The organism is Deltaproteobacteria bacterium, from assembly GCA_016875395.1.
Lineage (GTDB): Bacteria > Myxococcota_A > UBA9160 > UBA9160 > UBA6930 > VGRF01.
This window is the reverse complement of sequence record VGRF01000006.1, coordinates 111,695-163,750: the sequence shown is the minus strand read 5'-3', so window position 1 is coordinate 163,750 and position 52,056 is coordinate 111,695. Positions and strand designations below refer to the sequence as shown.

The 52,056-nt window shown below is 71.1% G+C and carries 48 protein-coding genes and 2 tRNA genes (1 of these 50 running past the window's edge); 25 read left to right on the top strand and 25 right to left on the bottom strand.

Annotated features, from left to right (window positions below; all coding sequences use genetic code 11):
* Positions 1-47 precede the first annotated feature (47 nt).
* Together rsmB and FJ091_07385 are read left to right on the top strand one after the other, a co-directional pair.
* Positions 48-1,373 (top strand): 16S rRNA (cytosine(967)-C(5))-methyltransferase RsmB, encoded by a 1,326-nt coding sequence (gene rsmB / locus FJ091_07390; GenBank protein ID MBM4383180.1) that lies wholly within the window; start codon positions 48-50, stop codon positions 1,371-1,373.
* The gene (locus tag FJ091_07385; GenBank protein ID MBM4383179.1) at positions 1,373-2,050 is read left to right on the top strand and encodes a ribulose-phosphate 3-epimerase; all 678 of its coding nucleotides are present in this window, start codon (positions 1,373-1,375) and stop codon (positions 2,048-2,050) included. The genes rsmB and FJ091_07385 overlap by 1 nt, the downstream gene beginning before the upstream one ends.
* Before the next feature lie 10 nt (positions 2,051-2,060).
* On the opposite strand, the gene FJ091_07380 is transcribed toward FJ091_07385, so the two are convergent.
* Both FJ091_07380 and FJ091_07375 read right to left on the bottom strand, forming a co-directional pair.
* A complete protein-coding gene (locus tag FJ091_07380; GenBank protein MBM4383178.1) occupies positions 2,061-2,231 on the bottom strand; it encodes a hypothetical protein in 171 nt (56 codons plus the stop codon).
* Positions 2,228-2,542 carry a hypothetical protein gene (locus tag FJ091_07375; GenBank protein ID MBM4383177.1) on the bottom strand — a complete coding sequence of 105 codons (315 nt, stop codon included), beginning with the start codon at positions 2,540-2,542 and terminating at the stop codon, positions 2,228-2,230. Before FJ091_07375 ends, FJ091_07380 begins: the two co-directional genes overlap by 4 nt.
* A 182-nt stretch (positions 2,543-2,724) precedes the next feature.
* Here FJ091_07375 and FJ091_07370 point away from each other — a divergent pair.
* From FJ091_07370 to FJ091_07360, 3 genes are all read left to right on the top strand, one after another.
* Positions 2,725-2,801 (top strand) — tRNA-Pro (locus tag FJ091_07370).
* A 307-nt stretch (positions 2,802-3,108) separates the two neighbouring features.
* Entirely contained in the window at positions 3,109-3,426 is a 318-nt protein-coding gene (locus tag FJ091_07365; GenBank protein ID MBM4383176.1) for a hypothetical protein, read from the top strand.
* A gap of 51 nt (positions 3,427-3,477) precedes the next feature.
* Entirely contained in the window at positions 3,478-5,133 is a 1,656-nt protein-coding gene (locus FJ091_07360) for an acyl--CoA ligase (protein MBM4383175.1), read from the top strand.
* Here the strand turns inward: FJ091_07360 and FJ091_07355 are convergent.
* On the bottom strand, positions 5,108-5,722 hold the full coding sequence (locus tag FJ091_07355) for a CPBP family intramembrane metalloprotease (protein MBM4383174.1): 615 nt from the start codon (positions 5,720-5,722) through the stop codon (positions 5,108-5,110). The genes FJ091_07360 and FJ091_07355 overlap by 26 nt on opposite strands.
* Before the next feature lie 79 nt (positions 5,723-5,801).
* Here FJ091_07355 and greA point away from each other — a divergent pair, with 79 nt between their 5' ends.
* The 4 genes from greA to FJ091_07335 all read left to right on the top strand — a co-directional run bounded on the left by greA (position 5,802) and on the right by FJ091_07335 (position 10,134).
* Positions 5,802-6,299, top strand: coding sequence for a transcription elongation factor GreA (greA, locus tag FJ091_07350; GenBank protein ID MBM4383173.1), 498 nt, complete (start codon positions 5,802-5,804; stop codon positions 6,297-6,299).
* Positions 6,300-6,317: 18 nt separating this feature from the next.
* The gene (locus FJ091_07345; GenBank protein ID MBM4383172.1) at positions 6,318-7,673 is read left to right on the top strand and encodes a HAMP domain-containing protein; all 1,356 of its coding nucleotides are present in this window, start codon (positions 6,318-6,320) and stop codon (positions 7,671-7,673) included.
* A gap of 71 nt (positions 7,674-7,744) precedes the next feature.
* Positions 7,745-8,854: a hypothetical protein gene (locus FJ091_07340; GenBank protein ID MBM4383171.1), complete on the top strand. Its 1,110-nt coding sequence runs from the start codon at positions 7,745-7,747 to the stop codon at positions 8,852-8,854.
* A complete protein-coding gene (locus tag FJ091_07335; GenBank protein MBM4383170.1) occupies positions 8,851-10,134 on the top strand; it encodes a hypothetical protein in 1,284 nt (427 codons plus the stop codon). Before FJ091_07340 ends, FJ091_07335 begins: the two co-directional genes overlap by 4 nt.
* A gap of 239 nt (positions 10,135-10,373) precedes the next feature.
* Here FJ091_07335 and FJ091_07330 read toward each other — a convergent pair.
* Positions 10,374-10,449, bottom strand: a tRNA-Asn gene (locus FJ091_07330).
* Positions 10,450-10,521: 72 nt separating this feature from the next.
* Between FJ091_07330 and FJ091_07325 the strand changes: the two genes are divergently transcribed.
* Entirely contained in the window at positions 10,522-11,796 is a 1,275-nt protein-coding gene (locus FJ091_07325) for an FAD-dependent oxidoreductase (protein MBM4383169.1), read from the top strand.
* 320 nt (positions 11,797-12,116) lie between these two features.
* Here the strand turns inward: FJ091_07325 and FJ091_07320 are convergent, their stop codons facing one another.
* Together FJ091_07320 and FJ091_07315 are read right to left on the bottom strand one after the other, a co-directional pair.
* Positions 12,117-12,893 (bottom strand): SDR family oxidoreductase, encoded by a 777-nt coding sequence (locus FJ091_07320; GenBank protein MBM4383168.1) that lies wholly within the window; start codon positions 12,891-12,893, stop codon positions 12,117-12,119.
* 61 nt (positions 12,894-12,954) lie between these two features.
* A complete protein-coding gene (locus FJ091_07315; protein MBM4383167.1) occupies positions 12,955-13,176 on the bottom strand; it encodes a hypothetical protein in 222 nt (73 codons plus the stop codon).
* A 69-nt stretch (positions 13,177-13,245) separates the two neighbouring features.
* Between FJ091_07315 and FJ091_07310 the strand changes: the two genes are divergently transcribed.
* The gene (locus tag FJ091_07310; GenBank protein ID MBM4383166.1) at positions 13,246-13,731 is read left to right on the top strand and encodes a 6-carboxytetrahydropterin synthase; all 486 of its coding nucleotides are present in this window, start codon (positions 13,246-13,248) and stop codon (positions 13,729-13,731) included.
* A gap of 77 nt (positions 13,732-13,808) precedes the next feature.
* On the opposite strand, the gene FJ091_07305 is transcribed toward FJ091_07310, so the two are convergent.
* Positions 13,809-14,879 carry a hypothetical protein gene (locus FJ091_07305; protein ID MBM4383165.1) on the bottom strand — a complete coding sequence of 357 codons (1,071 nt, stop codon included), beginning with the start codon at positions 14,877-14,879 and terminating at the stop codon, positions 13,809-13,811.
* 236 nt (positions 14,880-15,115) lie between these two features.
* Here FJ091_07305 and FJ091_07300 point away from each other — a divergent pair, with 236 nt between their 5' ends.
* Both FJ091_07300 and FJ091_07295 read left to right on the top strand, forming a co-directional pair.
* On the top strand, positions 15,116-17,038 hold the full coding sequence (locus tag FJ091_07300) for an ABC transporter ATP-binding protein (GenBank protein ID MBM4383164.1): 1,923 nt from the start codon (positions 15,116-15,118) through the stop codon (positions 17,036-17,038).
* A complete protein-coding gene (locus FJ091_07295; protein MBM4383163.1) occupies positions 17,035-18,900 on the top strand; it encodes an ABC transporter ATP-binding protein in 1,866 nt (621 codons plus the stop codon). The genes FJ091_07300 and FJ091_07295 overlap by 4 nt, the downstream gene beginning before the upstream one ends.
* Before the next feature lie 2 nt (positions 18,901-18,902).
* Here FJ091_07295 and FJ091_07290 read toward each other — a convergent pair whose 3' ends face one another.
* A complete protein-coding gene (locus FJ091_07290) occupies positions 18,903-20,111 on the bottom strand; it encodes a CoA transferase (protein ID MBM4383162.1) in 1,209 nt (402 codons plus the stop codon).
* Positions 20,112-20,162: 51 nt separating this feature from the next.
* Entirely contained in the window at positions 20,163-21,074 is a 912-nt protein-coding gene (locus FJ091_07285; GenBank protein MBM4383161.1) for a ParA family protein, read from the bottom strand.
* A 111-nt stretch (positions 21,075-21,185) separates the two neighbouring features.
* Between FJ091_07285 and kdsB the strand changes: the two genes are divergently transcribed.
* Positions 21,186-21,926 carry a 3-deoxy-manno-octulosonate cytidylyltransferase gene (gene kdsB, locus FJ091_07280; protein MBM4383160.1) on the top strand — a complete coding sequence of 247 codons (741 nt, stop codon included), beginning with the start codon at positions 21,186-21,188 and terminating at the stop codon, positions 21,924-21,926.
* Positions 21,923-24,400 (top strand): hypothetical protein, encoded by a 2,478-nt coding sequence (locus FJ091_07275; protein ID MBM4383159.1) that lies wholly within the window; start codon positions 21,923-21,925, stop codon positions 24,398-24,400. Before kdsB ends, FJ091_07275 begins: the two co-directional genes overlap by 4 nt.
* A gap of 6 nt (positions 24,401-24,406) precedes the next feature.
* On the opposite strand, the gene FJ091_07270 is transcribed toward FJ091_07275, so the two are convergent.
* Genes FJ091_07270 through FJ091_07260 form a run of 3 tightly spaced genes read right to left on the bottom strand, consistent with a single transcriptional unit; the run spans position 24,407 to position 27,369 of the window.
* Positions 24,407-25,804 carry a M20 family peptidase gene (locus FJ091_07270; protein MBM4383158.1) on the bottom strand — a complete coding sequence of 466 codons (1,398 nt, stop codon included), beginning with the start codon at positions 25,802-25,804 and terminating at the stop codon, positions 24,407-24,409.
* Positions 25,805-25,835: 31 nt separating this feature from the next.
* A complete protein-coding gene (locus FJ091_07265) occupies positions 25,836-26,372 on the bottom strand; it encodes a hypothetical protein (protein ID MBM4383157.1) in 537 nt (178 codons plus the stop codon).
* Positions 26,373-26,418: 46 nt separating this feature from the next.
* Positions 26,419-27,369 carry a zinc-binding dehydrogenase gene (locus tag FJ091_07260; protein ID MBM4383156.1) on the bottom strand — a complete coding sequence of 317 codons (951 nt, stop codon included), beginning with the start codon at positions 27,367-27,369 and terminating at the stop codon, positions 26,419-26,421.
* 1,268 nt (positions 27,370-28,637) lie between these two features.
* Between FJ091_07260 and purU the strand changes: the two genes are divergently transcribed.
* Positions 28,638-29,504, top strand: a complete 867-nt coding sequence (gene purU / locus FJ091_07255) for a formyltetrahydrofolate deformylase (protein ID MBM4383155.1) — start codon at positions 28,638-28,640, stop codon at positions 29,502-29,504.
* Positions 29,501-30,475 (top strand): hypothetical protein, encoded by a 975-nt coding sequence (locus FJ091_07250; protein MBM4383154.1) that lies wholly within the window; start codon positions 29,501-29,503, stop codon positions 30,473-30,475. The genes purU and FJ091_07250 overlap by 4 nt, the downstream gene beginning before the upstream one ends.
* Here the strand turns inward: FJ091_07250 and FJ091_07245 are convergent.
* The 7 genes from FJ091_07245 to FJ091_07215 are packed head-to-tail and all read right to left on the bottom strand — an operon-like array spanning position 30,465 to position 39,553.
* On the bottom strand, positions 30,465-31,970 hold the full coding sequence (locus tag FJ091_07245) for a rhomboid family intramembrane serine protease (protein ID MBM4383153.1): 1,506 nt from the start codon (positions 31,968-31,970) through the stop codon (positions 30,465-30,467). The two genes, FJ091_07250 and FJ091_07245, sit on opposite strands and share 11 nt — an antisense overlap.
* Positions 31,971-32,020: 50 nt before the next feature.
* Positions 32,021-33,229: a hypothetical protein gene (locus tag FJ091_07240; protein ID MBM4383152.1), complete on the bottom strand. Its 1,209-nt coding sequence runs from the start codon at positions 33,227-33,229 to the stop codon at positions 32,021-32,023.
* A complete protein-coding gene (locus FJ091_07235) occupies positions 33,226-33,894 on the bottom strand; it encodes a cytochrome c (protein ID MBM4383151.1) in 669 nt (222 codons plus the stop codon). Before FJ091_07235 ends, FJ091_07240 begins: the two co-directional genes overlap by 4 nt.
* The gene (locus FJ091_07230; protein MBM4383150.1) at positions 33,878-34,393 is read right to left on the bottom strand and encodes a DUF3341 domain-containing protein; all 516 of its coding nucleotides are present in this window, start codon (positions 34,391-34,393) and stop codon (positions 33,878-33,880) included. Before FJ091_07230 ends, FJ091_07235 begins: the two co-directional genes overlap by 17 nt.
* A gap of 1 nt (position 34,394) precedes the next feature.
* On the bottom strand, positions 34,395-35,765 hold the full coding sequence (gene nrfD, locus FJ091_07225; protein ID MBM4383149.1) for a polysulfide reductase NrfD: 1,371 nt from the start codon (positions 35,763-35,765) through the stop codon (positions 34,395-34,397).
* Positions 35,766-35,775: 10 nt separating this feature from the next.
* Positions 35,776-38,817 carry a 4Fe-4S dicluster domain-containing protein gene (locus FJ091_07220; GenBank protein MBM4383148.1) on the bottom strand — a complete coding sequence of 1,014 codons (3,042 nt, stop codon included), beginning with the start codon at positions 38,815-38,817 and terminating at the stop codon, positions 35,776-35,778.
* 43 nt (positions 38,818-38,860) lie between these two features.
* Positions 38,861-39,553, bottom strand: a complete 693-nt coding sequence (locus FJ091_07215) for a cytochrome c3 family protein (protein ID MBM4383147.1) — start codon at positions 39,551-39,553, stop codon at positions 38,861-38,863.
* Positions 39,554-39,823: 270 nt separating this feature from the next.
* Between FJ091_07215 and FJ091_07210 the strand changes: the two genes are divergently transcribed.
* The 6 genes from FJ091_07210 to FJ091_07185 all read left to right on the top strand — a co-directional run bounded on the left by FJ091_07210 (position 39,824) and on the right by FJ091_07185 (position 43,293).
* On the top strand, positions 39,824-40,903 hold the full coding sequence (locus FJ091_07210; GenBank protein MBM4383146.1) for an acyl-CoA dehydrogenase family protein: 1,080 nt from the start codon (positions 39,824-39,826) through the stop codon (positions 40,901-40,903).
* 19 nt (positions 40,904-40,922) lie between these two features.
* A complete protein-coding gene (locus tag FJ091_07205; protein MBM4383145.1) occupies positions 40,923-42,152 on the top strand; it encodes an acyl-CoA dehydrogenase family protein in 1,230 nt (409 codons plus the stop codon).
* 4 nt (positions 42,153-42,156) lie between these two features.
* Entirely contained in the window at positions 42,157-42,513 is a 357-nt protein-coding gene (locus FJ091_07200) for a hypothetical protein (GenBank protein ID MBM4383144.1), read from the top strand.
* 13 nt (positions 42,514-42,526) lie between these two features.
* The gene (locus tag FJ091_07195; GenBank protein ID MBM4383143.1) at positions 42,527-42,775 is read left to right on the top strand and encodes a hypothetical protein; all 249 of its coding nucleotides are present in this window, start codon (positions 42,527-42,529) and stop codon (positions 42,773-42,775) included.
* A 93-nt stretch (positions 42,776-42,868) separates the two neighbouring features.
* Complete coding sequence (locus tag FJ091_07190) at positions 42,869-43,093, top strand: type II toxin-antitoxin system HicB family antitoxin (protein ID MBM4383142.1); 225 nt, start codon at positions 42,869-42,871, stop codon at positions 43,091-43,093.
* Positions 43,090-43,293 carry a type II toxin-antitoxin system HicA family toxin gene (locus FJ091_07185; protein MBM4383141.1) on the top strand — a complete coding sequence of 68 codons (204 nt, stop codon included), beginning with the start codon at positions 43,090-43,092 and terminating at the stop codon, positions 43,291-43,293. Before FJ091_07190 ends, FJ091_07185 begins: the two co-directional genes overlap by 4 nt.
* A 10-nt stretch (positions 43,294-43,303) precedes the next feature.
* Here FJ091_07185 and FJ091_07180 read toward each other — a convergent pair whose 3' ends face one another.
* The 3 genes from FJ091_07180 to FJ091_07170 form a co-directional block, all read right to left on the bottom strand.
* Complete coding sequence (locus tag FJ091_07180; GenBank protein MBM4383140.1) at positions 43,304-44,086, bottom strand: PAC2 family protein; 783 nt, start codon at positions 44,084-44,086, stop codon at positions 43,304-43,306.
* A 99-nt stretch (positions 44,087-44,185) separates the two neighbouring features.
* A complete protein-coding gene (locus tag FJ091_07175) occupies positions 44,186-44,884 on the bottom strand; it encodes a response regulator transcription factor (protein MBM4383139.1) in 699 nt (232 codons plus the stop codon).
* Positions 44,885-45,844: a HAMP domain-containing histidine kinase gene (locus FJ091_07170; protein MBM4383138.1), complete on the bottom strand. Its 960-nt coding sequence runs from the start codon at positions 45,842-45,844 to the stop codon at positions 44,885-44,887.
* A 103-nt stretch (positions 45,845-45,947) separates the two neighbouring features.
* Between FJ091_07170 and FJ091_07165 the strand changes: the two genes are divergently transcribed.
* Positions 45,948-46,781, top strand: coding sequence for a DUF1329 domain-containing protein (locus tag FJ091_07165; protein MBM4383137.1), 834 nt, complete (start codon positions 45,948-45,950; stop codon positions 46,779-46,781).
* On the top strand, positions 46,739-47,380 hold the full coding sequence (locus tag FJ091_07160; protein ID MBM4383136.1) for a DUF1329 domain-containing protein: 642 nt from the start codon (positions 46,739-46,741) through the stop codon (positions 47,378-47,380). Before FJ091_07165 ends, FJ091_07160 begins: the two co-directional genes overlap by 43 nt.
* Before the next feature lie 9 nt (positions 47,381-47,389).
* On the opposite strand, the gene FJ091_07155 is transcribed toward FJ091_07160, so the two are convergent.
* From FJ091_07155 to FJ091_07145, 3 genes are all read right to left on the bottom strand, one after another.
* A complete protein-coding gene (locus FJ091_07155) occupies positions 47,390-48,220 on the bottom strand; it encodes a hypothetical protein (protein ID MBM4383135.1) in 831 nt (276 codons plus the stop codon).
* A 12-nt stretch (positions 48,221-48,232) separates the two neighbouring features.
* Positions 48,233-50,674 (bottom strand): hypothetical protein, encoded by a 2,442-nt coding sequence (locus FJ091_07150; protein ID MBM4383134.1) that lies wholly within the window; start codon positions 50,672-50,674, stop codon positions 48,233-48,235.
* A gap of 81 nt (positions 50,675-50,755) precedes the next feature.
* Positions 50,756-52,056, bottom strand: the 3' portion of a protein-coding gene (locus tag FJ091_07145) for a hypothetical protein (protein MBM4383133.1). 283 nt of this gene lie beyond the right edge of the window; 1,301 of the gene's 1,584 nt are visible here — the last part of the coding sequence; its start codon lies off the right edge, out of view; the stop codon is at positions 50,756-50,758.

Sequence of the window (52,056 nt, the reverse complement as noted above, 5' to 3'; positions counted from 1 at the left end):
GCCGGCCCGCGCCGACGCGCAGCGGCTCGCCGACGATCGCGCGCCTCGTGGCCGCGCGAGTGCTCGATCGCGTCGAGTCGGCGCGCGCGTATGCCGACCTCGCGCTGCACGCCGCGCTGCGCGACGAACGCCTCAGCGTGCGCGACCGCGCCTTCGCGACCGAGCTCGTGTACGGCACGCTGCGCTGGCGCGGTCGCCTGGACTTCGCGCTCGCCGCTTGCACCGATCGTCCGCTCGCGCAGCTCGAGCCCGCCGTGCTCACGCTGCTGCGCCTCGGCGCGTATCAGGTGCTGTTCCTCGACTCGGTGCCCGACCGCGCCGCAGTCGACGAAAGCGTGCGCTGCGCGCAGGCGATGGGCTGGGCGCGCGCGTCGGGGCTCGTGAACGCCGTGCTGCGCCGGCTCGTGCGGCGCGACGCCGCGCTCGACCCACCGGCGCTCGAGGCGGATCCCCTCGCGCACCTCGTCCACGCGCTCTCGATCCCGGAGTGGATCGCGCGCCGCTGGCTCGCGGCGCTCGGACCCGCACAGGCCGCTGCGCTGGCGCGCGCCTCGAACGAGACGCCGCCGCTCACGGCGCGCGCGAACCCGCTGCGGAACACGCGCGAGGAGCTGCTCGCCGAGCTCGGGCCGCGCTGGCCCGACGCGAAGCTCGCGGCGCACGCGCCCCTCGCGCTCTCGCTCGGGCACGGGGACCCCGGCAGCGATCCCGCGTTCCGCGAGGGCCGCTTCACCGTGCAAGACGAGGCATCGCAGCTCGTGGTCGAGCTGCTCGAGCCTCAGCCGGGCGAGCGCGTGCTCGATCTCTGCGCCGCGCCGGGCTCGAAGACGACGGCGATCGCGGAGCGCACCTCCGAGCGCGGGCGCGTCGTCGCGTGCGATCGCAATCAGCGGCGCCTCGACCTCGTCGGACGCGCCGCGCGGCGGCTCGGGCTCACGAACATCGAGCTCGTTCACGCCGACGGGACCCAGCCGCTCGCGCAGCTGCCCGGCGCGCCGTTCGCACGCGCACTCGTCGACGCGCCGTGCTCCGGCCTCGGCACGCTGCGGCGCAATGCCGACGCGCGCTGGCGCGTGCGCGAGGAGGACGTGCGCACGCTCGCCGAGACGCAGCGTGCGCTGCTGGAAAACGCGGCGGCGACGCTGCTGCCCGGTGGAGTGCTCGTTTACAGTACGTGCACGCTGCTCTCCGAGGAGAACGAGGCGCTCGTCGCCGCGTTCCTCGCGCAGCATCCCGAGTTCCGAATCGCGACGCGCGCCGAGCTTCCCGTAGCGGTGCGCCCTTTCGTGGAGGCAGACGGCTTCATGCGCACCTGGCCGCACCGGCACGGCACCGACGGATTCTTCGCAGCGCGCCTCGCGCGGGTCGCGTGATGGCGAAGAAGCCCATTCGCATCGCGCCTTCGATCCTGAGCGCCGACTTCGCGACGCTCGGCGCCGACATCCAGAAAGTCGATCGCGCCGGCGCCGACTGGATTCACGTCGACGTGATGGACGGCCACTTCGTGCCGAACCTCACGATCGGGCCCGAAGTGATCAAGGCGATCCGCAAGACCACGGCCCTGCCCTTCGACGTGCACCTGATGATCGAGCGCCCCGAGCTCTCGATCCCGGACTACATCGCCGCCGGCGCGAACCGCGTGGGCGTGCACGTCGAGACGTGCCCGCACCTGCACCGCACGCTGCAGATGATTCGCGGGGCGGGCGCGAAGGCGTGCGTGGTGCTGAACCCGTCGACGCCCGCGGTTGCGGTCGAGCCCGTGCTCGGGGACGTCGACCAGGTGCTGGTGATGAGCGTGAACCCCGGCTTCGGCGGGCAAAAGTTCATCCCGGGCGTGCTGGCGAAGGTGCGCCAGCTGCGCGCATGGATCGACGAGCGCGGGCTCGACGTCGAGATCGAGATCGACGGCGGCGTGAACCGCGAGACGATCGCCGCGGCCGCGAAGGCGGGCGTGAACGTGTTCGTCGCGGGCAACGCGGTGTTCCGCGAGCCCGACTTCGGCGTCGCGATCCGCGAGCTGCGCAAGCTCGCGGAGGATGCGCAGAGCTAGTCGGCGACGCTCACTCCTGCACGGTGTCGGCGTCGATGCTCATCGGCGCGGCGCCGCTGTCGATCGGATCACCCGCGCCCGCGAACGCGCCGCCGAAGGCGCCGTCGATGCCCTTCACGCGCACCTCGTTCACCGAGTACGCGGCGGCGATGAAAATCGCGAGCCAAAGCAGCTTCTTCATGCGGTTCTACCTCGATTAGTACGAGCCGATCGGTAGACGCCGAGCCGCACGCCGTCGCGCTCGTCGCTCGCCTCGAGCACGTAGAGGTGCCGGTTCTCGGAGAGCGGGCCCCACTTTCCTGTCCCCAACAACGCCTGCGTCTCGCCGTGCTCGTGCGCGCCCTTCGTCCCGGGCCGGTGGTGCGCGAGGCCGAAGCCGGCTTCGGCGCAGTCTGCCCGCCCGCTCAGCGCTCGGGCGGGCTGCGGTAGCCCAAGCAGCAGAGCGACCGAACCGAGTACGAGCCACGAACGGACGAATCGAAGCAAGCGCACGCCCCCCAGACGTACAGCGGGGTTCGTCTTACCGAGCGCTCACCTTGATGCGGAGTTGCGCGAGGGCGTCCGGCGAGAAGCCCGCGCGAGCGCCGCTCGCCCCGCAGGCAAAGCTCACCCCGCTGCGGCCGATCGTGCCCTCGCTTTACGCGAGAGCGATCTCTGGCATATTCCGCCGCCTTCGGGGCGTGGCGCAGCTTGGTAGCGCGCTTCGTTCGGGACGAAGAGGTCGCTGGTTCGAATCCAGTCGCCCCGACCAGCTTCCCTCTCCGGCGCTTCGTCCCAGCGCCGGGATCGCGGGCCGCCGTCGCGCGACCCACGCGGCGGCGCTGCACGCGTGCGGACGCCGCCGCGCACCGGGTTATTAGGGAGTTTTGCTCGCATTCGCGCACGCGTGCCGGCGGGCAGGCAGCTCGGCGCGCGCAGTCGATGCGCAACTCCGCACTCAGCCGCCGCGTGCGCGCTGGCACATTGCCGTGTGTGCGCGCGCGGCAATCGGCGCGCGTTTCGCGCGTCAGCGCAAGTGCGCGTCGCACCGACGTTTTCGTTGACTCGCTGGTGGCGCGATGCCACGATCTCTCGGCTCGTTCCGCCGCGCGTACCGCGTGGGCCGCGAGCCGGAGATCCGCATGAACACGTCCGAGCTGGCTTGGGAGCTGGCGGATCTCTTCGGTGAGCTCGATACCGCGCAGATCAACGAGATGCTCGCGAAGAACGTCCCGCTCGAAGCGCTCGAGTTCTTCGCCTCCTACGCAGAGTCGTTCGCGAAGAGCGAGCAGCTCGAAGCGTCGACCGAGCGGCGCCTCCCGAACCTGATGCTGCTCGGGTATCTGCTGCGCGTGCTCGAAGAGCGGCTGCTCGAGGACGACGAGCCCGCCGAGTAACGCCGCCGCGCGGATCGTGCGCGCGCTCTAGGTCGCTGCAATCTTGGCGCGATGTCTTCGACCCTCGGCGACGAAGCCACCCTCGAGCGCATCGCGCGCGCGAGAGAGAGCGAAGCCACCGCGCCGGCGCTCGTCCACCTGCCCTTTCGCACCTTCGACACGCTGCTCGGCTCGCGCTCGGTCGCGGCGCAGCGCACGTTCCTCGTGTTCTGCGACGGCCCGCGGCGCGTCGAGGTCTCCTACGCCGAGCTGATCGCGCGCGTTGCGCAGCGCGAGTCGTTGCTGCGCGCGCTCGGCGTCGAACGCGGAAAGCGCGTGGCGACGCTGTTCGTGAACGATCCAGAGGTGCCGATCACGCTGTTCGCCGCGTGGTCGATCGGCGCGAGCGTCGTGCCGGTGAACCTCGGCGAGGACGACGAGCGCATCGCGTTCGTGCTGCGCAACTCCGAGGCGTGCGCGGCGCTGTATCTGCCCGAGGCCGCGGGGCGCGCCCTGAAGCTGCGCGACGCGGCGCTCGGCATGCGCTGGCACGACGTGGCGCAGCCCGCGCCGCCGATGCGGCCGCTGACCGACCCGCCCGATCCGCCGGAGCCCGAGGACGAGGCGCTGATCGTCTACACGTCGGGCACGACGGGCGCGCCGAAGGGCGTCGTGCTCACGCAACAGAATCTGCTCGTGGACGCGCACGCGCTCGTGCGCTGGCACGGGCTCGGCGAAGCGTCGCGCCTCATGTGCGTGCTGCCGACGCACCACGTGAACGGGATTCTCGTCACGCTCGTCGCGCCGCTGCTCGCGGGCGCGAGCGTGGTGCTGTGCCGCAAGTTCCAGGCGAGCACGTTCTGGGAGACCGCCGCGCAAGAGCGCGCCGAGATCGTGTCGGTCGTGCCGACGCTGCTCGCGTTCTTGCTCGAGGACGAGCGCGGCACGAGCGGCCACGATCTCGCGCGTTTCCGCCACCTGATCTGCGGCGCTGGCCCGCTCACCGTCGAGCTCGCGGCGCGCTTCGAGGAGCGCTTCGGCTACCGCGTCATCCACGGCTACGGCCTCAGCGAGACGACTTGTTATTCGAGCATGCTGCCCGTCGATCTCGCGGCAGCGGAGCACCGCGCGCTGATGCGCGAGCACGGCTTCCCGTCGATCGGGACGCCGCTGCCGCCGAACGAGATGGCGATCCACGATCGCGAGGGCGTTGCCCTGCCCGAGGGCGAGCGCGGCGAGATCGTGATTCGCGGCGTGAACGTGATGCGCGGCTACTACCGCCGGCCCGAGGCGAACGCGGAGACGTTCGCCCACGCGTGGTTCCGCAGCGGCGACGAGGGCTTCTTCCGCAAGGGCCCCGGCGGGCGCGACTACTACTTCATCACGGGCCGAATCAAGGAGCTGATCATCCGCGGCGGCGTGAACCTCTCGCCGTTCGAGATCGACGAGGTGTTGAACGCGATCCCGGGCGTCGCTCGCGGCCTGGCGGTGGGTTTCGAGAACCGCTGGTACGGCGAGGAAGTCGGCGCCTACGTGATGCTCGGGGCCGGCGCGGCGCTCGACGAAGCCGCGATCCTGCGCGCCTGTCGCGAGCGGCTGCCATTCGCGAAGGCGCCGAAGGTCGTGGTGTTCGGCAGCGACATCCCCGTCACCTCGACGGGCAAGTACCAGCGCGGCCGCTTGGTGCCGCTGTTCGCGGCCTTCAAGGACGTGCAGTACCGCGCCTAGCGAGCCACCGCAGGTTCACCGCGTTCACGAGCGCGTGCGCTGCGGCGGGCGCGACGAGATCGCCCGTCGCGTCGAACAGCGCGCCGAAGCCGAGGCCCGCGAGCGCGGCCGCGAGCGACCACACGCGCAGCTCGCGGCGCGGGTGGAAGTGCGCGAGGCCGAACAGCAGCGAGGCCCACAGCCAACCGACCTCGGGCTGGAGCGCGCCGCGGAAGAACGCCTCCTCCCCGATGCCGCTGAGGAGCGCGAGCAAGACCGCCTGCCAGGTGGAGATCCCAGCGACCACGGCGCCCAGCTCCGCGGCAAGGGCTCGGCCGGCGGCCGACCGCGCGGTCCAGACGCGCGAGAGCGCGATCAGCAGCGCGCCGAAGGCGAGGCCCACAGCGAGCCGCGCGAACAGGCCCATCTCGGCCAGGGGCGGGCCGCCCGAGCGCCACGGCCCGACCCCGTCCGCCCACGCCCGCCAGCCGATCGCCGCGGCGAGCAGCGTTCCATAGAACAGGGCGGCGACCGCAACGAAGCGCCGCGGTCCGAGCGCAGGGGGCTGCGGCTCGGCGTGCAACCCCGCGGTTTCTTTGGCGTCCCACATGCTCGCTGGTTAGCTTGGGGCGATTCCTGGCGCTCTCTCGGCCCCCCGATCGAAGGGCGCCCGCTTCTGCCGAGGCCTCATGTCCGACCGCATTCCCATGACTCCGCGCGGCAAGGCCTTGCTCGACGAGGAGCTGAGGCGCCTCAAGTCCAACGACCGGCCCCGCATCGTGAAAGAGATCGAGATCGCGCGAGCGCACGGGGACATCTCGGAGAACGCCGAATACCACGCGGCGAAGGAGCGTCAGGGGCAGATCGAGGCGCGCATTCGGGTACTGGACGACCGGCTAGCGCGCGCTCAGGTGATCGACGGCCGCGGCCAGAGCGAGGATCGCGTCAGCTTCGGGGCGACGGTGGTGCTCTCGGATTCGGCTTCGGGCGAGGAAGTGACGTACACGATTGTGGGTGAAGACGAGGCAGACATCGCCCGCGGCCTGATTTCGGTCACGTCGCCTGTAGCCCGCGCGATCATGGGCAAAGAGCGCGACGCGAGTGTCCGCGTGCAGGTGCCGAAAGGCATGCGCGAGCTCGAGATCCTCGAGATTCGCTTCGAGTTGACCCTGGTCGGCGCCTCGTAAGGGAGGCGGGAGTCGCGCTTGCGATCTCTCCAACTCAAGTTCAGCGCCCTCGTCGTCGCCCTGCTGGTGGTGGCGTGCGTCGTGCTCGCCGCGATGGCGACGAACCACGAGCGCGCCTCGGTCGTGGCGGAGATCGAGCGCGCGTCGATCGCGCTCGCGAAGAACCTCGCCCAAGACGCGAAGGTGCCGCTGATCGAGGACGACACCCTCGCGCTCGGGGCGCTCGTGCAGAACACCGGGCGCGAGCGCGGCGTCGTGGCGGTGCAGCTCGTGAAGCGCGACGGCCACGTGGCGGCGGCGCTGGAGCCCACGTTCGTCGGCATCCCCACGGGTGTCGCACCGACCTACGAGGACGGCGTGCGGCTCGAGCGCCGCGGAGACCAGCTCGAGATCGCTGCGGAGGTGACCTGGAGCGGCGATCGCATCGGCGAGGCGCGGATCGAGATCGACCTCGCGCGCCTCGTCGAGCCGATCCTGCGCGAGACGCGGGTTCAGCTCGCGTGGGTCGCGCTCGGCGTCACGACCTTCGGCGTGGTCGCCGGCCTCGGCTTCGTGGCGCTGCTGGTCGGCCCGCTGCGCCGGCTGCGCGGCGGCGTCGAGCGGCTCGCGAAGGGCGACCTCGCCGTGCGCGTCCCGCCCACCTCGCGCGACGAGGTCGGGGAACTGACGGCCGCGTTCAACGAGATGGGCGAGTCGCTGCAGCAGAAGGAGCGCATCCAGCGGGCGTTCGGCCGCTACGCGAGCGACTACGTCTTGCAGACGCTGCTCGAGAACCCCGAGGGCGCCGAGCTCGAAGGCGCCGAGCGCGACGTGACCGTGCTGTTCGCCGACATCCGCGGCTTCACTCGCCTGTCGGAAAACCTCGAACCAACCGACGTCGTCGCCCTTCTCAACGAGGTGTTTCAGCTCATCAGCGACTGCATCCTCTCGTCGGGCGGCACGATCGACAAGTTCATCGGGGATTCGGTGATGGCGTACTTCGGCGCTCCGATTCCGAGCAACGACCACCCCGTTGCCGCCGTGACCGCGGCGGTCGCGATCGAGCGCGCCGTGGCCGAGCGCAACGCGAAGCTCGACGACGACGGGCGCGCGGTCGGCGTAGGGATCGGCATCCACACCGGGCCGGTGGTCGTGGGCAACATCGGCTCCGATCGCCGCACCGACTTCACCGCGATCGGCGACGCCGTGAACGTCGCCGCGCGGCTCGAGAAGCTTGCGCGACCGGGCGAGATCCTCGTCTCCGAAGCCGTGCAGCGCCGCGTGCGTGGCAGCCACCGCCTGCGCTTCGAGGGCGAGCGCCAGCTCTCCGGCCGCCAGGAGCCCGTGCACGTCTACTCCGTCGATCTGCGCGCGAGCGGAGAAGAGGCCGCTTGATGCGAAGTCGGGTGATGTCGGCTGGGGCGTCGCCTCCGGCGTCAGCTCGTTCACGCGCCGACGCCTGCGCAGTGCGCATCGCGGCTTCGCTGCTGTTCGCGTGCGCCGCGTTCGCGTGCACGACTCCGCTCGAGCAGGGCGAGAGGGCGTACCAGCGCGGCGATCGCGAGCGCGCGATCGAGACGTGGCGGGCGATCGACTCGGCCGAGCTCGACTACCCGAGCGCACAGGGCCGCATCGAGGCCGTCGCCGACGAGCGCAGCCAGCTCGTCGCGCGCTACACGCAGCGCGCGCGCTACTTCGAAGAGCGCGGGCGACTCGCGGAGGCCGTGCTCGACTACCGCCTCGCCATGCGCCTCGAGCCGAGCGACGCCGCGCTGCTCGCGCACGTGCAGGAGCTCTCGCGGCGGCTCGCGACCTCGCGCGAAGAGGGCCTCGTGCAATTCCGCGCCGCCTTCGCGCGCGACGATCTCGCAGCGGCGCGCGTGCACGTCGCACGCCTGCGCATCCTCGACGCGTTCTCGCCCGAGATCGCCGACGAGCAGCGTCGCCTCGCCGCGGCGCTCGCGAGCCGCATCGACGCGAGCCTCGCGCGCGGACGCGACGGCTTCGCGGCCGGGCGCTACGCGAGCGCCGAGCGCGCCTTCCGCGCCGTGCTCGAGCTCGATCCCCAGAACGAGAGCGCGCGCGGCTACCTCGCGTACATCGAGCGCGAGCGCGCCGCCACGCCGGACGCGGAGGTTGCCGCCGCAACCGATCCCGACCCGGAGGATCTCGCGCCCTCCCCGCGCGCGGCGCGGCCCCGCAACAGCGAGGCGGAGATTCGCGCCGATGGCTTCCTCCAGAACGCGCTCGCGTCCGAGGCGGCCGGCGACGCGATCCAAGCGATCCGTTACGACCTCGCGGCGCTCGACGCCGATGCGCGCCACGCCGGTGCGCGCAGCCACCTCGCCTCGCTGCGCCGCGCCCTCGCGCCGCAGGTGCCGATGCTGATCGCGGCGGGCCGCCGCCACTTCCAGGACGAAGACCTGAGCGCCGCGCTCGAGCAGTGGGAGCGCGCGCTGCTCATCGAGCCGGGCAACGCCGAGGCGCGCGAGCACGCGCAGCGCGCCCAGAAGCTGCTCGATCGCCTCGAGGAGCTGCGCGCCGCACCGCTGCCGCCCGTGTCCGCGCCGCGATGAACGCCCGCGCCGCTTCGCTGTTGTTAGGACTCGCGGGCGCGCTCGGCTGCGCGACCTCGCTCGACCTCGGCGAGATGCGCGAGAAGCTCGCGCCGCGCGGCCCCGAGCCGGCGCCCGAGCTGCGCGACGAGCCGAACGCCGCGCTCGCGCGCGTCGAGGGCCTCGCCGCGACGAGCGGCGAGCTGCGCGCGATCCCGCTGCGCTGGGACGCGAGCCGCGAGCCCGAGGTCGCGGGCTACGTGATCGATCGCGCGCCCACCGCCGACGGTCCGTTCTCGTACATCGCGACCCTCGCCGATCGCTTCAGCACGGTGTACGTCGACCGCGGTCTCGATCTCGCGCCCAAGCGGAGCGCGGGCGTCGCCGGCGGCGGCCTCCTCCACGGCGAGACTCATTACTACCGCGTGCGTCCGTTCGACCGCTCCGGCCGCGTCGGCAGCGCCGCGCCGGCCGTCGTGTCGGGCACGACCGCCGCGAAGCCCGCGCCGCCCGCCGAGGTGCAGGCCTACAGCCATCTCCCGCGCCGCGTCGCGCTGCGCTGGCTGCCCGCCGAGGACCCTCGCGTCACCGGCTACGTCGTCTCGCGCAGTCCGAGCCCAACCGGCGAGTACGCGACGCTCGCGCGCATCGAGGGCCGACACCAAACGGTGTACTTGGACGAAGCGCTGCCCGATCTCGGCGTCTTCTACTACCGCGTCGCCTGCGTCGACGCGGCTGGCGGGGTCGGAGACCCGAGCGGCGCGCAGCGCGCCGTGACGAAGGGCGAGCCGCTACCGCCGACGCGCCTGCGCGTCGCAGCGCAGACGATCGGCGCCAACACGCTCGAGTGGGACGCCAACGTCGAAGGCGATTTGAGCAGCTACCAGCTGCTGCGACGGCTCGAAGGCGAGGACGATTACGAGCCCGTCGCGGAAGTGCCCGCCTCCGCCTCGAGCGCAACGGACTCGGACATCGCACCCGGCCAGCGCGCCAGCTACCGCATCGTTGCGCTCGACGCCGACGAGCTGCGCTCCCCCGCCTCGGAGCCCGTCGAGATCGTCGCGATCGCTTACCAGCTGCGCGCCGACGCAACGCCGAGCGGCGTCACGCTGCGCTGGAACCCCGCCGCGCAAGCGAGCTTCCGCGAGACCCGCGTGCTGCACGACGACGACGAGATCGCGCGCACCACGAACGCCGAGCACACCCACGCCTCCGGCAAGCGCAACGACCGCTACCGAATCATCGGCGTACTCCCCGACGGCCGCGAAGTCGCGCCCTCGAAGGAGGTCCAGGCGGAGTAGCGCTGAGAAGCCGCCGCCAGCGCGCGAGCGAACGGAGCTCGCGTAAGGCGCAAGAGCCGGGCGGCTCGCGCTGTCGCTCGTCACCCCGATGGAGGCGAGCGAAGACCGCCCCAACTCGATCCCGCGCAAGCGGACCGAGCGAACGCGCGAAGCGCTTCGCTCAGTCCGCGCGCAGCGAGCCGGGCGGCTCGTGCGATCGCGCCTCTCCTCGATAGAGGCGAGCGAAGCTCGTAAAGAACTGGCTCCCCGAGTAGGACTCGAACCTACGACCTAGCGGTTAACAGCCGCTTGCTCTACCAGCTGAGCTATCGGGGAAGAAGGCGCGGCAGTCTAGGCGCTCGAAGGTCTGTTGCAACGGACCGCGATCGCGCTCCACGATGGCGGCACATGACGACGCCCGCTTCTGCCGCCGCGCTGCGCGAGCCCTCGCGCGAAACGCCCGTTCGCCACGAGACCGACGTGCTCGTGGTCGGCGGCGGCAGCGCCGGCGTGGCGGCCGCCGTCGCGGCTTCGCGCGCGGGCGCGCGCGTGATGCTCGTCGAGCGCACGGGCTCGCTCGGCGGGCTCGCGAGCGGCGGGCTGATCCTGCTCTTGCTCACGCTCGACGACGGGCGTGGGCGGCAAGTGGTCGGCGGGATCTGCCAGGAAGTCGTGGAGCGCCTCGCGGCGCGCGGCGCGGCCTACTACCCCGACGCGAGCGAGTGGGGCCGCAGCGACAAGCACCTCGTCGGGCGCGAGCAGCGCTTCGGCCTCGTGTGGGGGCGCTCGCCGCATGCGGTGCGGTACTCGGTCGCCTACGACTGCGAGGAGATGAAGTTCGCCCTGGCCGAGCTCGCACGCGAGGCCGGCGTCGAGTTGTTATTGCACGCCTGGGGCTGCGAGCCGTGGCGCGAGGGCGAACGCGTCGCCGGCGTGCTGTTCGAGTCGAAGGCGGGGCGCTTCGCGATCCGCGCGCGCAGCGTGGTCGACGCGACCGGCGACGGCGACCTGTTCGCGCGGCTCGGCTGCGCGCACGAGACCGAGCGAGTGCTGCCGTGGCAGTGGTTCGTGCTCGGCGGCGTCGACGACGCAGACGCCGCCGCCGCGCGCGGGCGCGGCTTTCGCACCATCGGCGAAGGCCGCGTGCTGATGCCGTGGGGCGCGACGGAGAAGATCTCGCGCGCGATCGACGCGACCTCGCCCGAAGACCTCACCTACGCCGAGCTCGAGTGCCGGCGCCGCGTGATGGCCGAGCTCGATCGGCTGCGCAAGGAGGACGCCGCCTTCGCGCGCGCTCACCTGTGCCGCGTCGCAGATCACCTCGGCATCACCGAGAGCCGCCGCCTCGTCGGCCGCGCCGTGCTGCAGCGCGACGACATGGACCGCATCTTCGACGACGCGATCGCGCTCACGGGGCACTGGACTCAGTACGGCTCGCTCTACTCGATCCGCTACGGCTGCCTGCTCGCGCAGGAGGCGCCGAACTTGTTAGTGGCCGGCCGCTGCATCTCCGTCGACCACCGCGTGCACCACGCGACCAAGGAGATCCCCGCCTGCTTCGCGACCGGCGAAGCCGCCGGCAGCGCCGCCGCCCTCGCGCTGCGCGCAGGCTGCGACCCCGCCCACCTCGACGTCGCGAAGCTCCGCGAACACCTGCGCAGCGCCGGCGCGATCCTCTCCTAGCGACACATCCGCCGCGCGCCGCACAGCGCCACGGCGCCCGAATGCCGCGGCGCGCCGCACAGCGTCGCGGCGCCCGCCCAGCGAGCCGTCGAACTACTCGCTGCCCGCATTGAGTCGCGGCGCCCGACCGGCGAGGCGTCGCGACCCGAAGCCGTATTCCCAATACGGCGAGGGGAGCGCAACGAAGCCGGGCGGAATGCCGCGGCGCGCCGCACAGCGCCGCGGCGCCCGCCCAGCGAGGCGCCGCGACCCGAAGCCGTATGTCCTATACGGCGAGGGGAGCGCAACGAAGCTGGGCGGGATGCCGCGGCGCTGTGCGGTCAGTGCGGGTTCATGCCGCCGTGAATCGTGTACTGCGATCCATTGATGAAGCGCGCCTCGTCGCTCCCGAGGAACGCGATCAGTGCGGCGACCTCGTCGGGCTCGCCATAGCGGCCGATCGGAATGCGCTCGGCCATCGCCTTCTTGACGAGCTCCGCGGAGGCCGCGTTGCCCGCGAGGCCCGTCTCCAGCGCGCGCATCATGCGCGTCTCCACCGGCGACGGACACACCGAGTTCACGCGAACCTGATGCGGGCCGAGCGCGATCGCCGCGCTGCGCGTGATGCCGATGACGGCGTGCTTGCTCGCGATGTAGGCGACGATGTTCGGGTCGCCATGCAATCCCGCGACGGACGCGAGGTTAACGATCGCGCCGCCTCCTCGCCGTCGCAGCGCGGGCGCCGCGTGCTTCACGCCGAGGAAGACGCCGCGCACGTTCACGGCGAGAACCTTGTCGAACGTGTCGACCGGATACTCCTCGATCGGGCACACGGCGCCTTCGATGCCGGCGTTGTTCACGAGAAAGTCGAGGCCGCCGAAGCGCGCGACGGCGGTCTCGATCATGCGCTTCACGTCGTCCTCGCGGCTCACGTCGACCGCGAGCGTCTCGACGCGCGCGGCGCCCTTCGCCTGCTGTGCGGACTCCTCGAGGCCGGGCCCGGCGAGGTCCGTCAATAACAAGCTCGCGCCTTCGGACGCGAGCCGTTTGGCGGTGGCGCGGCCGATGCCGCCCGACGCGCCCGTGATGATGGCGACCTTGCCTGCGTAGCGAGACATCGCGCGGTTCCTCCGTGTGAACCGCGGAGAGTGGCGCGAGTGCGGCGCTGCGAGCCAGCCCTCAAGCGCCGCGGCGCTTCAGCTCCTTCGCATCGCGGCGCGCGAAGTAGCGGCGCGGGCGGTTGATCAGCGCCCCGCTCTCGACCGCGGGGGCTCGCGTGACCACTTCGCCCGCGGCGCACGCCGCCCGGCAGAACCACGCTTCGCCGACGCGCACCGAGGCGAGGTCGAGCTCCGCGCGGCAGCGCGTGCACGTCCCGGTTGCAGAAACTCGCTCGCTCACGTCGCCACTCCTCGATTCGAGGCGGCGCACCATATCACCGCGAAAGTGGCGGGCTAGAGTCGCGTGCGCATGACCGCGCCGCGTTTCACGCTCCACCTCGCGAAGTCGGACTTCAAGTTCGCGGCAGCGCACTTCACCTGGTTCGCGGACGGCAGCGCCGAGCATCTGCACGGCCACAGCTACCGGGTGAGCGTGCGCGTCACGGGCGTACGCGTGGGCGCGGACGGCATACTCGTCGAAGCGCGCGTCGTGAAGGACGAGGTGCGCAGGCTGTGCGCCGCGCTCGACGAGCGCGTGCTGCTGCCGCGCGCGGGCGACCGCGTCGAGATCGAAGAGTGCGGCGACGACACGAACGTTCGCGTCGCGGGGCGCAGCTATCGGCTGCCGGCGGGCGACACCGTGCGCCTCCCCGTCTCGAACATCACGGTCGAGGCGCTCGCCGCGCACTTCTGGCGGGCGCTCGCGCCCAAGCTCGCGAGCCTCGGCATCGACACGCTGTGCGTCGAGATCGCGGAGAGCGACGGGCAGAGCGCGAGCTACGAGGCGGCGCTGTAGAGACGACTCGCGCGTCACGGGAATCGCAGCAACGTCGTGAGCAGTGGCGCCGAACGAGGGCGCCTGCGCGCGACGGCCTACAGCAAGCGCTCCCAATGTCCTGGGGTCTCGGGCACTCCGGCGCACCCCCAGAACTCGCCGGTCTCAGGGGTCATGACGCTCGCGGCGTTCGTGCTGATGCCGTCGAAGTCCATTCGACAAATCGCGAGCGATCCCCCGGCTCGGTCTGCGTAGAACGAACGCAGCTCCGCGGAGTCGAGCGAGCCCAGCTTCGCCGCAAGCAGCTCGCGCATGCGCGCGAGGCGCGCCTCCGAGGACTTGCGCGGCGTATCGGCCTCGAGCGCGACGTGCGCCGGCACCTGGCAGTGGTTCGTGTGCACGTGCGTGCCGCGCTCCACCGCAACCTCGTGCGCGAGCTTGCCCGTGCACTCGAGCACGCGGCCCGCACCCGCGCGATCGAGCGCGAGGTAGCTGTGCGCGCCCGCGCGCGGCGCGTTCGCGATCACGCGTGAGGCAGCCTCGGCGCTGCGCTCCTCGAGCGCGCGGTGGATCAGCCCGAGGTAGGGCACGCCCACGCCCGCGTCCGTCGTGCGCAGGTTGGTCGTGCCGAGCGCGAGCCCGTGCTCGTTGAGACTCATCAGCGACTGACAGCCCACGGTGGTCACCGACCACGTGCGCGGCCCCTCGCTGGGACGGCGCGCCACGAACACGACGAACGGCGCGTTGTCGCTCGCGAGATCCCAGCTCTGCGCGAGGCGCGCGCGGCCGTCGGCCGTGGCATCCCGCTGCACGATCAGCGCGGTGCAGCCCGCGGCGCCGACCTCGTCCCTGTCGCCCCACGCGAGGCCGTCGCGCAAGTCGGTGAGCCCGTTCATCGCGAGCACCTGCTCCTCGCCGAGGCGCGCGCCGCGCGCGATGCCGCACAGCTCCGCGGTGCCGCGCGGGTCGAAGCGCTCGCTCGCCGCGAGGCACGCGCGCGCGAGGCGCAGCAGATCCGCCTCGCTGGTGGCGCGGCCGCCGTACTGCGTGGCCTGGCGCAGCGCGTTGTCGAGGCGGATCGCGTAGAGCCGCGCGATCTCGTTGCGAAACGCCTCACCGAACGCCTCGCCCATCGCCGCGTGCGTGCCGCTCAGCTCGATGCGCCGCATGCCTCGCTCCTCGCTGCGCGCCAGCGGCCGTGCCCTGCGCGCTTCGACAAGATGGCAGCGCGCGATGGGGACGCGAGTGGTGCGGATGCGAACGCAGCCGCACGCAAGCGCACGCGAGAATCGCAGAGTTGGCGTCAGAAGCCGAACTCTCGATTCGCGGATGTGTCTCGCCCCCGTCCGCTTGCGCTCGGATGCGCCTACATTCGCGGCGCGCCCACCGCCGAGACCGGAGCCGAGTGTCCGCCGCAGCCGAGAGCCACGAAGTCGCAACCCCGCACGCCCTCGGCGCCCGCGAGCTCGCGCGCCTCGCACGGCGCTGCCTCACGCTGCTGCGCCCCGTGCGGCTGCACCTGCTCGCGCTCGGCGGCGGCTTCGGCCTGCTCGCCCTGCTCTTCTTCCCGATCGGCGCGTTCCTGTTCGACCTGGTGTGGACCCGCGCGCTCGAAGGCGAGCCGCTGACGCCCCTCGCCGCCGAGTTGTTGCGCCTCCCGCTCGAGGCCGAGCCGAGCACCGCGCAGCGCCGCGCGATCTTGCTGCGCGCGGTGATCCTCGGCGGCGTCACGAGCGTCGTGTTCGTGCCGCCGGTGCTCGCGCTCTACTACTACCAGGTCTGGATCCTCCAGCGCGTGAACCAGTTGTTACGGGTTCGGCTGGTGGAGCGGCTGACGCAGCTCTCGATGCGCTTCCACGCGAAGCAGCGCATCGGAGACGCCATGTATCGCGCGCTGCAAGACAGCGCGATGGCGACGCAGCTCGTGGAGCTCTTGCTGCTGATCCCCGTCGCGACGTTCGCGCGCTTCGTCTTCGCGCTCGCGCTCTGCGCGCTGTTCTCGTGGCAGCTCGCGGCGCTGCTCGCGGTGCTCACGCCCGTGATGCTCGCGCTCGGCGCATTCTTCACGCCGCGCATGCGCACGCGTTTCCGCGCCGCGCGCGAGGCGCAGAGCGCGCTCACCGCGCGCGTGCAGGAGACCCTCGCCGGCATCCGCGTGCTGAAGGCCTACGGCGCCGAGCCCTTCGAGCAGGCGCGCTTCGAACGCGCGAGCACGGGCGCCTTCGCCGCCGCCCACGCCGCGCGCAGCTTCTTCGTGAAGTACAGCGTCACGCTGTTCTGGACCTGCGCGCTCGGCCTCGTCGCCTCGGGCGCGTGGCTCGCGCTCGCGACGGCGCGCAGCGCACCGATCCCGGGCCTCGACGCGATCGGGCTCGGCACGCTCGGCCTCGGCGTGTTCACGCTCGCCACCTACAACTACGCGAAGCTGCGCTTCGGCGACGGCGCCAGCTCGCTGCGCCAGCTGTTGCGGACGCTCGGCCGCGCGCAGGATGTCGCGATCGGCCTCGATCGCGTGTTCGAGCTGATCGACGTGGAGCCCGAGGTCCGCGACGCGCCGGGGGCGCGCGAGTTCGTGCGCCTCGACTCCGGCCTGCGCTGCGAGGACGTGCGCTTCGCCTACGCCGCGGATCGCCGCGTGCTCACGGGCGTGAGCTTCGATGCGCCGGCAGGCAGCGTGATCGCCGTCGTGGGCGTGACCGGCGCGGGCAAGAGCACGCTGATGTCGCTGTTGTTGCGGCTCGCCGAGCCGCAGGCGGGGCGCATCACGGTGGACGGCTCCGACCTGCGCGACTTCACGATCACGAGCTGGCGCGCGCACACGTCCATCGCGCTGCAGGAGAACCTGCTGTTCCGCGCCTCGATCGCGGAGAACATCCGCTACGCCGCGCCGAGCGCGAGCGACGACGCCGTGCGCGAGGCCGCGCGCATCGCGTGTGCGGACGAGTTCATCGCGCGGCTTCCGGCGGGCTACGACACGCAGCTCGGCGAACGCGGCGCCGGCCTCAGCACGGGGCAGCGCCAGCGACTCACGCTCGCGCGCGCGCTCGCGAAGCAGCCGCAGATCCTGATCCTCGACGAGCCCACCGCCTCGCTCGACGGCGACACCGAGCGCCGCGTGCTCGCGAACTTGCGCGAGTGGGCCCGGGGACGCCTCGTGTTCCTCGTGACGCACCGCCTCGCGAGCGTGCGCTCGGCGACCCAGATTCTCGTCCTCGACGGCGGCGTGATCGCCGAGCAGGGCACGCACGAGGAGCTCCTCGCGCGGGGTGGCGTCTACGCGCGGCTCGTCGCGCACGACCTCGGCGCCGAGCAGGCGAGCGCGCGATGAGCGGCACGCTCGCGACGCTGCTGCTGCTCGCGCGCGCATTCGCGTACGTCGCACCGGCCAAGGGCGCCTTCGCGATCAAGGGCGCGCTGATGCTGCTCGCGTCTCTGCCGCTGCTCTTGTTGCCGTGGCCGGTGAAGCTGATCGTCGATCACGTGATCGAAGGCATCCCGTTCGGCGAGCAGCCGCTGCCGCATCCCGCGTTCATCGCCGCGCTCTTCGCTCCCTACTCGAGCTCACCCGAGGAGATGCTGCTCGCGTGCGTGCTCTTCCAGCTCGCGCTCGCGGCGCTGATCGGCGCGGTGGGCATGAGCGCCACCGAGCGCAGCCAGGCCGACTCGCAGCTCGCCGGCGGCTTCGACCGCGCATCGCGCACGGAGAACGAGGCGAACGAGGGCGGGAGCTTCGGCAGCGGCTTGTTAGGGCTCGCGGACGCGCTCTTCACGCTGCGCCTCACGCAGCGCCTCAACCACCACTACCGCTCCGCGGTGTACGCGCGCCTCGCGCGGCTCCCGCTGCGCGCCTTCGACGACGAGAGCGTGGGCGACGCGCTCTTTCGCGTGCTCTACGACACGCCCGCGCTCACCCAGGCCGCGTACCGCATCGCGCTCTCGCCGGTCACGTCGGGCGTCTTTGCGGTGTGCGTCGTGCTCGCGATGAACGCGAGCTTCGGCGCGCACCCGCTGCTCTGGCAGCTCGGCGCGGCGCTGCTCGTCGTGACGTTCCTCGCCTCGCTGCCCTTCGCGGCCGCGATGCGCCGCCGCGCCGAGCGCGCCCGCGCGAGCGGCGCCAGCGCCACCGAGGCGCTCGAAGAGGGCCTGCACAACGTGCTCGCGGTGCAGGCATTGGGGGCCGAGGCGAAGCAGCGCGCACACTACGACCGCGCGAGCTGGGACGCCTTCGCGACTTACCGCGGCGAGGTGGCGCTCGGTATGGGCGCGTTCGCGTTCGGCCTCGTGCCGGGCGCCGCGATCGTCGGGGCGGCGTTCTTCCACGTGGGCGGCCTCGTCATCGACGGCGCGCTCTCGCGCGGCGACTTCTTGCTGTTGCTCGCGTACTTCGGCCTGCTGGCGTTCGCCTGCCTCGACGTCGGCGCGCTCTGGCTGCGCCTACAAGACGCCGCCGCCGGACTCCAGCGCGTGTTCACGCTGATGGACCTGCCCGGTGAAGCCGACGGCGCCGCGGGCGAGCGCGTCGGCCGGCTCTCGCGCGAGATCGCACTCGAGAACGTGTCGGTCGCGCGCGCGAGCGGCGGCGAGGTGTTACGGAACGTGAGCCTCACGCTGCGCCCCGGCCGCGTGACCGCACTGATCGGAGCCGCGGGCGCAGGCAAGACGACCCTCGCCTACCTGCTGCCGCGCTTTCTCACGCCGAGCGCGGGCCGCATCACCTGGGACGGCCTCGATCTCGCGCGCGCCGATCTCGCGTCGCTGCGCGCGCAGATCGCGTTCGTGTTCCAGGAGACGCAGCTGTTCGACGCGACCGTCGCCGAGAACCTTCGCCTCGGAAACGCGGGCGCGAGCGAGGCCGACCTCTGGCGCGCGCTCGCGCTGGCGGGCGCCGACGACTTCGTGCGCGCACTGCCCCAACGACTCGACACGCCACTCGGCCGCAGCGGCGGCGCGCTCAGCGTCGGCCAGCGCCAACGCCTCGCTATCGCGCGCGCGCTCGTGCGCGACGCCTCGCTGCTGATCCTCGACGAGCCCACCAGCGCGCTCGACCCCGAGACCGAGCAGCGCCTCGTCGCCACGCTGCGCGAAGCGAGCCGCAGTCGCGCCGTGCTCGTGATCGCGCATCGCCTCAGCACGATTCGCGATGCGGATGAGGTGTGGGTGGTGGAGGGAGGCGAAGTGCGGAGGCGGTGAGGTCAGCGGCGCAGAGGCCGTTTTCGATCTGCGAGCGCCGGCACGCTCCCCGCCTTCTTCCTCTCCCGCATCGTCGAGATCTTCATCGGATTCCCCGCCACGAGCACGCCCGCGTACTCGGGCGCGTCGATCGGCAGCGCCATGTTGCGCGCGAGCACCTGCGGGTGCGCGAGCACTTCGGCGACGTTCTGCACCGGCGCGCAGGGCACCTCGGCGGCTTCGAGCCGCGCGAGCCAGGTCGCAGCGTCGGCGCTCGCGAGCGCGCGCTCGAGCGCGACGCGCAGCGCCGGCTCGTTCGCGCAGCGCGCGCCGTTCGTGGCGAAGCGCGTGTCGCGCGCGAGCTCGGGCGTCCCTAACACTTCGCACAGTCTGCGGAACAGGCCGTCGTTGCCGGCGGCGATCACGACTTGGCCGCGCGCGGTGTCGAAGGCGCCGAAGGGCGTGATCGAGGGATGGCGCGAGCCGATCGGGCCCGGCACCTGCCCGCTCGTGACGTAGCGCGCGATGGCGTTCTCGAGCAGCGCGACTTGCGCGTCGAGCATCGAGACGTCGACGCGAGCGCCTTCACCGGTCAGCTGGCGCTGGCGCAGCACCGAGATCGTGGCAGTCGCGGCGAACATGCCGGCGGCGATGTCGCCGATCGAGGTGCCGACGCGCGTGGGTCTCCCGCCCGCTTCGCCGGTGATCGACATGATCCCGCCCATCGCCTGTACGACCATGTCGTAGGCCGGGCGCGTTCGGAGCGGCCCCGTGTCGCCGAAGCCGGAGACGCTCACGTACACGAGGCGCGGCCAGCGCTTCTTCGCGCGCCGCCAGCCGTAGCCGAGCTTCTCCATCGTGCCGGGGCGGAAGTTCTCGACGAGCACGTCGGCGGCGTCGACGAGCGCCTCGAACGCGCCCCGGTCGCGCGCGTCCTTGAGATCGAGGGCGACCGATTCTTTTCCGTGGTTGACGCTCGCGAAGTACGCGGAGTCGCCGTTCGCGGTGAACGGTCCGATCGCGCGCGCGTCGTCGCCCGCGCCGGGGCGCTCCACCTTGATCACGCGCGCGCCGAGGTTCGCGAGCATCAGCGTGCAGTACGGGCCCGAGAGGATGCGCGTGAGGTCGACGACCGTGACGCCGTCGAGCGGACCGCGCGCGGGGCGGAACGGGAACGCAGGGTCTGACCCTGCGTTCTTCCGCGCACGGCTGGACGCGGCGCGCTTCCGCAACTTCGCGCCGCCGCGCGTCTTGCGCGCGGTCTTCCTCGTTCGCACCGCCACTCAGCGCCCCCGCAGACCGCGGAAGAGCGCGCTGCGCAGGCCCGCGGCGAAGTCGCGCGGCGCAGGCTCGTCGCGACGCGGCGACTGTGGCGGGGCCGTGTTCGCGCTCTCACGCGGCGCGGCGCCTTCGCCGAGGGCGAGCAGCTTGCTCACCTCCTCCGCGACCTCGCGAAGCTGCTTGTGCGCGAGGGTGCCCTTCGCTTCGTGCAGGATCGAGCGCGGCCGCGCGGCGGCGGAGTTGATCGCCTCGACGCGCGGGCTGCGCGAGAGGTACGCGGCGAAGCGTGGCCAGCCGCGCGCTTCGGCCTGCTCGGCGAGGCGCTCGTAGAGGTCGCGGCCCTCGGCGTCGAGCTTGGTGCGGCGGTCGACCAGCGTGAACAGCACGCGTCCGCGCGCGGCATTGCCACCCGCGCTCCCTAACAGCTCGAACGCCTTCTCCGCTTCCTCGAGCGAGGCGCGATCGGCGACGGGGAAGATCGCGAGGTCGCACGCCGCGAGCGCGCTGCGCGTCAGCGCTTCGAGGTCGGACTTCGTGTCGAGGACGACGAGGCCGCTCCAGCCACTCGCTTCGAGCATGCGCCGCAGCGTGAGCGGCTCCGCGGCGCGCGCCTTCAGCGCTTCGAGATCGCTCGCCGCGGGAACGAAGTGCACGCCGAACTGCCCGAGCTCGGCGACGCCCGCGAAGCTGCGCTGCGCGAACGCGTCGCGCAGCGTGCGAGCGCCCGGCTTCGCCTCGCCGACGCGGAACATGCGCTCCACGATCGTCTGATCGTCGAGCGTCACCAGCAGGATCGGCAGATCCTCGTGCAGCGCGCGCAGTGCGATCGCGAGATTCGTCGCGACCGTCGTCTTCCCGACGCCGCCCTTGTTGGACGCGACCGCGATCACTTTGCGCTGCGAGGCTGCCGTCATCGTCGAGCACGCTACCGAGCCGATCGCCGCGTCGCCGCGCACTCCGCTTCGACTCCGCTCGAGCCGCGGTCGGGGGCGCGTCCGGCCCTCGAACGCGGCTACGCTCGGCGCGTGCGCGCCATCGGGATCATTCCTGCCCGCTTCTCTGCGTCGCGTTTCCCTGGGAAACCGCTCGCGCGCATCGCGGGCAGGCCCATGCTCGAGTGGGTCGTCGCCGGCGCACGCACCGCAAAGCGCCTCGCAGACGTCGTCGTTGCGACCGACGACGCGCGCATCGCCGACGCCTGCGCCTCGTTCGGCGCGCGCGCCCTAATGACTTCGCCTGCGCACGCGACGGGCACGGACCGCGTCGCGGAAGTGGCGGCGCAGCTCGACGCGGACGTCGTGGTGAACGTGCAGGGAGACGAGCCCCTGATCGCGGGCTTCGTGATCGATGCCGTGGTCGAAGCGCTCGCCGCAGCGCCCGCGTGCGCGATGGCGACCGCGGTGCACCGCGCCGAGCCGGAAGCTGCGCGCGACCCGAATCGCGTGAAAGCCGTGCTCGATCGCGCGGGCAACGCGCTCTACTTCTCGCGCGCCGCGATCCCCGCGTCCCGAGATCCGGCCAGCGCGGCGCCGCTCTGGCAGCACGTCGGCCTCTACGCGTATCGCCGCGAGTTCTTGCTGAAGTTCGTGGCGCTCCCGCAAACGCCCGCGGAGCGCGCGGAGAAGCTCGAGCAGCTGCGCGCGCTCGAGCACGGCTACGCGATCCGCTGCGCGGTGATCGAGGGCTGGCGCAGCGTTCCGGTGGACGTGCCGGCGGACATCTCGGGCGTCGAAGCCGAGCTCGCGGCGCGGAGCGAGCGCGCGTGAGCCTCGCGCCGAGCGGTGCTGGACGCGTCCCGCTGCCGCTCGCGGCGCTCTTGTTCACGCTGGTCGGAATCGGCGCGCTGATCGTGCAGACGCTCTGGCTGCGCGAGCTTCGGCTCGCGCTCGGCGGAGCGGCTGCGGCGGTCTCGGCGACGCTCGCGGCACTCGTGCTCGGGCAAGCCGGCGGCGCGTGGCTCGGCGGGCGCATCGTCGCGCGCGCAGAGAACTCGCTGCGCGCGTTCGGCGCACTCGCCGCGGCCGGCGCGCTCTGCGCGATCGCGGCGCCGCAGTTGTTACGGATCTTCGGCGCCGCGCTCGACGCGCACTACGACGCACTGCTCGCGGCGCCGCTCGGGCTCGCCGCCGCGCGCGGGGCCGGCGCCCTGCTCGCGACGCTGCCCGCCGCACTCGCGCTCGGCGCGCTCGCGCCGGTGCTCTACGCCGCCTGCCTCGGCGGCGCGCGCACGCTCGGCGGCGCTGGCGTGTGGCTCTATGCGCTGAACGCGCTCGGGAGCGCCGCGGGCGCCGCGCTCGCGAGCTTCGTGCTCGTCGAGCGAGCGGGGCTGCACGCGAGCCTCCTGCTCGGCGCTGGCCTCACGCTCGGATGCGGGCTCTTCGGGCTGGCCGCATCGCGCTGGATGGGACGCATCCCGCCGCCGCACTGGTTCGCGCTCGAGCGCGACGTCGATGCCGCACCCACGAGCGCGCTTCCCCGCTGGCTGCTCGCGTGCGCAGCGATCTCCGGGTTCGGGAGCTTCGCTGCGCAGAGCCTGTTCGCGCAGGCGCTGGGCCGCGTCTCGAACCAGTCGTCGTACGCGTTCGGCGCGGTGCTCGTCGTGACGCTCGTGTGCATCGCGCTCGGGTCGCTGTTCGTCGCGACGCTGTCGCAGCGCGCGCGCCCGCGCGTCGCGCTCGGCGTTTCGCTGTCGCTCAGTGCCGGCGCGCTCGTCGTGTTCCCCGCTTACTTCTTCGCCGCGACGGGCGGCCTGCGCATCCTCGAAGTGGCCGCGCCGTGGCCCGCCTACTTGTGGGCCTTCGCGGGAGTCTCGTTCGCGACGCTCGCCCCGGTGCTGCTGCCCGCCGCGTGCGTGTTCCCGAGCGTGCTCGCCGTGGCGAGCGAGCACAGCGCGCGCGATCCGCGCAGCCTCGGCGCGGCGAGCGCGCGGCTGCTCGCGTGGAACGCGGCTGGGGGGCTCGCGGGCGCCGTGCTCGCGCCTGCGCTGCTCGTGCCTGCACTCGGCCTCTGGGGCGCGCTCGCGGCGGTGGGCGGCGTCTACTTGTTGGGGTCGTGGCGTCCCCTCGCGAGCTCGCTCGGAGCGCGCTTCGCCGTCTACGCGGCAGTTCTCGTCGGGCTGATGGTCGTCGTCGCGAGTCCGCGCGCACAGCCGGCGCTGCGCGTGCCCAAGGGCGAGCGCGTCGTGCACGTCGAGGAGAGCGCTGCGGGCCTGGTCGCGGTGCTCGAAGGCGCGGACGGCCGCAAGCTTCAGCTCGACAACCACTACTTCCTCGGCGGCGCGCGCGATCGCGTGCGCCAGGAGCGCCAGGGGCATCTCCCGCTACTGCTGCACCCCGCGCCGAGGCGCGCGCTCTTCCTCGGCAGCGCGACCGGCAGCACGGCGAGCGCGGCGCTCGCGCATGGCGTGGAGTCGATCACGCTCGTCGAGATCGTGCCGGGCGTCGCGCGCGCGGCGCGAGACTGGTTCCACGCGGAGAACGCCGGCGTCTACGCGCATGCAAGCACGCGAGTCGTGGCAGACGACGCGACGCGCTTCCTCGTCGCCACGCGCGAGCGCTTCGACGTGATCGTGGGCGACCTGTTCGTGCCGTGGCAGGCGGGCAGCGGCGCGCTGTTCTCGGCCGAGCACTTCGCGAACGCGCGCGCGCGGCTCGCGGAAGGCGGCATGTTTTGTCAGTGGCTGCCGCTCTATCAGCTGACGCGCCACGAGTTCTCGCTCGTGGCGCGCTCGTTCACTTCTGCATTCCCCGAGACGCGCCTTCTGCGCGGAGACTTCCTGGCCTCCTTCCCGATCGCAGCGCTGTGCGGCGGCGCGAGTGGCGAGCCGCTGCCCGCACCTCGCTGGCGCGCGCTCGCGGGCGTCGAGGATCGCTGGATCGCGCAGGAGCGCGGGCCCGCGCTGTTCGACATCGGCCGCGTGGACCCCGCCCTGCTGGGTGAGGGAGCACTCGAGCGCGCGCGCGCGCCCGTGCTCGAGTTCGCGTCGGCGCGGTCTCACGGCGCTCCGCGCTTCGTCGCCTCGGAGTGGCTCGCGTTCACCGCGCGGGTCGCCCTCAGCGATCGCCGAGGAGTGCGTGCGGGCGACCTCCTGCAGGGCGCGAGCGTGCTGCTCGCCGCGCGCCGCGGCGCCGAGGCGCAGTCCGCCTTCGCGGGCGCGGCCGAGCTGCTTCCGCCCGAGCTGGTGCGCGATGCGCCGCCCGGCCCGACCTCGATCGAGATCTGGAACGGCCTCAGCAATTAGGCCTCGCTACTTCGCGCCCGCTCCCGCGGTATTGCGGATCAGCGCGCCGTAGAAGCGCACGCCGAATCCGAGGTTCTCCACGCTGATGCGCTCGTCGGTGCCGTGCGGGCGCTTGATGTCCGAGGGGTCGAGGTGGAACGGAACGAAGCGATACGCCGCATCGGAGATCTGGCCGTACCACTTCGTGTCGGTGCCTCCCAACACCAGGCCGGGGGCGACCGGCAGCCCAGGGTCGACCTCTTCGATCGCGGCCTTCAGCGCCGCGAACTGCGCGCCATCGGTGGGCGCCACCGCGGACGGCTCGTCGGCGGTGCGCTTCGCGATCTCGATCGTGTCGTCGTCGAGAATGCGGCGCACTTGCGCGATCACGCCGTCCGTCGTGTCGCCGGGAAGCAGGCGAAAGTTCACAGTCGCAGTCGCGGACTGCGGCAGCACGTTCTCCTTCACGCCGCCGCGCACCATCGTCACCGCGGTCGTCGTGCGAATCATCGCGTTCGTCGCGGGATCGCTCGCGAGGAACCACTCGAGCACGGGGCCGAACAGGCCGCGGTTCTGCAGCACGATGCGGCGCTCGATCGGCAGCTGCGGCGCGAGCGCATCGAAGGTCTGCGCGGCCACGCCCTCGACGCGCGCAGGCAGCGGGTTCTCCTCCAGCCGCTGCACCGCGCGCGCGAGCCGGCCGATCGCGCTCTGCTTCGGCGGCGTGCTCGAGTGCCCGCCCGGCTCGCGCACCGTGAGCTCGAGCGTGAGGAAGCCCTTCTCCGCGACGCCGATCAGCGCCGCCGAGCCGCTGATGCCGCCCGCGCCGCTCACGATCGCGAGCCCTTCGTCGAGGCTCAGCCACAGCCGCACGCCGCGCTTCCGTAACAACTCGGTGATGGCCGCCGCGCCGCGGTCGCCTCCGATCTCTTCGTCGTGCCCGAGCGCGACGTAGACCGTGCGCGTCGGCGCGAAGCCGCTCGCCGCGAGCTGCTCGATCGCTTCGAACGTCGCGATCAGGCTGCCCTTGCAATCGAGCGCCCCGCGCCCCCACACGAAACCCCCCGCGATCTTCCCGGCGAACGGCGGGTGATCCCAATCCGGGAGCGCCTCGGGCGTGACGGGCACGACGTCGATGTGCGCAGTGAGCAGCAGTGGCGCGAGCTTCGGGTCGCTGCCGCGCCACGTGTAGAGCAGGCTGTAGTCCGAGACGATCTCGCGCGTGAGCGCCGCGTGCGCGCGTGGATAGGTCGCTTCGAGGAGACGGTGGAACGCGAGAAACGGCGCCGCGCGAAATTCCGCCGCGTTCTCGTGCGAGATCGTCTCCAGCCGAAGCGCCGCGGCGAGATTCTGTTCGGGCGACGCGGCCGCGGAGACCGCCGGCAAGGCCGCGAGCGAGAGCGTGAACGCGGGTAGCAACTTCATCTCGACCTCGTGCGCGAGTGTGAGCCGCGCATCATCTCACAGGCGCGCCTCGCAAGAGCGGCGCGAGCGCAGCGCGCAGCTCGCTCTCGAGCGGCGCCTCGCCGCGCAAGGCGAAGGGCCCGCCACGGCGGCGCGTCACGTGCGCGTCGAGCAGCACCGCGCCGTCGGTAACGCGCGTCGCGCGCAGGGTGGCGTCCACCTCGCTCCAGCCGAGCCACTGCGGCGGCAGCAGCGTCACCACGAAGCTCGGCCCGAGCTCGTGCAGGCGGATGCTCAGCTCGGTGTCGGGCGCGCTCGCGGCATCCGCCTCGCCCGCGAACGCAAAGCCGCGCGCGCATGGCAGCTCGGCGAGCTCCGCCCGGAGTGCGCGCAGCGCGATCTCCTCGCGGCGCGGCCGCTCCTTCTGGTCAGCGCGCCACGCGAACTCGGGCGTTACGCGCAGCGCACCGAGCGAGACACCGGCGCCACAGAGCGGCGCTTCCCCCGCCGCGAGGTGCTGCTGCACGATCTCCAGGGGCAGCGCGTTCGCCAGCGCGACCGCAGTCGCGAGCAGGAACCCCGCGATCAACCCTCGGCGGAGAAGAGGCCGCGGTGCGCTTCCCTCGGCCACGCGGTCAGCGCGAGATCTGCGCGACGAGCCTTCCCTTCACCTCACCGCGCGCGAGCCGCGCGAGCCCGCCAGGGATGTCGTCGAAGCCGATGTCGGTGAGCGCGGGGTCCAGCTTCCCCGTCGCGAAGTAGCGGTAGATCCCCTCGACATCTTCCTTCGTGCCGCCGGCGGATCCGCAGAGCGTGACGCGGCTGAGGATCAGCGCCTTCGTGCTGATCGTCGCTTCGAGGCGGCCCATGCCGACTTGCACCACGCGCCCGCCGTGGCGCACGGTCTCGATCGCCTCCGCAGTCGTGGTGCCGAAGCCCGCTAGGTCGACGATCAGGTCGAGGCGATCGCGCTGGAACTCGCGGATCGACCGCGCGATGCGCTTCACGCCGAGCGGCTCCGCGAGCGGCCACACGCGTTCGTCGATCTCGGCGACGTACACCTCCGCACCCGCCAGCACGCCGACGCGGGCGCCGATCTGGCCGAGGCCGCCGAGGCCGATGATCCCGAGCTTCATGCCCGGCCGAAGGCCACCCGTCGCCATGATCGCGTGATGCGAAGTCATGCCGGCATCCGTGGCCATCGCGCCGAGGCCGAAGGAAACGCCGTCCGGAATGCGCACGAGGGTTTGCGCGTCGACCAAGATGCGATCGGCGTAGCCGCCGTCGTACGCGTAGCCCGGTGCGCCAGCGGGCGTGGTGGGACAGATCCCGACGCGATCGCCGAGTCGCCAGCCGGAGACGCCAGCACCCAGCGAGGAGACCACGCCCGCGACTTCATGCCCGATCGTGATCGGGCGCTTGGCCAGCATCGTGAGCCAGCCCTCGTCCTCCATCAGTCCGACATCGGAGTGACAGAGCCCAGCCGCGCGCACGTCGACCACGACTTGCCCCGGGCCGGCGAGCGGCTCCGGCAGCTCGGCGCGCATCAAGGGAGCGTGGGTCGCAGTGAATTGCCAAGCGCGCATCGCGGTTCCTCGCGTTCGTAGGACGGTCCGCGAGCATGCCTGATCGCAGCGCGACTCTGCACGAGCGCGCGAGGGCGGCCCGGTGTGCTCCGCCGCCGCGACGCGGTTCACGCCGCGCGCACGAGCCGCATCGGTCGCGCCTCTGCGCGCCGTCGGCGCGCGGGCAAAAGAAACCCCGGAAGCAGGTTCGCGCTCTGAGGCGCGTTCCCTGGTGCGGCTACGGCGTCCGCGCTTCCGGGGCGGTGGCCTGGGACGGCGTCCCGACAGTCACCGAGAAGAAGAGAATCTCTTCGGCGAAGAATGGCGTTAGGACGCCACCACCTCACTCGCCGTAGTGCAACGTTGGTCCAATTGATCACCTCCTTCTCGGCGTAGAGAGTTTCGAACGAGGCCCAGTTAGCCCGTTCACCCGCGACCGTTAGGCGCCGTACCAGACGTCCTCGGGGCGCCCCGCGCCGGCACTCGCCGCCGCGCGACTCGGGGGCTGAGTGAGTCCCCCTGTGCACTCGAACCTATCGGAGCCCGGCGAGCCGGTCTACAGAATTGTTCACGCCCGGCGCGCCGAAACCGCCCCAACCCGCGTCGCGCAGTCTCCGAAAGCGAAGTCAGAGCGCCTCGATGGCGCTCTGACTTCGCCCCCTCCTCCCAGCCAGGCGACGGGCGATCTCGCACCACCGCGAGCAGACGGTGCGGGCCGCAGCGGGGGTCGCGGAGCGAGTGCCCAGGCGCGAGGCGCGCGCACGCTCAGCGGCATCGCGCCAAACAGCACGATCCGCGCACGGCTACACCCGACGCGCCCGCGCGGCCGAGCGCAGCCGAGCCACCTCGGAGGCCCGCGCCGTCTGCGCCGCCACGAACGAGCGACGCCCGCACTCAGCAAAAGCGCGAGTCTTCGATGCGCGCTCCCCCTCATCTCCTAAAGCGAAGTCAGAGCGCCTCGATGGCGCTCTGACTTCGCCCGCTCCTCCCAGCCAGGCGACGGGCGACCCCGCACCACCGCGAGCAGACGGTGCGGGCCGCAGCGGGGGTCGCGGAGCGAGTGCCCAGGCGCGAGGCGCGCGCACGCTCAGCTGCATCGCGCCAAACAGCACGATCCGCGCACGGCTACGCCCGACGCGCCCGCGCGGCCGAGCGCAGCCGAGCCCCCGCGGAGGCCCGCGCCGTCTGCGCCGCCACGAACGAGCGACACCAGCACCCAGCAAGAGCGCGAGTCTTCGATGCGCGCGCTCCTCGAACCCCGCGATCCCCGCGCCTATCGTGCCCCGCCCATGTCCGCCGCCGCGTCGTCGACGACCGCCACCATCCTCGTCACCTGCCCCGACCGCCGCGGCATCGTCGCTGCCCTCGCGCAGGTGCTGCACGGCCACGGCGCGAACATCCTCGACTCCGACCAGCACACCGACCCCGTCGCCGCGAAATTCTTCCAGCGCATCCGCTTCGACGCCGCCGAGCTGATGACCGACCGCGGCACGCTCGAGCGCGCGCTCGGCGAAGTGGCGGATCGCTTCGGCATGAAGTGGCAGATCGCGTGGGAGGGCGTGCGCAAGCGCGTCGCGATCTTCGTCTCGAAGTACGACCACTGCCTGTGGGACTTGTTGTTGCGCCACCGCGCCGGCGAGCTCGTGTGCGACATCCCGCTGATCGTCTCGAACCACGAGGATCTGCGATCGATCGCCGAGCAGTTCGGCATTCGCTTCGAGGTCTTCGCGATCACGAAGGACACCAAGCGCGCGCAGGAAGAGCGCGAGCTCGCGCTGCTGCGCGAGGCGCGCGTCGATCTCGTGGTGCTCGCGCGATACATGCAGGTGCTCTCGGGCGAGCTGCTCGCCGCGGCGCCGCGCGTCATCAACATCCACCACTCGTTCCTGCCCGCGTTCATGGGCGGGCGGCCGTATCACCAGGCCTTCGAGCGCGGCGTGAAGCTGATCGGCGCGACCGCGCACTACGCGACCACCGATCTCGACGAGGGACCGATCATCCATCAGGGCGTCGCGCCGGTTTCGCACCGCGATTCGATCGACGATCTCGTGCGCAAGGGGCGCGACCTCGAGCGCACCGTGCTCGCCCACGCCGTGCGCTGCCACCTCGAAGACCGCATCGCGGTGTACGACAACAAGACCGTGGTGTTCGCGTGAGCGAGCGTGGGCTCGATACGCGGCTCGGCGTGCTGCTCGCGATGATCGTGCTCGTCGCCGTCATTTGGGCGATGGCGTTCGTGTCGAAGCACTTCGAGCGCGTCGCCGCGGCCGTCGCGCCGATCGAGGCGATCGCTCCCGAACAGCTCTCGGTGATCGTCGCGGGCAGTGGCGGCACGTTCGAGAATCCCGTGCGGCGCGGGCCGGCGCTCGTCGCGGCGCTCGGAAAAGACCTCGCGCTGTTCGACGCAGGGCGCGCGGTCGCGGATGGGCTGCGCCTCGCGGCGGTGCCGGTGAGCCAGCCGCGCGCGGTGTTCTTGTCGAGCCTCCTGCCCGAGAACACCGCGGGCCTCGACGACCTCTGGCTGCAGGCTTGGCTCGAAGGCGCGGAGGCGCCGCTCGTTGTGTACGGGCCCGAGGGCACGGCGGAGTTGGTCGCGGCCCTGACCACCGCGCACGCGCGCGGCGCGGCGGCGCAGGCCGCGGGCTTCGCGCTCGCGCCCGAGGGCGGGCGCATCGAGGCGCGCGAGATCGAGGACGGCGCCGCGATCGAGGTCGGCGCGCTGCGCGTGCGCGCGTTCGCGCTCGCGGGCGGCCCGCTGCCAGCATTCGCGTATCGCGTCGAAGGCGGCGGGCGCGCGTACGCGTTCGCGGGCGCGACCTGGGATCCCGACGCCGTCGTGCGCGCCGCGGAGAAGGCGGACGTGCTCGCGATCGAGGGCGTCTACCGCGCGTCGCTCGACATGGCTGCGGAAGTGGGCCTGGACATCGCGCTGCTGCGCAAGGAGGCGGAGCGGCACGTCGCTCTCGAGGACGTCGGTGCGCTCGCAACGCGCGCGAGCGTGCGCAGCGTGCTGCTCGCGCGGCTGCGCCCGCCGCCCGCGTTCCACTACCAGTACGAAGACATCGTCGAGGCGAGCTTCCGCGGACCCGTGCGCATCGCGGAAGACGGAGAAACGATCACACCGTGATCTCGTCCCAGGGCGGGAACTCGAAGTCGTCCGGCAGCTCGCGCTCGTCGGGCTCGTCGCTGCGCTCGTCGCGCGGCCCCCGCGGCTCACTCGGCTGCTCGGGCGGGGCGTCGGGCCGGTCGTTCGCAGCGCGCTCGCCCGCGAAGCGCCGGCGCTGCTCCGCGTAATAACTCTCGCCCGGCGCGAGCTCGATCGCTTGGTCGATCACTTCGAGCGCGTCTTCCTTTCGGCCCTGCGCGAAGTAGACCTCCGCGAGCGTGTCGAGAATCGTCGGCTGCGCGCCGCCGGTGAGCGCGACGGCCGCCTCGGCAAGCTCAGTAGCCGTTGCGAGCGCCGCCTCGCTCGGACGCTTCGACGTCGCGATCGCCCACGCGAGGTTGTTGAGCTCGCCCGGATTCACGACGGGCGCTGCAAGCAGCGCGCGCGCCTGGCGTTCGAGGGCGGCGCTCGGGTTCGCGAGCTGAACGCCGAGCGCGCCAAAGGCCGCCGCAGTGGCCGCGGCCGTCGCGAGGGCGCCGAGGCGCACGAAGCCCTGCGCCGCGGCGCGTGCGAGCAGCGCAGCCAGCGCGCCTCCGACGAAGCCGCCGATGTGCGCGGCGCCGGCGATCGGCGGCACGAAGGCGGGGAACATCTGCGGCAGGAAGCGATCGAGCGCGACCTGCGCGAGCAACACGGCGACGAGCAGCTCGCGCGGCACGCGCGCCTGCGCGGGCAGCTCCTGCGGCGCGAAGAACTCGAGCGCGGTGAGCGCGCCGAACAGCCCCGCGGCGATGCCCGAGGCGCCGATCACCTCGTCGTAGTGCGCGAGCGAGCTCGCGATCGTCGTCCCGAGCGCCGCGCCGCCGACCGCGAGCAGCGTCGCGGCGCGGCCAGTCGCGCGCTCGACGAAGCGGCCGGCGACGAGGATCGCGAGCGAATTCACGACGAGGTGCGCGAGGTTGCCGTGCAGGAACTGCGTCGTGAGGCTGCGCCACTGCTCGCCGAGCTCGACGAGCCGCGCGCGGTAGATCGCGAGCTCGAAGAATGCGGGCGACGCGACCTGAAGCCCGTAACAAATCGCGGCCAGCGCGATCAACGCGATCGCGACGCGCGGCGCACCGCCCGTGAGCTTGCGATCGAGCCGCGCCATCGCCTCCCGGCGTCGCGCGGCGTCGGGCAGCGCGAGCACGCGCGCGAGCAGCGCACGCGTGAACGCGTGCGCCGCCGCATCTCCGCCCAGCTCCGCGCGCCCGAGCAGCAGGAACGCGCGCGTCGTGCCGATCGCGACCGCGCGCGGCTCCATCGCAACGTGGGTCACATCGCGATACGCGACGAACTGCTCGCCGCGGAAGCGTCCGCGCGGCGCCACGAATCCCGCCGGTCCCAGCAAGATCTCACCGGCGCCGTACGGAAAGCGTTCAGGCGTGGGCCGAGCTTCCGGGTCGTCGCTCGGCGGCGAGACGGGATCCGGTGAAGGCCCCTCGACTTCGCTCTGGCTCGGGTCGTCCTGGGTCATGCGCGCTCAGTGTATGAGTCGCGGCACGCCCAGGCAGTTTCGCGCTGCGCTCAGTGGTGCTTCGCCGGCACGGCCATGAAGCGGCTGCGATAGAGCATCTGCACGAAGCAGAACGCGCCGAGGAAGCCGAGCGCGACCGCGATCTGCGGCACGCCGAGGAAAGAGGCGTCGTTCTTGGGCTCGAGCGAGGGCCAGATCAGCACGTTGCGCTCGATCCAGAACCCGACGAGCGACACGCCCGCGATCGTGCTGACGAACCACCAGGTCTTCTTCGGAACCTGACCGAGCAGGCACCAGAACGGGATCACCCAGATCCCGATCCACGCTGCCAGCGACACCTTCACCCACGGCTCGTTGATGCGCTCCCACCAGCCGGCCCAGTACCACGTGTCCATCAGGAACTCGCTGCCGAGGCGCGTCTCGAAGAACTGCGTCTCTTCGGGCAGGTTGCCGTACCAGATCACCAGGTACTGCGAGAAGAACAGGTACATCCAGAAAATCGAGAACGCGAAGATCAGCTTGCCGAGATCGTGCAGGCGGTCCTTCGTGATCTGACCCTCGAGGCCCGGGTAGTTGCGGTGCAGGACCGCGAGGATCGTCGTCATCGTCACCGCGGACAGCAGGCCGCCCCAGGCGACGAACGCGCCGAACAGGTTCGAGAACCAGGTCGGCGTGAGCGACATGATCTGATCGAAGGTGATGATCGACCAGCCGAACGCGTAGGCGAGGCAGATCAGCGGCGCGAGGTTCTTCATGCGATTGCGCGCCACCGCCTTCTGCTCGTCGCTGGCGTCCGGAGTCGCAGTCACGCGCGACGACGCGAGAAAGACCTGCGACAGGATCGCGAGCACGACCATGAAGCCGAGGTTCCACCACAGCAGCCGCGGCTCGTTCAGCCACACCGGCTTCATCTCGAAGACAGGCAGCCACGGGTAGATGTGCGTGCGGCCGACGAACCAGTCCGCGAGGAACAGGAACGGCGTCACGACGGTCCACAGACCGAGGCTCTCGGCGAGGCGGCGAATCGGGCCGGGCCACTTCGCGCCGACGATCGTGAAGATGCAGGAGAGCACGACGGCGCCCTGCGCGATCAGGCCGAAGTAGAGGTAGTTCACGTGGAACGAGCGCCAGAACGTGGCGGCGTCGCCTTGCGTGAAGCCGATCGCGAGGCCAGCGACGGCGAGCACGAGCGCCGGGATCGCGAGCTTCGAGAGCGCGCTGGGACGAATCTCGTCGACGTAAGCGGACGCCGCGCTCACGGCTGCCCTCCATTCTGCAAGTGCCGCACGTAGTTCACGAGGTGCCAGCGGTCATCGGACGGGATGCGGTTGTATTTCGGCATCCGGTCGCCGCCGTTGCGGATCAGGTTGTAGATGTATCCGTCGCTGCGGCCCATCGCCGTCACGAGCGGGAACACACCGGCGAAGGGGCCGCCCATGGTGCCGTCCATGCGCATCATGCTGACCGGGCCGTCGCCCATGCCCGCGACGCCGTGACAGGTGGTGCAGTAGATCGCGTAGAGCTCCTTGCCGCGGGCGAGCGACTGGAACGTGGCCTTCATGCCCTTCGCGGGGTCGGCCTGGTCGACGGGCACGAGCGTCGGGTTCACGAACGCGGCGACGGCGGCGTCGTACGCGGCCATCGTCTCCTCGGTCATCGCTTCGGGCTTGAGCCGCGGGATCGGCGGCGGCTCGGCGCCCTGCTGCACGGCGCCCACCGGCGGCATGAACGGATTCGTCGCGGGCTTGCCGGGCGTCGCGTGCGGCACGCGCTCGAACGCCTGCACCGCCTTCTGCCACTTCATCTGCGGGAACCAGTCCTCGCTCCACTGCTCCCAGCACGCGGTGTTGCCGAGCACCGTCGCGACGAGCAGCGCGGCGAACGTGCCGTGCGCGCGGAGGTGGCGATTACTCTGCCGGAACAAGGTTCACCTCCTTCGCGTGATGAGCGCGAAGCAGCGCGTCGACTTCCGGCACGTCGCGGTCCTTGCAGCAGACCGCGAGGCCGAGCTCTTCCGCGGAGAAGCGCGGGCTGTAGGCGGCGTCGTGCTTGCCGAAGGTGCCGTACGGGAGGCCGCCGACGACGAGCAAGCCGATCAGTGTCGCGAGGCCGCCGAACAGAATCGTGAGCTCGAAACCGATGATCGTGTACGTCGGAATCGCAGCGAAGGGCTTGCCGCCGATCATCACGGGCCAGTCGTACGAGGTCCAGATCGCGAGCGCGTAGCCGGAGACGACGCCGATCAAGCCGCCGACCAGCGTGAAGATGCGCACCTTGCTCGGCTTCTCGTCGATCGCGTCGTCGAGCTCGGGAAATGCGGCCGGCGAGTAGATCTCGAGGTCCGTGAAGCCGCGCGCCTTGAGGCGCTTGGCCGCCGCGGCCACGTCGCCCGGCGCGTCGTAAATGCCGACTAGCTCCGCCATCTCAGTGCGCCCCCTGCTTCGCGTGCGCCCGCTCGTGAATCGCCAGCTCCTTCACCTCGGCGATGGCGATGAAGGGCGCGCCCTTGATGAAGAGCAGGATGAACTGCGCGAAGAACCCGAACGAGCCCGCGAAGATGACCAGCTCGGGCCAGCTCGGCGTGTAGATGTTCCAGACCGCCGGGTCGTACTCGCGCGAGAGCGACGTGATGATGATGACGTAGCGCTCGAACCACATGCCGATATTGATGAACGTCGACACGATGAAGATCGTCGGCAGGTGCGTGCGCGCTTGTTTGAACCAGAAGACCTGTGGGAAGACGACGTTGCAGACGATCATCGTCCAGGTCGAGAACCAGTACGGGCCCGTGAGGCGCAGCCAGAACGAGGTCTGCTCGGCTTCGACGCCGCTGTACCAGGCGATGAAGTACTCGATTCCGTAGGCGTACCCGACGATCCACGACGTCAATAACAAGAAGCGCGTCATGTTCTCGAAGTGGTAGTCGGTGATGTATTCCTCGAGGCCGTAGATGCGGCGGAACGGGATCATCACCGTCAGCACCATCGCGAAGCCGGAGAAGATCGCGCCCGCGACGAAGTACGGGGCAAAGATCGTCGCGTGCCAGCCGGGCACGATCGACATCGCGAAGTCCCAGGACACGACGCTGTGCACCGAGAGCACGAGCGGCGTCGCGAGGCCGGAGAGGTGCAGCACCGAGCGCGAGTGCGCCTTCCACTGGCGCGAGGTGCCCTGCCAGCCGAGCGCGAGCGCGGTGTAGATCAGCTTGCGCAGGCCCGTCGCGCGGTCGCGCGCGATCGCGAGGTCGGGGATCAGGCCGATGAAGAAGAAGACGATCGAGATCGTGGCGTAGGTCGAGATCGCGAACGTGTCCCACTCGAGCGGCGAGCGGAAGTTCACCCACAGGCCGCGCTGATTGGGGTACGGGAGGATGAAGTACGACTTCCACATGCGGCCGACGTGGATGCCGAGGAACTGCGCGGCCGTGAGCACCGCGAACACCGTCATCGCTTCGGCGCCGCGGTTGATCGCGTTGCGCCACTTCGCGCGGAACAAGTAGAGGATCGCGCTGATCAGCGTGCCGGCGTGCGCGATGCCGACCCAGAACACGAACGTGACGATGTAGACGCCCCAGAAGACCGGGTGCGTGTAGCCGGCGATGCCGAGGCCCGCGTAGACCTGATAGACCCAGACGGCGCCTGCGGCGATCACGGTGCCGACGGCGAGGTGCAGCAGCACCAGCCAGCCGACCGAGACGCCTTCCATCACGCCCAGCAGATCGCGGTTGATCTTCGAGTCGCCGGGCTTCGCGACCGGGGTCATCGCTTCAGCAACTGAGATAGGCGGCGGCGTCATCGAGGGCCCCTCAGACCGCGGGCCCGCGGACGACCTTCGACAGGTACGTCACGGCGGGCCGAGTGTTGAGAACGTGGAGTGCGTGGTAGCCGCGCTTCGAGTCGGCCTTCTGCGAGACCGCGCTCGCGTCGTCGCGCAGGTTGCCGAACGCGATCGCGTTCGACGGACAGGTCTGCTGACACGCGGTCTGCACCGCGCCGTCGGCGATCTGCGCGTCGACACCGCGCGCGTTCTTCGCTTCCTGCCGTGCGCCCTGGATGCGCTGCACGCAGAACGTGCACTTCTCCATCACGCCCTGGCCGCGCACGGTCACGTCGGGATTCAGCCCGAGCTCCATCGGCGTGGGCCACTTCGTGATCTGGTTGTCGTAGTAGTTGAAGCGGCGGACCTTGTACGGGCAGTTGTTGGCGCAGTACCGCGTGCCGATGCAGCGGTTATAAATCATCCCGTTGAGACCTTCCTCGTTGTGGTAGGTCGCGATCACGGGGCAGACCGGTTCGCACGGCGCCGCGCCGCACTGCTGGCACATGATGGGCGCGTTGCGCACGTCGACCTCGCCGAGCTTCTCCGTGCTCGGCGCGATCTGGATGCGGCCCATCTCGTTGCCGAAATCGGTGAAGCCGTCGCCGATCCAGCGGTCGATGCGCAGCCAGGTCATCGGGCGCACCATGCGGATCTCGGCTTCGCCGACGACGGGGATGTTGTTCTCGACGTAACAAGCCGTGATGCAGGCGCTGCAGCCCGTGCACTTGTCGAGATCGACCGTCATGCCCCAGCGGTAGGGCGATTCCTTGACGCTCTTCTCGCCGCGCGCCTGGAAGGTCGCGGCGTACTCGGCGTCGGCGGCGTCGTCTGCCGGGTCGTACTCCTTGATGATCTCGTGTGAGCCGTGGTGGTCGTCGCCGTGATGTTCGTCGTGACCGTTCAGCGCCGCGAGCGTCATCACCTCGCCGAGCTGCCGGCCGCGCTTGTTGTCGGAGAACTGCAGCATCGGCAGCCGGCGATGGCGGCCCGTGTTCGAGACCGACGCCTTCTCCGTGAGCCAAGCCTGACCGCCCGCTTCGTCGGTGGTGCCGGCGAGCAGATCCGCCACGTTCACGCCGCGCGGCGTGCCGGGCAGCCCGTCGTTCTCCTTCGAGGCGAACAGGCCAACCGTGTGGCCCTGACCGGTCGGGATCGCGATCACGTCGTCGCGAATGCCGCCGCGCACGAAGGCCGCGACTTCGATCTCACCCGCGGCGGTCGCCACCTTGAGGATGTCGCCGTTCTCCACGCCGAGCCGCGCCGCGGCCGCGAGGCTGATCTCCGCCCAGCTCTCCCACAGCACGTGCGTGACGGCGTCGGGGATCTCTTGCAGGAGGCCGAGCGAGGCGCCGCGGCCGTCGCCGAGCGCGATGTGCGGGAACGCGAGCACGGTCATGTCGCCGCCGCCGGCGAGCTCCGGAGCGGCCGCGTCGACCTTGCTGGCGTCGAACACCGCGTTCGCAGCGGGCGTCGCCGCCTCGAACACGCCGCCGCGCTGGAGCGCCGCGCGCGAGTCGGTGTCGGCCCACGCCGCATTCACGAGCGACTGGAACGTGCCCGTCGGGACCGCGGCGCCGGCAGCGCGCGCAATCTCGAGCAGCGTGTCGGCCGCTGCCTTCGTGTCGTAGAGCGGACTGAACGCGGGCTGCATCACGCCGCGCACACCCGAATGCGGGCGAACGTCGCCCCACGACTCGAGCGGCGCGTGATTCGGCAGCACGAGATGCGCCTTCGCGCTGGTCTCGTCGGCTGCGGTCGCGAGCGACACCACGAGCGGCACCTTCGCGAGCGCGTCGGCGAAGCCCACGCCCTTCGGCAGCGAGTAGACGGGATTGCTGTCGTGCACGATCAGCACGCTGATCGCGCCGGCCTTCATCTGCTCGACGAGCGCGATCACGTCGCGGTACTTCGCGCGCGACTTCGCGTTCGCGACCTCGGCAGGAACCGTGACCGAGCGCCCGACCGCGCCGAGCACTTGGTTCAGCACGAGCACCGCCGCGTTCGCGCCGACGGCCTTGCGGCTCGTGACGGCGACGCCGGGCGGCAGCGCGACCGCGCTCTTCGCCTTCGCGAGCGCGCCGCCGAGCTTCGTGATCGTCTCCGCGGGCACGTCCGTCGCGGCGGCCGCCGAATCCGCGTCGAACCCGGCGAGTGCGCCGCTCGCGAGCGCCGCGTTCGGGCTCTCGGCGCCCTGCGCCGCAACGACCGCGCGTGCTAGCGCGAGCGCGAGGATGCCCTCGCTGCCCGGCCGGGCCGCGAGCCACTGGTCCGAGGACGACGCGGTGAGCGAGAGCCGCGAGCCCACGTACACGAGACGCGCGCCGCCGTCGTGCGAGTGCGCGTCGATGTCACGCGCTTCCGCCCATTGGCGCTGATGCTCCACGGGCGAGGGGCCGCTCTCGAGCGACTCGGCGCCGAAGTCGACGATCAGGTCTGCGCCCGAGAGATCGAAGATCGGCTCGCTCGCGACGCCGAACACGAGGCGCGTCGCCTCGCGCAGCGACTCCCCGCTGAACGGCATGTACGTCGCGCTCTTCGCGCCGAGCGCGGCCACGATCTGCGCGATCACGTCGCCAGCCGTCGCGCCCGGGTCGCCACCGAGCACCGCCGTGCCCGCCGGGTTCGCCCTCACCGCCGCGGCGACTTCCGCGATCGCATCCGCCCACGCGATCGGCTGCAGCGCACCGTTCGCGTCGCGCTTCATCGGGCCCTTGTGCCGATCCGGCGAGTAGGTGCGGCCGACGCTCGCCTGCGCCTTGCTGCACAGCTTGCCCTTGTTGATCGGGTTCTCGGGGTTGCCCTCGAGCTTGATCGGGCGCCCTTCGCGCGTCTTCACCACGATGCCGCAGCCGACGGAGCACTCGGTGCACGACGACGCGTAGTACACCGCGTTGCCGGGGGTGATCTCCTCGGGCTGAACCACGTACGGGATCAGCTGCTCGACCTTCTCCGCGCAGCCGGCAGCGGCTGCGCCACTCGCGCCCACGCCCACCAGCTTCAGAAAATCTCGACGTGCGATCTCAGGCATTGCAAGTCATCCCTCGCCGGATTGGCGTGGCTCGGACCCAGTTCTAGTAGTGGCAGGTCAGGCAGTCTTGCGACGCGCCGTTGTCCCGGTGGCACTGGATGCACCAGCCCATCTCGAGCTTCTGCGTCGGCAGGCCCCAGGGCCACCACTTCGTGTCTTTGGTCAGCATCACCTTGTCCATGGTCTCGACCGGGCCGTGGCAGGTCTGGCAGTTGAAGCCGAGGTCCGTGCGCCGCACGTGCGCCTGGTGCTGGAACTTCACGTGCTCGGGCAGGCGGTGGATCTGCGTCCACTCGATCGTGGTGCCCTCTTCCCAGTGCTTCTTCAGCGTCTGGATGCCCGAGAGCTCGTCGTACTCCGCCGGGAACTGCAGGTGGCAGCCCATGCACAGCTCGACCGAGGGCACGCCTGCGGCGCGGGAGCGATCGGTTCCGCTGTGGCAGTACATGCAGTCGATCTGCCAGTCGCCGGCGTGGTGCTTGTGGCTGAAGGGGATGGGCTGGACCGGGCCCGTCGCCTCGTCGACCACCAGAGCCGCCTTGTGCGAGTCGCACGCCTTCTGGGTCGGGTAGTCCCTGTTGAATTGCTCCGGGATCTCGATCTCGAGCTCCGGGTTCGCGGCCTTCATGGCCTTCAGCTCGTGCGCGCGGCACACGCTGTCCGCGACGAGCGGCGCCTGCGCGGAAGCGGTGCCGGCAAGACCGGGCGCGAAGAACAGCGCCGCAGCGGCGGCCAACGAGAGTGCAGAGACGACGAGCAACGTTCGGGGAGGGCGATGGAAACCCATGCGATGTACGACGCGCCCCCTCTATGGCTGACGTTCGGTGGTGCGCACTCGACTGCCACGGCTCGCGCAGTACCGGTCGAAATGGCGCGCGCTTTCTAGCGCCTTCGTTTTGGCAGTTCAACGCACCAATGCGTGGTTTTCGACGGACTTGGAGCGCACTTCGCCAGCGGCGCACGCGGGTAGACTCGCCCTCTCGTTCGAAGCCAGGCCGAGGAGCCGATGATCGATTTCACGCCGACCGAGGAGCAAGCGCTCATCGTCGAAACGGTGCGCGAGTTCGCCGCGAAGGAGCTGCGCCCGCTCGCGCGCAAGTGCGAGGAGGCGCGCATCCTGCCCGCGGACGTGCTCGCGCGCGCGCACGAGCTCGGCCTCGTCGCGAGCGCGCTGCCCGAGGCGTTCGGCGGCGGGGGCGCGCGCAGCGCCATAACAAGTGCGCTGATCGCGGAAGAGCTCGCGTGGGGCGACCTCGCGCTCGGGCTCGCGGCGCTCTCGCCCGCGCTCGGCGCGCTGCCCGCCCTCGACTTCGGCGACGACGCGCAGCAGCGCGCGCTGTTGCCCGCGTTCCTCGGCGACGCGTTCACGCCGGGCGCGCTCGGCGTCGCCGAGCCGCGCATCGGCAGCGATCCCTTTCGGCCCGCGACCACTGCGCGCCGCGACGGCAGCGACTACGTGCTCGACGGCGCGAAGTGCCTCGTGCCGTGGTTGCCGGGCGGCGCGAACGTGATCGTGACGGCGAGCGAGAGCGGCACAGCGAGCGCGTTCGTCGTGCCGCGCGCCGACGTGGGCCTCACCGCTGCGCTCGACGCGACGATGGGCGTCTGCGCGCTGCCGCTCGCCGACGTGAAGCTGAACGCGGTGCGCGTGCCCGCGAGCGCAAAGCTCGCGCGCTTCGACCCACGCGCGCTCGTTGCGCGCGGCCGCACCGCGCTCGCCGCGTGCGGCGTCGGCGTCGCGCGCGCGGCCTTCGAGGTGGCGCGCGACTACGCGAAGGAGCGCGAGGCCTTCGGCACCAAGATCGCGCAGAAGCAGGCGATCGCGTTCCTGCTCGCGAACATGGCGATCGAGATCGACGCGGCGCGCCTACTGGTATGGGAAGCCGCGTGGAAGCTCGACCAAGGCGGCGACGCGCTGCGCGAAGCCACGCTCGCGATCAACCAGGTGAAGCGCATCGCCCTCGACGCCGCCGACGGCGCAGTCCAGGTGTTCGGCGGTCACGGCTACATCCGCGAGTACCTGCCCGAGCTCCACCTCCGCAACGCCCGCGGCCTTGCCGCCTTCGAGTGCATCGCGCTCGTCTAACCCCTCACCGAGACGCCTCATGCCCATCTCCTTCGACGCTTCCGACCGCTCCGCCCGCGCGCAGGCGCACTTCCACGCGATGGCCGCAGACCACATGCGTCCGATCGCGCGCAAGTACGACGACCACGAGCACGACCTGCCCACGGAGTGGGTCGACTGGTATTGGAAGACAGGGCGCTTCACGTCGCCCGGCGGCGAAGGCGCGAGCGACGGCTTCGTGCAGGTGTGCATGCAGGCCGAGGAGCTGTGCTGGGGCGACGCCGGGCTCTATCTGCGCACGCCGTTCGCGGGGCTCGGCGGCAGCGCCGTCGCGGCGACCGGCACCGCGGAGCAGAAACAGAAGTACCTCGCGGTGTTCGCCGACCGCAGCGCGCAGCCCGCGTGGGGCGCGATGGCGATCACCGAGCCCGGCGCCGGCTCCGACAGCGCCGCGATCGAGACCACCGCGACGCTCGACGGCGACCACTACGTGCTGAACGGCACGAAGATCTTCTGCACGGGTGGCGACGGCGCGGCGACTTCGCCCGCGGGCTTCGTCGTGGTGTGGGCCACGGTCGACAAGAGCGCGGGGCGCGGCGGCATCAAGGCGTTCGTCGTGCCTTCCGGCACGCCGGGCATGGAGGTCGTCGGGCTCGAGCGCAAGATGGGCATCCGTGCGAGCGACACCGCCACGCTGCGCTTCGAGAGCTGCCGCATCCCGCGCGCGAACTTGCTCGGCGCGGAGAAGGTGAAGCGCGACGACGCGGACGTGAAGCAGACCGGCGACAAGGGCTTCAAGGGCGCGATGGCGACCTTCGACGCGAGCCGGCCGCTCGTCGCCGCGATGGCGGTGGGCGTGGGCCGCGCCGCGCTCGACCTCGTGAAGGAAGAGCTCGCGAAGAGCGGCATCACCCCGCGCTACGACGCGCCGCCGACCGAGCTCACCGCGATCGAGCGCGACCTCGCGGAGATGGAGGCGGAGCTGCAGGCCGCGCGCCTCCTCACCTGGCGCGCCGCCTCGATGATGAACCGCCGGCTCGCGAACAACCTCGAAGCCTCGATGGCGAAGGCGAAGGCCGGCTCCGCCGTCACGAAGATCACGCAGAAGGCGGTCGAGCTGTTAGGGCCGCTCGGCTACTCGAAGAAGCTGCTGGTCGAGAAGTGGATGCGCGACGCCAAGATCAACGACATCTACGAGGGCACGCAGCAGATCAACCTGCTGATCGTCGCGCGCAGAATCCTCGACTACTCCAGCGCGATGCTGAGGTGACGCCGTGAGCGACGCGCCCGCCTTTCGCGGCGGCAAGAACCTCGCGCTGAAGGTGCCCGCGCATCAGTTCGCGGCGACCGTCGAGGCGTACCGCGCACTCGGCATCCCCGTGCTCTCGGAAGCCGCTCGTGCGGTCGTGTTCCAGTGGGGGACGAGCTTCCTGCACGTCGCGCCGGACAACCTGAGCCAAGCCGAGCTGTGGCTCGAGCTGATCGTGCCCGACGCGGACGCCGCCGCGGAGCAGCTCGCGAAGACGCCTTTCGTGCGCTGCGATGCGATCGAGCCGCTGCGCCCCGGCTTCCCCGGCTTCTGGGTCACGAGCCCAGCCTCGATCATCCACCTCGTCACCGAGAACGAGTGACCGCGGAGACTCCATGCCCGTCGATCCGAACCTCGTCGCAATCCTGATCTGCCCCGAGACGCGCCAGCCCGTCGCTCAGGCGAGCGCCGCGCAGCTCGCCGCCATCAACAACTCGATTCGCGCTAAGAACGCGTACAACCGCTCCGGTGCGCGCGTGGAGAAGGAGCTGACCGAGGCGCTGATCCGCGCAGATGGGCGCGTGCTGTACCCGGTGGAGGAAGGGATTCCGGTGATGCTGGTGGAGGAATCGATCGCGGTGTGAGGCGCGCGTTGTGACGTTCTGACGAACTTTGACGATCTTCGGCGGACCGGGCGGCTGCAGCGGCAGCTAGCTTCGGTAGTGCGGGAGGCAACCATGGACCTCGGATTCACAGCGGTGTTCAAGAAAGTGCCGGAGGGCTACATCGCGTTCGTCGAGGAGCTTCCTGGCGCGAACACTCAGGGCGCAACGCTCTCCGAGGCGCGCGAAAATCTCCGCGAGGCCGTGCAACTCGTGCTCGAAGCGAATCGCGAGCTGGCGCGCGAGGAAGCGAGCGATGGCGAGGTCATTCGCGAGCCACTCAAGATCGCGATCGGGTGAAGCGGCGCGATCTCATCGCCCACCTCGAGGCGCACGGCTGCGCGCTCCTTCGTGAGAGTGGGCGACACTCGATCTACGCAAATCGCGCCGTGCGGAAGTCGTCGTCAGTTCCACGGCATCGCGAGATCAACGAGCACCTCGCCCGCAAGATCTGTCGCGACCTCGAAGTCCCGGATCCCGCGATCGAGAAGCAGCCGTAACACGATCGCTCTACTGCGCAAACCCGCGCTTCTTCAGCTCGCGTACGTACTCCGCGAGCTGCGGATCCTGCGACACCAACTCCGAGGTCTTGCCCTCGTACTCGGCGGCTTCGCGCTCGAGCGGCGTGCGGTCGATCGGGAGGTCGAGGTAGCGCGCGGCCTGCTGCACGAGCGCGAGCGTGCCGCGCGCGTTGGGCGTGAGCGGGATGTAGTGCGGCAGGCCGGCCCAGAAGCTCACCGTCTCGAAGCCGGCTTCGGGGTAGACGCTCCCTAACACCCCGACGATTCCGGTCGGGCCTTCGTAGTTGCTCGCGCGCAGGCCGAGCTCGTCCATGCGCTCGGGCGGCCACGCGAAGCCGGTGACGTGCACGGGCAGCGAGTAGACGACGTCGGCGAGGAACGCGCCGAGGATCACGACACGCGAGACGCGGAGGCGCTTCGCGAGGCGCGTGAGCTGCTCGCACCACGCGCGCCAGTGCAGGTTCGGCTCGGGGCCGACGCCGATCACGAGCTCGGTGCGGCCGGGAATCACCGCGTACTGGAAGGCGAAGCGCGGCCAGGTGATGCGCCGCATGCCGTCCTCGCTCTGGCGCACGACGGGGCGCTGCACGGTGAAGTCGTAGTAGTGCTCGCCGTCGAGCTCGCCGAGCGGCGCGGCGCCGAGCGCGTCGGCGATGAAGCGCGCCGCGTTCGAGGCGGCCTCGCCCGCGTCGTTCCAGCCCTCGAACGCGAGCAGCAGCGCGGGCGCTTCGAGTGCGGGCTCGACGTCGAAGCGGATCTCGGGGGAGGACATGGGCGCAGCATTGCAGATGCGAGCGCGCGGCGCGCGGCTCGGGAGAATCGGAAGATCGGGTCAGACGCCGTCTTCCGATTCCTCGCGACGGTCGCTGCCTCAGCGCACGAAGCGATACCCGTGTCCGCGCACGCTCTCGATGTGCTTCGGGTTCGCGGGGTCGGCCTCGACGTAGCGGCGCAGGCGCACGATGAAGCTGTCGACGACGCGCGTGCGCGTATCGGGCCTGAGGCCCCACACCGACTCGAGCAGCTCGCCGCGCGTGACCGGCTCGCCCTCGTGCACGATCAGCTCGCGCAGCAGCGCTGCCTCGCGCGGCGTGAGCTGGATCGTGCCGCTCGGCGTCGCGAGCTCGAGGCGATCGAGGCGCGCGACGACGTTGCCGAACGCGACTTCGCGCAGGCCCTGCGGCTCGTCCGCAGCGTTGTCCCACTTGCGGCGTCGCAGCAGCGCGCGCAGGCGCACGAGCAGCTCGCCCAAGCGGAACGGCTTCGTGAGGTAATCGTCCGCGCCTTCCTCGATGCCGCGCACGATGTCGCCGCTCTCGTCCTTCGCGGTGAGGATGAGGATCGGCACGAAGTTGCCCGACGCGCGCGTGCGCCGCGCGATCTCGAAGCCGCTCATGTGCGGCAGCATCACGTCGAGGATGACCGCGTCGGGCGCGGGCTCTCGCGTCAGGCGCGCAGCGGCCTCCGCGCCGTCGCCGATCACCTCGACCTCGTGGCCCTCGGCTTCGAGGTTGAACGCGAGGCCCTCGGCGAGGTGCGCCTCGTCCTCCACCACGAGGATGCGCGCCACCTAATGACTCCCGGCAGGCGATGCGGCCGGGGCGGCCTGCGTTTCGCTCGCGACGCCCGGCGCCGCGCGCAGCGTGACGGTGAAGCGGCTGCCGCGCCCCACGCCTTCGCTGCGCGCCTCGACGCGGCCGCCGTTGCGGCGCACGAGGCTGTTCACGATGAAGAGCCCGAGGCCGAGGCCCGCGGCGTCGCGCCCGACCTGGTAGAAGCGCCCGAAGATCTTGCGCAGCTCGCGCGGCTCGATGCCGATGCCGCGGTCCGCGATCTCCGCGCGCACGCGGCCGTCCGGCGTCTCCTCGAGCGCGACGCGAATCTCGAGGGGCGGCTGCGAGTACTTCACCGCGTTCTCGAGCAGGTTGCGGAACACGACGCCGAGCTCGGCTGCGTCACCGAGAGCGGTCAGCGGGCGCTTGCGCGCGATCGCGATCGCGTCCTCGGGCAGCCCGTGCGCGCGCTGCACGTCGCCCGCGGCTTCGCGCAAAATCGCGGTGAGGTCGACCGGATCCGCGGGCCGCACGCGCACTTTCTCTTCGCTGCGCGCCGCCGCGAGCACGTGCATGACGGTGCGCTCGAGCCGCGCCACGTCTTCCTGCATGCGCGCGAGGAAGGCGCGCTGCTTCTCGGGCGCGAGCTCGCGGCGCTGCAGCGTGTCGAGATAGAGCTGGAGCGAGGCGATCGGCGTCTTCAGCTCGTGCGTGACGGCATCGATGAACGCCTGCTGGCGCTGCCCGGAGCGAATCTCGCGCACGAGCCAGATGCAGAGCAGCAGCAGGCCCACGAAGATCGTCAGGGCCACGAGGGAGCCGAGCACGATCGCCGCCCAGTGCGCGCCCGTGAGCCCGGCCGCCGCGGGCCGCCAGCCGCGCACCACCACCACCTGCCACGCGATGCCGAGCGCGAGCGCGAGCACCATCAGCGTGATGCCGAGCGCGAGGGGGTAGGTGATGGAGCGGCGGCGCATGTGGGCTCCGGATGCGAACGAGCGTAACGGGTTGCGGAGTCGACCGAGGCACTGGCACCGCCACACCGCGGCGCTGCCCTGGCACGCCTCATATGCTCGCGCGATGCGTCCGGCCGCGTTCGCAAGCGTCCTGCTCGTGTTCGGTTTGCGCGCACTCGCGACCGAGCTCCCACCCGAGGGCCGCTGCCCGGGCGCTAGGGCGGCAGGCGCGAGCGCCGAGGTCGATGCGACGCACGCGCCGCTGCGCAGCGGCGACGTGATCGAGCACGCCGCGCTCCTGCGCGTTCGCGACCTGCTGCCGCCCGAGATCTGGCGCCACCGCGACGCGTTCTTCTTCGACGGGATGCGCCTCACGATCGGCGCGTGTCACCGGCGCTATGCGGCGTCGGCCGCGTTCGAGGAGGCAACGCGCGCGAACGCGGGGAACGCACGGCTCGACGCCGACGCGAACCTCCCGGCGCACGCCGCCGGCCTCCCCTTCCCGCCCGCCTCGATCGACGCCGGTGCGCCAGATGCCGGCGCGCGCTGGGAGTGGAACCTCGAGCGCCGCTATCGCGGGGCCGGTCCGCGCGGCTCGTTTCGCCTGCTCGATCTCGCCGATGCCCGCGCGCTCGCGAGCCGCACGACGGCGCAGCTCTTCTCGGGCGAGTTCTTCTTCGCGCAGACCGCGCGCCGCGCAGATCTCGCGAACGGTCGGGATCGCGCTGGGCGCAATGCCGACTGGGTCGCCGGCGGCGCGTTCCGCGAGCCGGGCGACGCGCGCGACCTCGCGTGGCGCCAGTACCGCGCGCGCGAATCCGCAACCGACTCGCGCCGCGCAGACGACGTGTCGTGTATCTGCCCGATCTGCGAAAGATGCGCCGCGCGGCGAGCGCGCGCGGCGATGGAATGTTCGTGCCGCGCTACCGCGCCGCGGGCCAGGGCAACGCGCGCGTGATCCCGTACGGGCAAGGCGCGCGCATGGGCACCATCGAGGCGGGCCACGCCGGCGCGCTCGCGGCGGCGGAGGACATTGCGCGCGGCTTCACGGCGTTCGCGCTGCGCGCCAACGCGTGGACGTGGCGCGTCGTCGCGGAGCGCGAGGTGCTCGCACCCCTGAACGCGCGCAGCGAAGGCTGGCCGCTCGCGGAGAGGAATTACGGTCCGAGCGGGCTCGCGCTCGCGGACGATACCTGGGACGTGCGCTGGGCCGTGGTGATCGAGGGCCGCGCGCACGAGGCGAACGTGCCGCTCCCGCGCGTGACTCATTGGGTCGATGCGCAGACTGCGCAGCCCCTGTTCGTGATGCGCCGCGACGCGAGCGGCGCGCTGCGCGAAATCGGCGTGCTCGCGCACCGCTACAGCGGCGACGTCGCGCGCTACCCCGCGTTCCCGAGCGGCGACGCCGCGAACGTGTTCGATCCCGTCGCCGAGGCGTTCCTCGTGCTCCCGAGCGGCGGCTGGCGGCGCGAAAGCTGGGACGTGCGCTCGACACCGCTCGAGGCGAACGAGCTTCGCGCGCTGATCTCGACCGACTCGCTCTCGCGCGGGCAGTGACGACTCGACTCAGAACGCGTATCGAAGCTTGACGTAGACGTTGTCGAGATCCCGCGCGGGCGAGAGGCCGTTCTCCACGTAGGTGAAGTCCGTGAGCACGTCGTCGTCGTTCGCCGAGAAGTCGCTCACGCCGCGCAGGCGCCGCGTCCAGCCGCCGGTGAAGGCGCCGGCACCGAACGTGATCGACGTGGCGTCCGTGAAGCGCCACTGCGCCTCGGGCAGGAACGCGCCCGAGTGCGAGCGGAAATCCCACACGACGTTCGCAGTGAGCAACAAGCGGTCCTGGAAGTAACCGGTGTTCGCGCTCGCGAGCAGCAGGAACGTCCACGGACCGTCGGCGGTCATGCCGCGCTCGTAGCCGGCGACGTAGCTGACGAAGAGCTGCGCGCTGAGGAAGAACGTGCGGTGCTGGTTGAGGCGCCGGAAGAACGTGGGGCGCTCGCCGGAGATGGTGAGGTTGAAGGTGTCGACGCCCGAAAGGCCGTCGAACGAGTTGTTATTGGCCCAGCGCAGTCCCTCTTGCCAGGTGAGCTCGATGCCCCAGCTCGTGCCCGTCAGATCCTCCGCGAAATCGGTGGAGAAGCCGAGCACGTTGCGTTTGCGGTAGGCGAGCTCCGCGGAGCCGAGGCCGCCCCACACGAACTGGCGCCGCCCGTACACGCCGTTCCCGCCGGCGCGGCGCTGGCTGCGCGTCACGCGCGTCAGCGACGCGAAGCCGTCGACGAGCTTGCAGAACTGCGGCTGCGCGAAGGAGCAGCGCCCCGTCGCGAACGCGCGCAGCGGATCGCACTTCGAGAGGTCGCTCGTGTCCACCTCGCAGCCGAGCGCGGTCGCGAGCATCAGCAGGTTCCACTAGAGCGCCGCGGTCTCGCTGCGGAACGCTTGCCCCGTGAACGGGTGCAGCGCGACGGTCGCGCCATCGACCGTCACGTCGTAGCCCGGCATCCCCGCTCCGAGGCAGCCGGGCAGCACGAACACTTGCCCGCCCTCGAAGCGCGTGCACAACGCTCCGCCCAGGAAGCCGAGCGTGCCGGGCTGCGCGACCGACGCATCGGTGGTGTTCCAGTGCGGATTCGCCGCGGTGCCCTCGATCCACGGGAACGCTTGGAAGAGCGCGCTCGCCTCGGCGTTTAGGAGATCGATGCCGTGCAGGTCGCACTGCGTCTGGAAGAACGCGCCGCACCCTAACAATGCCTGCTGCGGCGCCGTGAGATTCGGCTGCAGCGCGTCCCCGAACCAGAGCGCGCCCTGGATCGCGCCCGTGCCGGGCGGCAACGGCGACGCGATCCCGCCGTCGCTCGGATCCGCGCTCAGGTCGACGAGCGGCGTCGGGATGTTCGCGAACCCGGCGCGGCGGATGTTCGGGTTGACCGCGAGCAGCTGCGCTTGAAACGAGGCCTGCGCGATCGGGTCGGAAGCGACGAGGCCGTTGAACGCATCCACGCCTGCGTCCGAGCCCGCGAGGATGTTGTTCCAGAGCGCGACGTACGTGGGCGGCCCGCCGACCGCGTTCGTAGGCCGCGCCGTGCTGTTCCAGAAGCTCACGCCGCACGCCGCGGGCTCGACCTGCGCGAGCGCGCCGACGCTGCTGGCGCAGATCAACGCGAACAGCTGCTGATTCGCGGGATGCTCTTCGAGCGCGTTCACGGGTGTGAGGCACGCGGGCTCGACGCCGGTGATGCAGTCGCCACGCTCGTTCGCGCGTCGCGGCCTGCCCGTGCGCGGGTAGACGTTGCGCGAGTACTCGAACAGGATGCGCGGATACGGCGTGTCCTCGTAGCCGTAATAATCGCTGAGCGAGAACGTGAAGCGGTCCCAACGAAACTCGACGCGCGCGCCGACCTCGAGCCCCGCTGCGTCGTTCCAGGGGTTGGGCGGACGCACCTCGCCCGCGACGCCCGCGCCGGTCAGCCCGTGCTGCCAGAGCCCGAGGCCCTTGTCGCACGCGGGGCGCGGCGTGAACGGCTCGCCGCAAACGCCGAGATCCTGCGGCTCGAACTTGTCGAAGATCGCGGCGAGCTCGAGCCGCACGTCTTGCAGCGGGCCCACGTCGTAGAACGAATAGATGCCGCGCAGCGCGAAGACGGGAATGCGCGACTCCTCGAGCGACGTGAGCGGACCGAGCGCGACATCGGTGGGGTTCCACTGATCCTGATTGCGGAACAGCTCCGTCTTCCCCCACACGATCGTCTGCTTGCCCACGCGAAACCAAAGCCGCCGCTGCGCGGTCTCGAAGTCGAGATAGAGCTCGCGCAGCTCCTTCAGCAGCTGCTGATTCGCGCCGTGGTTCCACTGCAGCTCGCCCACGGTGAAGTACTGATCGCTCGAATCGAAGCGCTCGCGGCGGACGGCGTCGCGCACGGCAGCGTTGGGGAGAAACAAGCCCTGCGACTCCCACTCCTCGGCGTCGTCGCCCACGCGGCGCTCGGGCGCGGGGCGAAGCGGCAGCGCGTAGGCGCCGGCGTTCCCTAACAACGGGTGCAGCTCGCCCGCATCGAACGGGTTCGCGCGATCGCGCAGGCGCCCGATCGGGTTGAAGTCGCACGTGTAGTTGAACAGCAGCTCGCGGTTGCCGTAGCCGCGCGTGCTGTCCTCCTTCAACGCGCGCGAACCGCTGCGGCAGCTGCGCTCGCGCGCGAACACGTAGTAGCCGACGTCGTCGCCGGGATTCGCGAACGAGCCGCGCACGCCGTCTGCACCGACGCTCGCCGCGAACATCTCCACGAGCGAAGGCCCGAACAGCACCGAGGTCGCGCGCCGCTGTCCGCTCGGCAATTCGGCGTTGCGCGTGCCGTCCGGCCCTAACAACGCGCCGTCGAGGCGCGTCTCGTCGTCGAAGTAGTAGGCGCGCCGGTCGACCGTGTGCTGCGAGCCCGCGTCGCCTTCGCGGCGCCCGTGCTGCAGACGCGCCGGCAGCTTGCGCGGCCTCCGCCCGAAGGCGTTCGCGCTCCGAAACAGCCCGCAGCCGCGCGAGTACACGCAGTCGAACTTCACCTCCGCGCGCGCAAACGCCGTGACCGACGTAAACGGCCCGACGCCTCGCGGCGCGAGGCGCGCGTCGATCTCGAGATTCAGCACGTGCTGCCAGCCGTACAGATCCCACGCGTCGCTCGTGCCGAAGTCCTCCCAGCCGAACATCACGCGCATCTCGTAGAAGCCGTGCACTTCGACGCGCTCGCGCCAGCGCGAGGGCGCCTCTGCGCCGGGAGCCGGGGGCTCGTCAGCGAATGCGACTTGCGCGAACGCGAGCGGGAGCAGCGTGGCGAGAGCAGCTCTCCAGCTCGCGTGCAGCACCGCGTTCTCCGCGCTGAGTGCGGGGCACGCTATGCGCGCGAAAGCGCAATTGCAGCGCTAGGGGGCTTGCGGGGCACTCGCTCAGAGACCGAGCCGCGCGGTCGCCTTAGTGCCGGGCTTGAGGTTGCGGTCGACGAGATCTTGGATCGAGCTCGTCTCCTCGATTTGTTTTAGGCCGTAGTCGGTGAACGTCTCCTTGCCCCAGATCGCCTTCGAGAGCAGCGGATTGCTGAAGATCTGGGTGAACGCGTCGTAGGCGACCATGCGCGTGAGCAGCTCGCCGAAGAGGGCTGGCTTCTTGCGCTTCTCGGCAAAGATCCCGACCAGGTACTCCACGTCATCGACGCTCGCGTAGCACTCCTGCAGCGCACTTCTCTCTGCAGGGTCCGCGGTGAGGTCGTCGAAGCTCTCGATGCGTGAGAGCCCGAACCGATCGCGATACGCGTTGTAGGGCTGGAGCCGGAACGCTCGGCCCATCAACACCGCGTTCAGCTCGGCGGGCTGCAAGAACCCCGGGGAGTTGAAGAGCCCGATACGGCCGGCGGGAGCCTTAGAGGCCGCATCGATCACCGCCGAGAGGCCGCGCTGCTCGATCAGCGCGTTGTTGTTGCGGTATGCCCAGTGGTCGAGCACGTCCCCGCCGACGGCGATCGTGTCCGGCATCAGCCCGTGCCAGCGGTAGAGCAGATCGAACTCGGCCGCGATCCAGTTGGGCCGATACCACGCCTTGTCTTCGCCGAGGCCGGGTTCGAGTCGAAAGAGCTTCCCGCCCAGAATGTGGTTGATGTAGTCCTCGACGACGAGCTTCATCAACAACACGATGTTGATCATGCGAGCGGTTTGAAACAGCCGTTCATCGTCCCATGTGGGGTGCTTCGTCGCGAGCGCCGCGCACAAGCGATTGTGCTCGCGCAGGAAGATCGTGCTGATGGCCGCGTAGCCGATCGAAGAGTTGCCTCGCTCGAGGCCGCTGGCGTAGAGGAATTGCCTGCGCGCCTGCGGGTCCGGAAAACCCTTCAGGAACGCATTCACCGTGGCGTCGTTGACGATCGTCGAGAACTCCGGCTTCACCACCCACTCGCCCGCCGCGTTCTGCGCGCAGAGCTTCACGGGGAGCTCTTCACCGGTGGCGGAGTCGCTCCGCAGGCGGCCGCCCCTGTGCTCGCGAAGCACGTGCGTGGCGTCGGTCGTGAGCCCGTAGATCTGACACAGATCGATGTCGTGGTTCGAGGTGTTGCGGCGCCGGTCGTGCGAGTCGAAACGCAGAATGCTGTCGGTGAACCACTGCGCGAAGAAAGCGAAAAGCGCGCTCGAGCGGTCGGGTTTCATCTGCCCGGAACGCGAGAAGAGCGCGGCGACTTTGCCAGCGTCCTGCAAGCGCC

What these genes read in the sequence shown, in the direction of transcription:
- FJ091_07320 (MBM4383168.1), bottom strand. Translation starts at nt 12,893, where the DNA reads ATGTCTCGCTACGCAGGCAAGGTCGCCATCATCACGGGCGCGTCGGGC.
- greA (MBM4383173.1), top strand. Translation starts at nt 5,802, where the DNA reads ATGTCCGACCGCATTCCCATGACTCCGCGCGGCAAGGCCTTGCTCGAC.
- nrfD (MBM4383149.1), bottom strand. Translation starts at nt 35,765, where the DNA reads ATGACGCCGCCGCCTATCTCAGTTGCTGAAGCGATGACCCCGGTCGCG.
- FJ091_07220 (MBM4383148.1), bottom strand. Translation starts at nt 38,817, where the DNA reads ATGCCTGAGATCGCACGTCGAGATTTTCTGAAGCTGGTGGGCGTGGGC.
- FJ091_07180 (MBM4383140.1), bottom strand. Translation starts at nt 44,086, where the DNA reads ATGTCCTCCCCCGAGATCCGCTTCGACGTCGAGCCCGCACTCGAAGCG.
- FJ091_07365 (MBM4383176.1), top strand. Translation starts at nt 3,109, where the DNA reads ATGCCACGATCTCTCGGCTCGTTCCGCCGCGCGTACCGCGTGGGCCGC.
- FJ091_07170 (MBM4383138.1), bottom strand. Translation starts at nt 45,844, where the DNA reads ATGCGCCGCCGCTCCATCACCTACCCCCTCGCGCTCGGCATCACGCTG.
- FJ091_07165 (MBM4383137.1), top strand. Translation starts at nt 45,948, where the DNA reads ATGCGTCCGGCCGCGTTCGCAAGCGTCCTGCTCGTGTTCGGTTTGCGC.
- FJ091_07260 (MBM4383156.1), bottom strand. Translation starts at nt 27,369, where the DNA reads ATGCGCGCTTGGCAATTCACTGCGACCCACGCTCCCTTGATGCGCGCC.
- FJ091_07295 (MBM4383163.1), top strand. Translation starts at nt 17,035, where the DNA reads ATGAGCGGCACGCTCGCGACGCTGCTGCTGCTCGCGCGCGCATTCGCG.
- purU (MBM4383155.1), top strand. Translation starts at nt 28,638, where the DNA reads ATGTCCGCCGCCGCGTCGTCGACGACCGCCACCATCCTCGTCACCTGC.
- FJ091_07325 (MBM4383169.1), top strand. Translation starts at nt 10,522, where the DNA reads ATGACGACGCCCGCTTCTGCCGCCGCGCTGCGCGAGCCCTCGCGCGAA.
- FJ091_07285 (MBM4383161.1), bottom strand. Translation starts at nt 21,074, where the DNA reads ATGACGGCAGCCTCGCAGCGCAAAGTGATCGCGGTCGCGTCCAACAAG.
- FJ091_07380 (MBM4383178.1), bottom strand. Translation starts at nt 2,231, where the DNA reads ATGAAGAAGCTGCTTTGGCTCGCGATTTTCATCGCCGCCGCGTACTCG.
- FJ091_07190 (MBM4383142.1), top strand. Translation starts at nt 42,869, where the DNA reads ATGGACCTCGGATTCACAGCGGTGTTCAAGAAAGTGCCGGAGGGCTAC.
- FJ091_07305 (MBM4383165.1), bottom strand. Translation starts at nt 14,879, where the DNA reads ATGCGGCGCATCGAGCTGAGCGGCACGCACGCGGCGATGGGCGAGGCG.
- FJ091_07205 (MBM4383145.1), top strand. Translation starts at nt 40,923, where the DNA reads ATGCCCATCTCCTTCGACGCTTCCGACCGCTCCGCCCGCGCGCAGGCG.
- FJ091_07310 (MBM4383166.1), top strand. Translation starts at nt 13,246, where the DNA reads ATGACCGCGCCGCGTTTCACGCTCCACCTCGCGAAGTCGGACTTCAAG.
- FJ091_07245 (MBM4383153.1), bottom strand. Translation starts at nt 31,970, where the DNA reads ATGACCCAGGACGACCCGAGCCAGAGCGAAGTCGAGGGGCCTTCACCG.
- FJ091_07360 (MBM4383175.1), top strand. Translation starts at nt 3,478, where the DNA reads ATGTCTTCGACCCTCGGCGACGAAGCCACCCTCGAGCGCATCGCGCGC.
- FJ091_07155 (MBM4383135.1), bottom strand. Translation starts at nt 48,220, where the DNA reads ATGCTCGCGACCGCGCTCGGCTGCGAGGTGGACACGAGCGACCTCTCG.
- FJ091_07210 (MBM4383146.1), top strand. Translation starts at nt 39,824, where the DNA reads ATGATCGATTTCACGCCGACCGAGGAGCAAGCGCTCATCGTCGAAACG.
- FJ091_07335 (MBM4383170.1), top strand. Translation starts at nt 8,851, where the DNA reads ATGAACGCCCGCGCCGCTTCGCTGTTGTTAGGACTCGCGGGCGCGCTC.
- FJ091_07230 (MBM4383150.1), bottom strand. Translation starts at nt 34,393, where the DNA reads ATGGCGGAGCTAGTCGGCATTTACGACGCGCCGGGCGACGTGGCCGCG.
- FJ091_07270 (MBM4383158.1), bottom strand. Translation starts at nt 25,804, where the DNA reads ATGAAGTTGCTACCCGCGTTCACGCTCTCGCTCGCGGCCTTGCCGGCG.
- FJ091_07195 (MBM4383143.1), top strand. Translation starts at nt 42,527, where the DNA reads ATGCCCGTCGATCCGAACCTCGTCGCAATCCTGATCTGCCCCGAGACG.
- FJ091_07385 (MBM4383179.1), top strand. Translation starts at nt 1,373, where the DNA reads ATGGCGAAGAAGCCCATTCGCATCGCGCCTTCGATCCTGAGCGCCGAC.
- FJ091_07355 (MBM4383174.1), bottom strand. Translation starts at nt 5,722, where the DNA reads ATGTGGGACGCCAAAGAAACCGCGGGGTTGCACGCCGAGCCGCAGCCC.